The 53,295-nt window shown below is 70.3% G+C and carries 57 protein-coding genes and 1 pseudogene (2 of these 58 only partly in view); 31 read left to right on the top strand and 27 right to left on the bottom strand.

Annotated elements, in window-relative coordinates:
* Nucleotides 1–1,356, top strand: partial view of an amidase gene (locus GN153_RS11290; RefSeq protein ID WP_159902790.1) — the 3' portion only. The gene continues 87 nt to the left of window position 1, outside the view; 1,356 of the gene's 1,443 nt are visible here — the last part of the coding sequence; its start codon lies beyond the left edge, outside the window; its stop codon occupies nt 1,354–1,356.
* Here GN153_RS11290 and GN153_RS11285 read toward each other — a convergent pair whose 3' ends face one another.
* Entirely contained in the window at nt 1,357–2,826 is a 1,470-nt protein-coding gene (locus GN153_RS11285; protein ID WP_159902788.1) for an ABC transporter substrate-binding protein, read from the bottom strand.
* A 466-nt stretch (nt 2,827–3,292) separates the two neighbouring features.
* A complete protein-coding gene (locus GN153_RS11280; RefSeq protein ID WP_159902786.1) occupies nt 3,293–3,610 on the bottom strand; it encodes a hypothetical protein in 318 nt (105 codons plus the stop codon).
* 93 nt (nt 3,611–3,703) lie between these two features.
* Between GN153_RS11280 and GN153_RS11275 the strand changes: the two genes are divergently transcribed.
* Together GN153_RS11275 and GN153_RS11270 are read left to right on the top strand one after the other, a co-directional pair.
* A complete protein-coding gene (locus tag GN153_RS11275; protein ID WP_159902784.1) occupies nt 3,704–4,048 on the top strand; it encodes a hypothetical protein in 345 nt (114 codons plus the stop codon).
* 50 nt (nt 4,049–4,098) lie between these two features.
* Entirely contained in the window at nt 4,099–5,712 is a 1,614-nt protein-coding gene (locus tag GN153_RS11270; protein WP_159902782.1) for a bifunctional N(6)-L-threonylcarbamoyladenine synthase/serine/threonine protein kinase, read from the top strand.
* 34 nt (nt 5,713–5,746) lie between these two features.
* Here GN153_RS11270 and GN153_RS11265 read toward each other — a convergent pair whose 3' ends face one another.
* Complete coding sequence (locus tag GN153_RS11265) at nt 5,747–6,520, bottom strand: SDR family NAD(P)-dependent oxidoreductase (RefSeq protein WP_159902780.1); 774 nt, start codon at nt 6,518–6,520, stop codon at nt 5,747–5,749.
* Between the two features lie 108 nt (nt 6,521–6,628).
* Here GN153_RS11265 and GN153_RS17825 point away from each other — a divergent pair, with 108 nt between their 5' ends.
* The 3 genes from GN153_RS17825 (at nt 6,629) to GN153_RS11255 (ending at nt 8,468) form a co-directional block, all read left to right on the top strand.
* Nucleotides 6,629–6,754: a hypothetical protein gene (locus GN153_RS17825; RefSeq protein ID WP_268893128.1), complete on the top strand. Its 126-nt coding sequence runs from the start codon at nt 6,629–6,631 to the stop codon at nt 6,752–6,754.
* Nucleotides 6,755–7,214: 460 nt separating this feature from the next.
* Nucleotides 7,215–7,493 (top strand): DUF5808 domain-containing protein, encoded by a 279-nt coding sequence (locus GN153_RS11260; protein WP_159902778.1) that lies wholly within the window; start codon nt 7,215–7,217, stop codon nt 7,491–7,493.
* A 297-nt stretch (nt 7,494–7,790) separates the two neighbouring features.
* On the top strand, nt 7,791–8,468 hold the full coding sequence (locus tag GN153_RS11255; RefSeq protein ID WP_159902776.1) for a non-canonical purine NTP pyrophosphatase: 678 nt from the start codon (nt 7,791–7,793) through the stop codon (nt 8,466–8,468).
* A gap of 18 nt (nt 8,469–8,486) precedes the next feature.
* Here the strand turns inward: GN153_RS11255 and GN153_RS11250 are convergent, their stop codons facing one another.
* Complete coding sequence (locus GN153_RS11250; protein WP_159902774.1) at nt 8,487–8,906, bottom strand: DUF4260 domain-containing protein; 420 nt, start codon at nt 8,904–8,906, stop codon at nt 8,487–8,489.
* A 113-nt stretch (nt 8,907–9,019) separates the two neighbouring features.
* On the opposite strand from GN153_RS11250, the gene GN153_RS11245 reads away from it, so the two are divergent.
* Complete coding sequence (locus GN153_RS11245; RefSeq protein ID WP_159902772.1) at nt 9,020–9,928, top strand: haloalkane dehalogenase; 909 nt, start codon at nt 9,020–9,022, stop codon at nt 9,926–9,928.
* 28 nt (nt 9,929–9,956) lie between these two features.
* Here GN153_RS11245 and GN153_RS11240 read toward each other — a convergent pair whose 3' ends face one another.
* Both GN153_RS11240 and GN153_RS17820 read right to left on the bottom strand, forming a co-directional pair.
* Complete coding sequence (locus GN153_RS11240) at nt 9,957–10,427, bottom strand: DUF7384 family protein (RefSeq protein WP_159902770.1); 471 nt, start codon at nt 10,425–10,427, stop codon at nt 9,957–9,959.
* Nucleotides 10,414–10,536, bottom strand: coding sequence for a hypothetical protein (locus GN153_RS17820; RefSeq protein ID WP_268893127.1), 123 nt, complete (start codon nt 10,534–10,536; stop codon nt 10,414–10,416). The genes GN153_RS11240 and GN153_RS17820 overlap by 14 nt, the downstream gene beginning before the upstream one ends.
* 362 nt (nt 10,537–10,898) lie before the next feature.
* On the opposite strand from GN153_RS17820, the gene GN153_RS11235 reads away from it, so the two are divergent.
* Nucleotides 10,899–11,861, top strand: a complete 963-nt coding sequence (locus GN153_RS11235) for a ribonucleoside-diphosphate reductase (RefSeq protein WP_201287880.1) — start codon at nt 10,899–10,901, stop codon at nt 11,859–11,861.
* A gap of 30 nt (nt 11,862–11,891) precedes the next feature.
* Here GN153_RS11235 and GN153_RS11230 read toward each other — a convergent pair whose 3' ends face one another.
* Nucleotides 11,892–12,545: a potassium channel family protein gene (locus GN153_RS11230; RefSeq protein ID WP_159902768.1), complete on the bottom strand. Its 654-nt coding sequence runs from the start codon at nt 12,543–12,545 to the stop codon at nt 11,892–11,894.
* A gap of 87 nt (nt 12,546–12,632) precedes the next feature.
* Here GN153_RS11230 and rnz point away from each other — a divergent pair, with 87 nt between their 5' ends.
* The 3 genes from rnz to GN153_RS11215 all read left to right on the top strand — a co-directional run bounded on the left by rnz (nt 12,633) and on the right by GN153_RS11215 (nt 16,114).
* Nucleotides 12,633–13,598 (top strand): ribonuclease Z, encoded by a 966-nt coding sequence (gene rnz / locus GN153_RS11225; protein ID WP_159902766.1) that lies wholly within the window; start codon nt 12,633–12,635, stop codon nt 13,596–13,598.
* Between the two features lie 38 nt (nt 13,599–13,636).
* Nucleotides 13,637–14,509, top strand: a complete 873-nt coding sequence (locus tag GN153_RS11220) for a PhzF family phenazine biosynthesis protein (protein WP_159902764.1) — start codon at nt 13,637–13,639, stop codon at nt 14,507–14,509.
* A 189-nt stretch (nt 14,510–14,698) separates the two neighbouring features.
* Nucleotides 14,699–16,114 (top strand): PAS domain-containing sensor histidine kinase, encoded by a 1,416-nt coding sequence (locus tag GN153_RS11215; RefSeq protein ID WP_159902762.1) that lies wholly within the window; start codon nt 14,699–14,701, stop codon nt 16,112–16,114.
* A 48-nt stretch (nt 16,115–16,162) separates the two neighbouring features.
* Here GN153_RS11215 and GN153_RS11210 read toward each other — a convergent pair whose 3' ends face one another.
* On the bottom strand, nt 16,163–16,819 hold the full coding sequence (locus GN153_RS11210; RefSeq protein WP_159902760.1) for a DJ-1/PfpI family protein: 657 nt from the start codon (nt 16,817–16,819) through the stop codon (nt 16,163–16,165).
* Between the two features lie 138 nt (nt 16,820–16,957).
* On the opposite strand from GN153_RS11210, the gene GN153_RS11205 reads away from it, so the two are divergent.
* Both GN153_RS11205 and GN153_RS11200 read left to right on the top strand, forming a co-directional pair.
* Nucleotides 16,958–17,164 carry a hypothetical protein gene (locus tag GN153_RS11205; protein ID WP_159902758.1) on the top strand — a complete coding sequence of 69 codons (207 nt, stop codon included), beginning with the start codon at nt 16,958–16,960 and terminating at the stop codon, nt 17,162–17,164.
* A gap of 166 nt (nt 17,165–17,330) precedes the next feature.
* Nucleotides 17,331–19,307: a DUF460 domain-containing protein gene (locus tag GN153_RS11200; RefSeq protein WP_159902756.1), complete on the top strand. Its 1,977-nt coding sequence runs from the start codon at nt 17,331–17,333 to the stop codon at nt 19,305–19,307.
* Nucleotides 19,308–19,383: 76 nt separating this feature from the next.
* Here the strand turns inward: GN153_RS11200 and GN153_RS11195 are convergent, their stop codons facing one another.
* On the bottom strand, nt 19,384–20,718 hold the full coding sequence (locus GN153_RS11195) for a type IV pilin (protein ID WP_159902754.1): 1,335 nt from the start codon (nt 20,716–20,718) through the stop codon (nt 19,384–19,386).
* 44 nt (nt 20,719–20,762) lie between these two features.
* A complete protein-coding gene (locus GN153_RS11190; RefSeq protein ID WP_159902752.1) occupies nt 20,763–21,005 on the bottom strand; it encodes a DUF7470 family protein in 243 nt (80 codons plus the stop codon).
* Between the two features lie 88 nt (nt 21,006–21,093).
* Between GN153_RS11190 and eif1A the strand changes: the two genes are divergently transcribed.
* From eif1A to GN153_RS11165, 5 genes are all read left to right on the top strand, one after another.
* Nucleotides 21,094–21,381 (top strand): translation initiation factor eIF-1A, encoded by a 288-nt coding sequence (gene eif1A / locus GN153_RS11185; RefSeq protein ID WP_159902750.1) that lies wholly within the window; start codon nt 21,094–21,096, stop codon nt 21,379–21,381.
* Nucleotides 21,382–21,429: 48 nt separating this feature from the next.
* Entirely contained in the window at nt 21,430–22,290 is an 861-nt protein-coding gene (gene rio1, locus GN153_RS11180) for a serine/threonine-protein kinase Rio1 (protein WP_159902748.1), read from the top strand.
* A 285-nt stretch (nt 22,291–22,575) separates the two neighbouring features.
* The gene (locus GN153_RS11175) at nt 22,576–23,073 is read left to right on the top strand and encodes a GNAT family N-acetyltransferase (RefSeq protein WP_159902746.1); all 498 of its coding nucleotides are present in this window, start codon (nt 22,576–22,578) and stop codon (nt 23,071–23,073) included.
* Nucleotides 23,074–23,146: 73 nt separating this feature from the next.
* Complete coding sequence (locus tag GN153_RS11170; protein ID WP_159902744.1) at nt 23,147–23,695, top strand: KH domain-containing protein; 549 nt, start codon at nt 23,147–23,149, stop codon at nt 23,693–23,695.
* Nucleotides 23,696–23,788: 93 nt separating this feature from the next.
* Nucleotides 23,789–25,117, top strand: a complete 1,329-nt coding sequence (locus GN153_RS11165; RefSeq protein ID WP_236544796.1) for an MFS transporter — start codon at nt 23,789–23,791, stop codon at nt 25,115–25,117.
* A gap of 24 nt (nt 25,118–25,141) precedes the next feature.
* On the opposite strand, the gene GN153_RS11160 is transcribed toward GN153_RS11165, so the two are convergent.
* Nucleotides 25,142–25,645: a TspO/MBR family protein gene (locus GN153_RS11160; RefSeq protein ID WP_159902742.1), complete on the bottom strand. Its 504-nt coding sequence runs from the start codon at nt 25,643–25,645 to the stop codon at nt 25,142–25,144.
* A 182-nt stretch (nt 25,646–25,827) separates the two neighbouring features.
* Between GN153_RS11160 and thsA the strand changes: the two genes are divergently transcribed.
* Both thsA and GN153_RS11150 read left to right on the top strand, forming a co-directional pair.
* Nucleotides 25,828–27,513, top strand: coding sequence for a thermosome subunit alpha (gene thsA / locus GN153_RS11155; protein WP_159903789.1), 1,686 nt, complete (start codon nt 25,828–25,830; stop codon nt 27,511–27,513).
* 227 nt (nt 27,514–27,740) lie between these two features.
* The gene (locus tag GN153_RS11150; protein ID WP_159902740.1) at nt 27,741–28,829 is read left to right on the top strand and encodes a pyridoxal-phosphate dependent enzyme; all 1,089 of its coding nucleotides are present in this window, start codon (nt 27,741–27,743) and stop codon (nt 28,827–28,829) included.
* A gap of 41 nt (nt 28,830–28,870) precedes the next feature.
* On the opposite strand, the gene GN153_RS11145 is transcribed toward GN153_RS11150, so the two are convergent.
* Complete coding sequence (locus GN153_RS11145; RefSeq protein WP_159902738.1) at nt 28,871–30,130, bottom strand: tRNA(Ile)(2)-agmatinylcytidine synthase; 1,260 nt, start codon at nt 30,128–30,130, stop codon at nt 28,871–28,873.
* Nucleotides 30,131–30,294: 164 nt separating this feature from the next.
* Between GN153_RS11145 and GN153_RS11140 the strand changes: the two genes are divergently transcribed.
* Nucleotides 30,295–31,263 carry a transcriptional regulator gene (locus GN153_RS11140; RefSeq protein WP_159902736.1) on the top strand — a complete coding sequence of 323 codons (969 nt, stop codon included), beginning with the start codon at nt 30,295–30,297 and terminating at the stop codon, nt 31,261–31,263.
* Between the two features lie 117 nt (nt 31,264–31,380).
* Here the strand turns inward: GN153_RS11140 and GN153_RS11135 are convergent, their stop codons facing one another.
* Together GN153_RS11135 and pyrE are read right to left on the bottom strand one after the other, a co-directional pair.
* Complete coding sequence (locus GN153_RS11135; RefSeq protein ID WP_159902734.1) at nt 31,381–31,641, bottom strand: glutathione S-transferase N-terminal domain-containing protein; 261 nt, start codon at nt 31,639–31,641, stop codon at nt 31,381–31,383.
* A 125-nt stretch (nt 31,642–31,766) separates the two neighbouring features.
* Nucleotides 31,767–32,291 carry an orotate phosphoribosyltransferase gene (gene pyrE / locus GN153_RS11130; protein WP_159902732.1) on the bottom strand — a complete coding sequence of 175 codons (525 nt, stop codon included), beginning with the start codon at nt 32,289–32,291 and terminating at the stop codon, nt 31,767–31,769.
* 184 nt (nt 32,292–32,475) lie between these two features.
* Between pyrE and glmM the strand changes: the two genes are divergently transcribed.
* Nucleotides 32,476–33,822 carry a phosphoglucosamine mutase gene (gene glmM, locus GN153_RS11125; RefSeq protein ID WP_159902730.1) on the top strand — a complete coding sequence of 449 codons (1,347 nt, stop codon included), beginning with the start codon at nt 32,476–32,478 and terminating at the stop codon, nt 33,820–33,822.
* Between the two features lie 39 nt (nt 33,823–33,861).
* On the opposite strand, the gene GN153_RS11120 is transcribed toward glmM, so the two are convergent.
* The 3 genes from GN153_RS11120 to GN153_RS11110 form a co-directional block, all read right to left on the bottom strand.
* The gene (locus tag GN153_RS11120; protein WP_159902728.1) at nt 33,862–35,016 is read right to left on the bottom strand and encodes a DUF7118 family protein; all 1,155 of its coding nucleotides are present in this window, start codon (nt 35,014–35,016) and stop codon (nt 33,862–33,864) included.
* On the bottom strand, nt 35,000–35,395 hold the full coding sequence (hisI, locus tag GN153_RS11115; RefSeq protein ID WP_159902726.1) for a phosphoribosyl-AMP cyclohydrolase: 396 nt from the start codon (nt 35,393–35,395) through the stop codon (nt 35,000–35,002). Before hisI ends, GN153_RS11120 begins: the two co-directional genes overlap by 17 nt.
* A gap of 70 nt (nt 35,396–35,465) precedes the next feature.
* Nucleotides 35,466–36,539 carry an A24 family peptidase gene (locus GN153_RS11110; RefSeq protein ID WP_159902724.1) on the bottom strand — a complete coding sequence of 358 codons (1,074 nt, stop codon included), beginning with the start codon at nt 36,537–36,539 and terminating at the stop codon, nt 35,466–35,468.
* A gap of 152 nt (nt 36,540–36,691) precedes the next feature.
* Here GN153_RS11110 and GN153_RS11105 point away from each other — a divergent pair, with 152 nt between their 5' ends.
* The gene (locus GN153_RS11105; RefSeq protein ID WP_159902722.1) at nt 36,692–38,392 is read left to right on the top strand and encodes an acyl-CoA synthetase; all 1,701 of its coding nucleotides are present in this window, start codon (nt 36,692–36,694) and stop codon (nt 38,390–38,392) included.
* Between the two features lie 166 nt (nt 38,393–38,558).
* Here the strand turns inward: GN153_RS11105 and fer are convergent, their stop codons facing one another.
* Entirely contained in the window at nt 38,559–38,948 is a 390-nt protein-coding gene (gene fer, locus GN153_RS11100) for a ferredoxin Fer (RefSeq protein WP_159902720.1), read from the bottom strand.
* A gap of 177 nt (nt 38,949–39,125) precedes the next feature.
* Here fer and hisA point away from each other — a divergent pair, with 177 nt between their 5' ends.
* The gene (hisA, locus tag GN153_RS11095) at nt 39,126–39,851 is read left to right on the top strand and encodes a 1-(5-phosphoribosyl)-5-[(5-phosphoribosylamino)methylideneamino]imidazole-4-carboxamide isomerase (protein ID WP_159902718.1); all 726 of its coding nucleotides are present in this window, start codon (nt 39,126–39,128) and stop codon (nt 39,849–39,851) included.
* Between the two features lie 18 nt (nt 39,852–39,869).
* On the opposite strand, the gene GN153_RS11090 is transcribed toward hisA, so the two are convergent.
* Entirely contained in the window at nt 39,870–40,286 is a 417-nt protein-coding gene (locus GN153_RS11090) for a DoxX family protein (protein WP_159902716.1), read from the bottom strand.
* A 142-nt stretch (nt 40,287–40,428) separates the two neighbouring features.
* Between GN153_RS11090 and GN153_RS11085 the strand changes: the two genes are divergently transcribed.
* A complete protein-coding gene (locus GN153_RS11085) occupies nt 40,429–40,767 on the top strand; it encodes a winged helix-turn-helix transcriptional regulator (protein WP_159903787.1) in 339 nt (112 codons plus the stop codon).
* A gap of 13 nt (nt 40,768–40,780) precedes the next feature.
* Here the strand turns inward: GN153_RS11085 and GN153_RS11080 are convergent, their stop codons facing one another.
* Entirely contained in the window at nt 40,781–41,629 is an 849-nt protein-coding gene (locus GN153_RS11080; protein ID WP_159902714.1) for an HpcH/HpaI aldolase/citrate lyase family protein, read from the bottom strand.
* A gap of 426 nt (nt 41,630–42,055) precedes the next feature.
* A complete protein-coding gene (locus tag GN153_RS11075; RefSeq protein WP_159902712.1) occupies nt 42,056–43,507 on the bottom strand; it encodes a hypothetical protein in 1,452 nt (483 codons plus the stop codon).
* A gap of 164 nt (nt 43,508–43,671) precedes the next feature.
* Here GN153_RS11075 and GN153_RS11070 point away from each other — a divergent pair.
* Nucleotides 43,672–44,273: pseudogene (locus GN153_RS11070) on the top strand (IS6 family transposase).
* Between the two features lie 262 nt (nt 44,274–44,535).
* On the opposite strand, the gene GN153_RS11065 reads toward GN153_RS11070, so the two are convergent.
* Together GN153_RS11065 and GN153_RS11060 are read right to left on the bottom strand one after the other, a co-directional pair.
* Complete coding sequence (locus GN153_RS11065) at nt 44,536–44,862, bottom strand: DUF5615 family PIN-like protein (protein WP_159902710.1); 327 nt, start codon at nt 44,860–44,862, stop codon at nt 44,536–44,538.
* A gap of 3 nt (nt 44,863–44,865) precedes the next feature.
* Nucleotides 44,866–45,150, bottom strand: a complete 285-nt coding sequence (locus GN153_RS11060; RefSeq protein ID WP_159902708.1) for a DUF433 domain-containing protein — start codon at nt 45,148–45,150, stop codon at nt 44,866–44,868.
* Nucleotides 45,151–45,732: 582 nt separating this feature from the next.
* Between GN153_RS11060 and GN153_RS11055 the strand changes: the two genes are divergently transcribed.
* From GN153_RS11055 to GN153_RS11045, 3 genes are read left to right on the top strand one after another with little or no spacing between them, the layout of a single operon-like run.
* Nucleotides 45,733–46,188 (top strand): MaoC family dehydratase, encoded by a 456-nt coding sequence (locus GN153_RS11055; RefSeq protein WP_159902706.1) that lies wholly within the window; start codon nt 45,733–45,735, stop codon nt 46,186–46,188.
* Nucleotides 46,188–46,655: a DoxX family membrane protein gene (locus tag GN153_RS11050; protein ID WP_159902704.1), complete on the top strand. Its 468-nt coding sequence runs from the start codon at nt 46,188–46,190 to the stop codon at nt 46,653–46,655. Before GN153_RS11055 ends, GN153_RS11050 begins: the two co-directional genes overlap by 1 nt.
* A 47-nt stretch (nt 46,656–46,702) precedes the next feature.
* On the top strand, nt 46,703–47,479 hold the full coding sequence (locus tag GN153_RS11045; protein ID WP_159902702.1) for a GHMP family kinase ATP-binding protein: 777 nt from the start codon (nt 46,703–46,705) through the stop codon (nt 47,477–47,479).
* Nucleotides 47,480–47,623: 144 nt separating this feature from the next.
* On the opposite strand, the gene GN153_RS11040 is transcribed toward GN153_RS11045, so the two are convergent.
* Genes GN153_RS11040 through GN153_RS11030 form a run of 3 tightly spaced genes read right to left on the bottom strand, consistent with a single transcriptional unit; the run spans nt 47,624 to nt 50,852 of the window.
* Nucleotides 47,624–49,186, bottom strand: a complete 1,563-nt coding sequence (locus GN153_RS11040) for a class I adenylate-forming enzyme family protein (protein ID WP_159902700.1) — start codon at nt 49,184–49,186, stop codon at nt 47,624–47,626.
* A 24-nt stretch (nt 49,187–49,210) separates the two neighbouring features.
* Nucleotides 49,211–50,323, bottom strand: coding sequence for an SMP-30/gluconolactonase/LRE family protein (locus GN153_RS11035; protein WP_159902698.1), 1,113 nt, complete (start codon nt 50,321–50,323; stop codon nt 49,211–49,213).
* A gap of 43 nt (nt 50,324–50,366) precedes the next feature.
* Nucleotides 50,367–50,852: a GIY-YIG nuclease family protein gene (locus GN153_RS11030; protein WP_159902696.1), complete on the bottom strand. Its 486-nt coding sequence runs from the start codon at nt 50,850–50,852 to the stop codon at nt 50,367–50,369.
* A gap of 55 nt (nt 50,853–50,907) precedes the next feature.
* On the opposite strand from GN153_RS11030, the gene GN153_RS11025 reads away from it, so the two are divergent.
* Complete coding sequence (locus GN153_RS11025) at nt 50,908–51,267, top strand: universal stress protein (RefSeq protein ID WP_159902694.1); 360 nt, start codon at nt 50,908–50,910, stop codon at nt 51,265–51,267.
* A 44-nt stretch (nt 51,268–51,311) separates the two neighbouring features.
* Nucleotides 51,312–52,829, top strand: coding sequence for a hypothetical protein (locus GN153_RS11020; RefSeq protein ID WP_159902692.1), 1,518 nt, complete (start codon nt 51,312–51,314; stop codon nt 52,827–52,829).
* Nucleotides 52,830–52,854: 25 nt separating this feature from the next.
* Here the strand turns inward: GN153_RS11020 and GN153_RS11015 are convergent, their stop codons facing one another.
* A protein-coding gene (locus GN153_RS11015; protein WP_159902690.1) for an SLOG cluster 4 domain-containing protein crosses the window boundary here: on the bottom strand, nt 52,855–53,295 show its 3' portion. It continues 27 nt past the right edge of the window; only the last 441 of its 468 coding nucleotides appear in the window; its start codon lies beyond the right edge, outside the window; its stop codon occupies nt 52,855–52,857.

Genomic DNA, 53,295 nt, shown 5'->3' with positions numbered 1-53,295 from the left:
GACGCCACGCTCGACCGGATCGAGGCGCGAAACGACCGGACCAACGCCTTCGTCACCGTCACCGACGAGCGGGCCCGCGAGGCCGCCCGCGAGGCCGAGCACGCCATCGAGGCCGGTGAGCCGCTCGGGCCGCTGCACGGCGTCCCCGTCGCGGTCAAGGACCTGGACGACGTGGCGGGCGTGCGGACCACGAGCGGCTCGCTACTCTTCGAGGACTTCGTCGCCGAGGAGAACTCGGTGTTCGTCGACCGGCTGCTCGACGCCGGCGCCATCGTCGTCGGCAAGACCAACACCCCGGAGTTCGGGCTGGGCTGCTGGACCCACAACCGCGTCGCCGGCGAGACCGGGACGCCGTTCGCCCCCGACCGCATCTCCGGGGGCTCCTCGGGCGGCGCGGGCGCGGCGCTGGGCGACCGCCTCGTCCCGATCGCCCAGGGCTCCGATACGGGCGGGTCGATCCGCACGCCCGCCTCCTGCTGTGGCGTCGTGGGAGTCAAGCCCACCTACGGCCGCGTGGCCGCCCCTCGCCGGCCCGACGCCTACATCTCGCATACCCCCTTCTCGCATCTCGGCCCGATGGCCCGGACCGTCGACGACGCCGCCCTCATGCTGGAGGTGATGGCCGGCCCGCACCCGAAGGACCCCTTCTCGGCGCCCGACGACGGCACCGACTTCCGGGCCGCCACCGACCGCTCCATCGACGACATGACGGTCGCGTACTCGCCCGACCTGGGGGCGTTTCCGGTCGAAGACGACGTTCGGGAGGTGGTGGGCGACGCCGTCGGCGCCTTCGCGGACGCCGGCGCGACCGTCGAGGAGATCGACGGCCCCATCGACCTCTCTCACGACGAGATCATGGACACCTACTACACCTTCGCGACGGTGCTGTGGGAGTCGCTGTTCGACACGCTGGAGGAGGAGGGGCTGGACCCCCGCGGTGAGGACCGCGAGAAGCTGGCCGACTCTACTGTCGAGACCATCCTCGATGCCGAGGGCGTCTCCACCCGCGAGTACGCCGCCGCCAACCGCAAGCGCACGCAGGTCTACGACAGCCTCCGGGAGACGCTGGGCGAGTACGACCTCCTGGTGACGCCGACGCTGGGCGTGCTCCCCTTCGAGAACGGCGACCTGCCCGAGACTGTCGACGGCCAGCCCGTCGACAAGCGCCGTGGCTGGCTGCTGACCCAGCCGTTCAACTTCAGCGGCCACCCCGTCGCCTCGGTGCCCGCGGGCTTTTCGGATGGCCTGCCGGTGGGGATGCAGGTCGTCGGGAGTCGCTTCGCCGAGGACGACGTGCTCGCGGGGAGTGCGGCCTTCGAGCGCCAGCGGCCCTGGCACGACGCCTACCCCGAGTAGTTACCCCGACAGCTCCCGCCCGTCTTCGAGTCTAGAGTGGAGGCGCTGGCGGGCTCTGGCGATCGCGTCGTCCGTCGACTTCCCGTCGACCAGGGTCGCCTGGACCAGTTCGGTGAGGATCTCCGGACCTGCGTCTTCCCAGTCTGCGGTCGTATCCGGCGGGATCGGCTGCATCGCGTACCGCGCCGCCGGGGTTCGCGGACGGGTGCCCGCATGAAGTGGGAGCACCTCGTCCAGGAGTTGCCGCTCCAAATCCAGAAAGTAGCCGTCCTCGGCCTGGTAGACCTCCGCACTCCGGTACTCCTCGGTTTCGAGGATCCCCTCGTATGGTGGGAGCGACCGCATCGTGACGTTGTTCTTGTCGGCCTGGCGCTCGGGACCCTCGTACAGGTACCGGAGAAACCCCTCGGCATACTGCGTGTTTGCGCCCCGGAACAGTGGCGTGCCGTTGACGCGGACCCACCCGCGGGTGGGCGGGTCGAGCGTTCGGTCCCGCAGCGGCGCTGGCGCGACGGCGGTGTTGGGGCTTATCGAGAGCGAGCGCTCCTGTGCAGGGTCGGATTCGGCATCGTAGGCGATCCCTGCGAGCCACGCGTTCGGAAAGAGACACTGGGCGACGGTGCCATCCAGCCACGCACCGGCAGTCGATGCGGCCCCGGTCTCCGCCGGTTCCGGCGAGTACTGCGCGAGCCTGCTCATCAGGTCGAGCGCCGCACGGACCTGTTCGGTCCGGAAGTCAAGCTCAACCCGGCCGCCGGGTTCGTCCTGCCATCGCCAGAACCTCCCGCCCGCCGTGTAGAGCCACGAAATGAAGTCGCTTCGAGTTTTGTCGCCCGAGGCGGAGATTCCGGGGACTGCGAACCCCCGGGTGTCGAACCGGTCGCTCCCGTCGATGGCCCGGGCGTTCTCGACCAGTTCGGCCCACGTCTCGGGGACCGACAGCCCGAGTTCGTCGTAGACGTCCCGGCGGTAGTGGAGGACGCCGCCGAGGTGGAGCCCGTGGGGGACGATGTGTGCGCGTCCCTGGCTCCGCATCGGATACTCGACGTGGAGGTCGCCGTTGGCCGCGACGAGGTCATCCACGAGGCCGTCAACGGGCTGGAGGTCGCCCTCCAGTGCGTGTTTCGCGACCATCACGGCGGTATTGTGGTAGACCTCGGGAGGATCGCCCTCGGCGACGAGTTCCTGCGTCGATGGAGCCTGTGGGGGGCCCGTGCTGAGGTTGTACCGGACGGTGGCGTCGGACTGGTCCTCGAAGCCGGGAACGACCTCCTGCTCCCACTTCCGTTGCCACGGCTCGGTGTTGTAGTCGGTCATCATGAAGACCTCGGGGGTCTCCGTGGACGGGGTCGACGAGGGAGTCGAGCCAGGTGTCTCAGTGGAGGGATCCGACCCGCCGAGAGCGCTACAGCCGGCGAGGCCGGCCGCAGCCAGGGCGGCGAGGACCTGCCGCCGGGTTCGGGAGGGCATGCGGATCACTCACAAAGCGCCGTTCGGTCGATAAAAAGGCGGCGGCCGAGATGGCGGGCCGGGTTTGATTCAGATACTTGGGGACCCCTGAGAGCATCAAGAAAGCCCCGGCTTGCTCCGCCGCCGGCAGACTCGCGTTGCTCGTTTGCCGAGGTCTCGTTCGCTCCCGCTGGTCGCTCACGAGACTCCCGCGACTCGCTGCGCTCCTCACTTCGTTGCGGTGCTTACTTTGTCGGGGTTCGCGGAGCCAGCCGCCCCTTTCAGTCCCGCCCAGCCTGGACAGCCGGAGCGGGTGGGACTGAAAGGGGCCGGACGCTCGCCAAGTGAGACGACGCAAGCACCGCAAGGAGCGAAGCGACTGAGGAGCGCAGCGAGTCGCAGCCGGCGAGCGTCCGGGGGCTTTCTTGCTGGTCAGAGCTCTTCCCTCGGAATCCTAGCTAAGAAATACGCAGTGACGGGAGTGACGTCAGGCCCAGTCGTGGTCGTCCCAGCCCTCGTAGTGTTTCAGGCGGCTCCTGACCTGGTAGGGCTCCCAGCCACAGTCGCGGTACAGCACGTCGGCCAGCTCACCGAAGCGGCTGTTGTCGAGTTCGATCCCGCGGTTGCCGCGGTTCGTGACGTAGGAAGCCCCCCGCAATTCGTCGAAGACCTCCCGTGCCGTGGGGTAGTCGTTCCCCTCGATGGCGGCGATAGCGAGCAGGTTCTCCTCGTCGATGGGTGTCCCCCACCTGTGTTTGGCCACCATCGCCGCGAGAAGGGCGCATTTCACCGACGGCTTCCGCATGCGGCGCCGTTCAGTCGCCGCCCTGATAAAAATACGTCACCGACAGAGTGCACTAGTGAAAACGCTGATTAACACCCCTGTCGTATCCTGTGTATGAGCGAGTCGACGCCGACGGACGCCGCCGGCAAGCGGGACACCAAGGTGGCCCGCCTAGAGCACCCCAGCGGCCTGCTGTACCTGCTGCAACACGAGAGCGTGCCAATACTGCTGGATGGACTGCTCGACCTGCCACCGGGCCGAGAGTTCAACAAGACCGAACTCGCCGACCACGTGGGCGTGACCCGCCAGACCGTCGGGAGCTACACCGACCTGCTGCTGGAAGTCGAGGTCATCGAGGAGGTACCGAACACCTCCCCCCAGCGCTACCGTCTCGCCGAGAGCGCCGTCGTCGACGAGCTGTTCGCGCTGAACAGCGCGCTGAACGCCGCCGGGGAGTGACAGAGGGCCGGACCGTCAGCGTCTTTTCGGTCGGTAGCCCACGGGAAGCCATGCGCGTGCTGGGCATCGAGGGGACCGCCTGGGCCGCCAGCGCCGCCGTCTACGACAGCGACAGCGACGCGGTCGACATCGAGACCGAGGCCTACGAGCCCGACAGCGGCGGCATCCACCCCCGCGAGGCCAGCGAGCACATGGCCGAGCACCTCCCCAAGGTCATCGAGGAGGTGTTGGCCCGAAATCGCGTCGACCACGACGGCACCCCGACAAACCCGGCATCCATCGACGCCGTTGCCTTCTCCCGGGGTCCGGGGCTGGGCCCCTGCCTGCGCGTCGCGGGCACCGCGGCGCGGGCGCTCGCCCAGCGTCTGGACGTTCCGCTGGTGGGCGTCAACCACATGGTCGCCCATCTGGAGATCGGCCGCCACCGCTCCGGGTTCGAGGCGCCGGTCTGTCTGAACGCCTCCGGCGCCAATGCTCACGTCCTGGCCTACCGCAACGGCCGCTACCGGGTGCTCGGGGAGACGATGGACACCGGCGTCGGCAACGCCATCGACAAGTTCACGCGGCACCTGGGCTGGTCCCACCCCGGCGGCCCGAAGGTCGAGGCCCGCGCGAAGGAGGGGGAGTATCTCGAACTCCCCTACGTCGTCAAGGGGATGGACTTCTCGTTTTCCGGGATCGCCTCCGCCGCACAGGATGCCGTCGACGACGGGACGTCCGTCGCGGACGTCTGCCGTGGCCTCCAGGAGACCGTCTTCGCGATGCTGACCGAGGTGGCCGAGCGCGCGCTCGCGCTCACCGGGCGGACGGAACTGGTCCTCGGGGGTGGGGTCGGCCAGAACGCCCGCCTCCGGGAGATGCTCGCCTCGATGTGCGAGGACCGCGGGGCCGACTTCCACGCCCCCGAACCGCGCTTCCTGCGGGACAACGCCGGAATGATCGCAGTACTCGGCGCGAAGATGGCGCGGGCGGGCGACACGCTCGCCATCGAGGAGTCGCGGGTCGACAGCGACTTCCGGCCCGACGAGGTGCCGGTCACCTGGCGGGACCCCGACCCGCCGAGCAGGCCCGCTGGAGACCTCGTCCAGGGCGCCGAGGCGACCGTTTCCTTCGAAGGCGACAAAGTCGTCAAGACCCGAACCCCGCGCTCGTACCGGCATCCGGAACTCGACAAGCGGTTGCGGCGCCACCGGACCCGGCTGGAGGCCAGGCTGACCAGCGACGCGCGGCGGGCGGGCGTGCCGACGCCGCTGGTCCTCGACGTCGACCTCGCGGAGACCCGGCTGACTCTCCAGCGGGTCGGCGATGCCGACCTGCGGGACGCCCTCTCCGAGGAGCGGGTCCGGACCGTCGCCGAACACCTCGCGCGGCTGCACGGCGCGGGGCTGGTCCACGGCGACCCCACCACCCGGAACGTCCGGGTCGGCGATGAGGGCGGCGGGGACGACAGCCGCACGTTCCTGATCGACTTCGGGCTGGGGTACAACAGCGGCCACCCCGAGGACCACGCGATGGACCTGCACGTCCTCGCACAGAGCCTGGAGGGCACCGCCGCGGAGGCAGAAGAGCTGGTGGCGGCAGCCGTCGACGCTTACCGGGCGGTCGGCGACGAGCAGGTGCTGAACCGGCTGCACGACATCGAGGGGCGCGGGCGGTACCAGTGAGCGCCGTCGGATAGCCCCAAGGCGGGACCCTGGCTCAGAAGACGCTCTTGCCGAAGAGGCCGTCGACGGTGACGACCTCGCCGGTGGTGTAGGAGGCCGCGTCGCTGGCGAGGTAGACCGCCGCGCCGGCGACCTCCTCGCGGTCGGCGACGTCGCCCATCGGGCAGCGCTCGCGGATCCGCTCGCGGGCCTCGGTTCCCTCGCCGATGAGGTCCACGTTCTGTGGCGTGACGACGTAGCCCGGAGCGATGGCGTTGACCCGGATGTCAGGAGCCAGTTCCTTCGCGGCCGCGCGGGTGTAGGCGTCGACGCCGCCCTTCGCGGCGGTGTACGTCGAGAGGTTCGGGGGGGCGAGTTGCGGGGCCAACGAGGAGACGTGGACGACGCTGCCGGTCTCTATGACCTCCGCGAAGGCCTGGGTGGCGCGGTAGACGCCGTCGAGCTGGACGTCCAGCACGTCCTGCCACTCCTCCTCGGTGGTCTCCGTAACTGCGGTGCGGGCGATGGCGCTGGCGGAGGTGACGAGGACGTCGACGCCGCCGAAAGCCTCGACGGTCCGGTCGCGGGTGTCCTCTACCGTCTCGCGGTCGGTGACGTCGGTGGTCGTCTCGAGGGTATCGGCCCCGCGGTCGCGGATCCGCTCGGCGGTGTCGGCGACCCGCTCGGGCGTTCGCGAGGTCGCCACCACGTCCGCGCCGTCGCTGGCGTAGGAGAGCGCGATGGCCTCGCCGATGCCGCTGGTGCCGCCGATGACGACCGCCGTCTTCCCCTCGACGGTGACGGGATGGTGGGTGTAACTGTCTCCCATACCCCCGGGTCGACGGGTGGACGCTTCAATCCGGCGGCGGTCGGGGGCTCTCCGGCGAGTGGGGGGATAGACAGCAGGCGCGCGCTGTCGCGGCCCCGTGCCGTTCCCGTGAGCGAAGCGAACGGGAGCGAGCGGGAACTCGTTCCCGCCCACGCGACAGCCGCCGTGCGAGGGATGAGCGAGCGACTGGAGGGAGCGAGTGAATCGGCTGGGGAGGCGTGTGGCCCGATGTGAAAGAACGCACCGGTGGGAACCGCGGCGGTGTTTCGTTTAGCAGAATCGCGGTTCAGTCCAGCAAGAAAGCCCCGGACGTCTGGACTCGGGGGCACCGGCAGACTCACTCCGTTCGTCTGCCGCGCCTCCGCTCGCTGCGCTCGCGGAGACCTCGCTGCGGTCCTCGGCTCACCCCGTTCGCCTGTGGTCCTTGCGTCGTCCGCCGTCGTCCAGACGCCCGCCCCTTTCAGTCCCGCCCAGCTTGGACAGCCGCATCGGGCGGGACTGAAAGGGGCGGCTGGCTCCGCGAACCCCGACGACGCAAGCACGCGAGCGAAGCGAGCGCGCGCAGCGAGGCGCGGGAGCGGAGCCAGTCGGGGCTTTCTTGCTGTTCGCGGCTCTCATTCCCGAACCTTCCGAACGAAACACCCCCGAGCCGCCGTGGGAAACCATCTTAACCGCGGCTGCCGTACCCCGGAGTATGGACGACAAGCCTGCGTCGGGAGAACTGTTCGGCATCCCGTACAACTTCGAGCGCCCGAGCGTCAAGCGGCTGCTCTCCTCGTACTGGCAGCCCGGCGAGGGCATGCTCGTCAAGAAGCCATTCGGCATCGGTTACACCCTCAACCTCGCCAACTGGCGCTCCTGGGTCGTGCTCGGAGTCGCCGGCGCACTCTTTTTCCAGCAACGGCGCGGCGAGGACGACGAGTTCGAGGACGATGACGACGAGGAGGAACCGGTCGAAGTGATCGTGGACTAGTCTACCACCTTTTTCTGCGTCGGGTTTCCTCGCGAGCCTCCGGCTCGCTGCGGAACCACTCCTTGAAAAACGTGGGCGAAAAAGACCTCGGCGCTCACTCCGTTCGCGCCGAGTGAACCGCCTCGCGCCTCCGGCGCTCGGCGGACGCTGGTGGTCGGCCTGCCTTTCCCCGGGTCGCGCGGCCTCGCGTGGCGCTCGGCACGCGCCCCCGGCCCACGCGAAGGTGCTGTAGTCTCGACCGGCAGCGTCTCCAGCCCCAACCGACGCGCCTTTGCGCGGACCGCCCCACCGGCCGGTATGGTCACCTTCGTCACCACCAATCCTGGAAAAGTGCGCGAGGCCCAGGAGTACCTGGACGAACCCGTCGAGCAACTGGACTTCGACTACCTCGAACCCCAGGCCGACGACCTCGCCGCAGTGGCCGCTCACGGCGCCCGGGCGGCCTACCGCCACGCCGGCGAGCCCGTCTTCGTCGACGACTCCGGACTCACCATCGACGCGCTCGGGGGCTTCCCTGGCCCCTACTCCTCCTACGTCGAGGACCGGGTGGGGATCGAGCGCGTCTCGCGGCTGGCCCGCGGCGAGGCCGACCGCTCGGCGGCGTTCCGGTGCGTGGTCGCCTACTGCGACGGCGAGGACTTCGAGGCCACGCCCGAACCCGTCGACCGGGAACGGCGGGGCCAGGACCAGGCCGCCGACGAGCGCGCCAGCGCCACGACCGACGAGCAAGTCATCGAGGGTGCGGAGGGCGACGGAGCCGGGGACAACGAAGTCCCTCCCGTGAAGCTGTTCGAGGGTGTCGTTCCGGGCACCATCGTCGAGCCTCGCGGAGAGGGTGGCTTCGGCTACGACCCCATCTTCGAGCACGCGGGCGAGACGTTCGCGGAGATGGACACCGAACAGAAAAACGCCGTCTCCCACCGCGGCCGGGCGCTGGCGAAGTTCGCGGAGTGGTACGCGAACGCCGACCGGTGAGGCGCCGGCCGGTGAGAGTCAGTCAGCGCCCGCCGGCGCGTCGGCTGTGCCGCCATCCGTCGGGTCTATCGCAGCAGGTGGCCGCATCGCGCCGGGCGAGAGGTGGGTGTGTTTGAAGTCCGTCCGGTATTTCAGCCCGTAGCCGACGAGGCGGTCGGCACCGATGTGCCCGGCCCAGACGAGCGCGACAAGCACCGCCAGGTCCGTACCCGCGTAGAGGCCCGTGGCCCCGAGCGCGAGCGGGAGCACGTACGTGTGCGCGAGGTTGTAGCCGATGCTGCCGACCCGCGGTCCGGCGAGATAGCCGAGCATCGAGAGGTCCGGCGCCAGCGCCAGCACCGCGAGCAGCCAGAGCGGGCCACCCAGCCAGAGGTACGCGCCGACGGCGAGGGCAAACACGGCCAGGCCTTCCAGTCGAAGAAACAGTCGCGGATTCATACCCACTGGAGGCGTGCTGTCGACATAATACTATCTGCTTGATTGACAGGCTCAGTCACAGTGCCGGGATACGGAGCCGAACCTTTTTCCCCCGATCCTGTGCGTACACGACCATGGCACTGCGCTCGACACCCGAATCCGCCTTCGATGAGATTCCGGACTACGACTACGAGCCCCGCTACGTCACCATCGACGCGCCGGGCGACCCGGAGATGGCCTACATCGACACCGACCCCGACGGGGACAGCGAGGAGACGTTCCTCTGCCTGCACGGCGAGCCCACCTGGGGGTTTCTCTACCGGAAGATGGTCCCCACGCTGGCCGAGCGCGGGCGCGTGGTCGTCCCCGACGCAATCGGCTTCGGCCGCTCTGACAAGTACACCGAACGGGAGGAGTACGACTACGACCTCCACTACGACGCCACCGAGCAGTTCATCGAGGAACTCGACCTGGAGGACGTCACCCTCGTCTGCCAGGACTGGGGCGGGATCGTCGGCCTGCCGGTCGCGGTCAACAACGCCGAGCGCTTCGCCCGGCTGGTCCCGATGAACACCGACTGCCCGACCGGAGAGGCGGAGATGGCCGACGCGTGGTACGACTTCCGCGATTTCGTCGAGCGGGCCGACGAGCTCCCCATCGCGATGCTCATCGACAACGCGGCGGCGACCGACCTGAGCGACGAGGTGCTGGCCGCCTACGAGGCGCCCTTCCCCGAGGAGGAGCTGAAGGCCGGCGCCCGCGAGTGGCCCGACATGGTCCCCCGGGCAGACGGCGGGGACGGCGGCGAGATAACGAGTGCCGCCCGCGAGAAGCTGGCCGAGTGGGAGAAACCCGCCTTCGTCCTCTTCGCCGACTCGGACCCGATCACCAGGGGTGGGCGGGACCCGCTCCGGGAGTTGATCCCGACCGCCAGCGAGCAGCCCGACATCTGGGTCGAGGGCGCGATGCACTTCCTCCAGGAGGATGCCGGCGAGGAGATCGCAGAGGAGATCGTCGACTTCGTCGACCGGACGCCGCTGTAGGGCAGCCCCGCCGCAGTGGCGGCGGTGCTCACCCGCGCGGGTCCCGGTCGGGGCCGGGATACTCCCCGCCCTCGACCGCCTCGTACAGCGCCGCGGGGTCGAACAGGGCGACGAAGGCCGCCGGCGTGCGGACGCTGACCTGCACGTGTGGCTTCAGGGAAAGGTTCGCGCCCGCGGAGGTCAGTCCCTCGTCGAAGGAGAGTACGTGTGCCGCGTTACCCTCGTAGGCAGAGGCCAGCGCGGGGTGGTCGCCGGCGGCGTGTTCGACGGGGACGCGCTCGCGCTCGACCCGCTGGCGCCAGTCCGCCGCGAGTTCCGCGTCGGCCAGCGCCGCGACGACGGCCTCGGCGTCGTCGAGCAGCGGGTCGCTGGCCACCAGGTCGACCCAGGAGTGTGACCGGGCGGCGTCGAGGGCCTCGCGGGCCGCCCCGCCGGAGAGGAGGTCGGCTGCGAGCACGTCTGCGTCGGCGACGACGCGTGCGGGGCTAGTCCCGGTCATCGGCGCCCCGGTCGTCAGGCTCGTCCCGGCGGTCGGCGAGCGCGTCGCGGACCCGTCGCTCCGGGACCTCCGGTGCGCGGTCGAACAGCTCCGCCCAGGTCGCGGTCATGGGTCCTGCGAGGGGAGCGACCGTCAAAAATCCGCCGGCGGCAGACGTGCGTCTGACGGGTATTGAAGTACTCGGGCGGAGTCGGATCCGGTGGGCGCGCGGACGGCCTCACACCTTCCCATCCACCCACAGCGCGCCCGGACACCCTGACCCACTCCGTCGTCCGTTCCCGCGGACGACACTCCCGGTTTTCGTATCTTCCACCCCTTCCCTTCGTCCGATTTCCGACGGAAGCGGCCGGTGTGTCGCCCCTCCCGTGTCGAAAACGGCGTTCTCGTAGGCTCATGGTTGAATAAACGAGAAACACGTTTTCCGTGATTCCGGTAGTATAATGTGGTAGAATCACCCACACTAGGGTAGCTATGAACCGATACGCAGACGACAGCCGCGACATGCGGCTCGACCCGGACTCGTTCGCACAGGGCTACTTCAAAAACGCCGTCTACCGTCACTGGGACCCCTACGAGGACATCCCCCAGGAGCTGCTGGAGCAGGACCGCGAGCGCCTCATCGACCGCGACCAGACCGAGGCACAGTTCGACGCGTTCCGCCGGACGGTCGCCCTCTTTGGCGCCGGCGAGGAAGCGGTGACGGAGGACCTGGCGCCGCTGATGATGGCGCTCGACGACATCAACAAGCAGATGTTCATCTCCTCGCAGATCTACGAGGAGGCCAAACACACCCAGTTTTTCGACCGCTACTGGCGTGACGTCATCAACCCCGTCGCGGAGGCCCGTGGCTTCGAGGTGACCCGGCCGACCGACGACCGCTACTTCAACGACGCCTACGTCGAGTTGTTCGACCGGACCGACGAGGCCATGGAGCGGCTGCTGACCGAGGACACGCCGGAGAACCGCGTGAAGGCGTACTGCCACTACCACCTGGCCGTCGAGAGCGTCCTGGCACAGACCGGCTACTACGGCATCCAGGGGTCGTGGTCGCCGAGCGGGCCCGACATGGAGCCGCTGGGCGAGAAGGTCCACCTCGAAGGACTGGTCGAGGGGATCACCCGCATCCGCTCGGACGAGGGGCGTCACGTCGGCTTCGGCATGCAGGAAGTGCAGGGCCACGTCGGCCGCGGCGAGGTCGACGGCAGCGTCGTCCGTGACACCCTCGAAGAGCTCCTCCCGCTGATCGCCGGTATCGTGGACTACGACAGCGACGACGTCGGCGTCGAGAGTCAGACCGACTCCACGCCGCTGCTCGAGTACGCCAGCGAGAAGCTGGAACGTCGCATCGAGATCATCACCGAGTACGACGCCGAGATCCCGCCCGTCGAGGAGCTGGTCCAGATCGAGGGCGGACGGGACGTCTCCGCGGACTGACAGTACCCGCCGCTTTTTCGCCGCGGCACGTCACCCGCGCAGCGCCTCGCGGACCGCGTCGAGCTGGTCGGGGGCGGCCATGACCGCCAGCCGGTCGCCGGGCCGGACCGTCGTCTTCGGCAGGGGGATCCGCATGTCCTCGTCGGCCCGGCCGTGTGCGTACACCCGGACGTCGCCCGGCAGGTCGAGGCCGACGACCCGGCGGCCGACGGCGGGCGACCCCTCCGGGATGGCGACGCTCGCGAGCGAGAGGTGCTCGGTCAGGTCCGCGATGACGTTGAAGTCGCCACCCATGAGCGCGGTCTTGGCGCCGACCGCGCCCAGCCGCTCGGGATAGATGATCTCGTCGACATCGCCGGCGTACTTCTCGTAGAGTTCGTCGCTGAGGTCCTCGCCGACCCGGAGGACGGTCCGGCAGCCGTGGCTCGCGGCGACCAGACACGCCGAGTAGTTGGTGTTGACGTCACCGGTCAGCCCGGCGACGGCGTCGGCATCGTCGAGTCCCGCCTCCGCAAGCACCGCCTCGTCGCCGCCGTCGCCCGTCACCACGGAGAACCCGTCCTCGCGGGCGCGGTCGGCCCGCGCGGCGTCGCGCTCGACGATGACGACCTCGTGGCCCTCCGACCGGAGGGTCCGGGCGGTCCGCCGGCCGACCCGCCCGAACCCGACGATGACGAGTTTCATGTCATGTCATACCACACCGAGCGGCAAAAGGGTACCCCCGGTGCGAAATCCGACACGCCTTTCGCCGTCCCCGCCGGAGGAACGGCCATGCGCGTGACCTTCCTCGGGACCAGCGGGGCCGTCCCCACCACGGCCCGCTCGACCAGCGCCCTGCTCGTCGAGCGGGAGGGCGACCGCCTCCTGTTCGACTGCGGGGAGGGCACCCAGCGCCAGATGATGCGCTTTGCGACGGGCTTTGACCTGGGTCACGTCTTCCTCACCCACCTCCACGGCGACCACGTCCTCGGCCTGCCGGGGCTGGTCCAGACCCTCGACTTCAACGACCGCGAGCGCCCGCTGGCGGTCCACGCCCCCGCCGGGACCCGCAGCCGGGTCGAGCGCCTGCTCGCGCCGACCGGCAACTCCCCCTCCTACCCGGTCCGGGTCCACCAGGTCGAGCCCGGCGACGTTGCGCTCTCTGCGGGGGAGTACGAGGTCCGGACCTTCCGGGTCGACCACCGGACCGACGCCGTCGGCTACGCGCTGGTCGAGGCCGACCGGAAGGGGCGGTTCGACCGGCAGAAAGCCGAGGAGGAACTGGGGATCGAGCCCGGCCCGAAGTACTCGAAACTCCACCGCGGCGAGCCGGTCGAACACGAGGGGCGGACCGTCGAGCCCGAGGAGGTCGTGGGGCCGCCCCGCCCCGGCCGACGGCTGGTCTACACCGGGGACACCCGGCCCGCAGAGGGCACGGTGCGGGCCGCCGAGGACGCCGACTTGCTGGTCCACGACGCCACCTTCGCAGAGGACCGCGCCGACCGGGCCCGCGAGACCGCCCACGCGACCGCCCGCGAGGCCGCCGAGGTGGCCAACCGGGCGGGCGCCAGACGGCTCGCGCTCACTCACGTCTCCTCGCGGTACGCCGGTCGGAGCGACCGGCTGGAGGCCGAAGCCCGGGAGGTCTTCGAGGGCGAGCGCGCCTTTCTCCCCGACGACGGCGTGCAGGCCGAGGTTCCCTACCCCGACGCCGACCGGGCGTTCACCCTGGAGCGGGTCGGCCGGGAGCGGCGCTAACAAAAGCGATTTGCCACCACCCACCCGACAGGTCGGGCATGCCCCACGACCTGCACATCGTCGACGTGTTCGCGCGGGAGCGGTACACCGGAAACCAGCTCGCAGTGGTGGAAAGCGAGGGGACGACCGGCGACGAGGAGATGCAGGCGATAGCGCGCGAGATGAACTACTCGGAGACGACCTTCGTCGAGTCCCGCGAGGACCCCTACCGGGTGCGCATCTTCACCCCCGAGGCGGAGGTGCCCTTCGCCGGCCACCCGACGCTGGGGACCGCCCACGTCGTCCGCGAGCGGGTCGCCGACGGCCGCCCCGAGGAGGTCACGCTGGCCCTGAACGTCGGGGAGGTACCCGTCGAGGTCCGCGAGCGCGACGGGCGGGAGACGCTGTGGATGACCCAGCAACCCCCCGAATTCGGCGACGAACTCGACCACGGGCGGCTCGCGGGGGTACTGGGGCTGTCGGCCGACCGGCTCGACACCGACTGGCCGGTCCAGGTCGTCTCGACGGGGCTGCCGACGGTTCTCGTCCCCCTCGCGGACCGCGAGGCGCTGACGGACATCGACCTCGACCGCGGGGCCTACGACGACCTGACGGGCGACCGGGAGGCGAAGCTCGTCCACGCGTTCTGTGCGGACCCGCGTGACCCGGACAACGACCTCGCGGTCCGGATGTTCGCGCCGGCCTACGGCGTCCCGGAGGACCCGGCGACTGGGTCGGCCAACGGCTGTCTGGCGGCCTACCTGGCCCGGCACGCCTACTTCGGGAGCGGGGTCGTCGACGCCCGCGTCGAGCAGGGGTACGAGATGGGTCGGCCCTCCCTGCTCTACCTGTGCGCGACCGACCGCGGGGACGACGTCCGCGTCGAGGTGGGGGGGCGCGTGGTCGACATCGCTCGCGGCGAACTGCTCTGAGCGGGCAGTCGCGGGGGGACACGGGCCGCCGCCGGCCAAACCGCTTATAGTCCGGCACGGAGGAGCATGGGGCATGGGTGTGGTGGCCGGACGCGCCGCGTTCGGGAGCGCGGCGCGCGTCAGGAACGGAAGTGACACGGGGTGGCCGCGGGGACGCGGTGACGTCCCGGAACCGACTGGAGGGGACGCGTGACCGGGCGCCAGGCGTTCCGGACGCTGCTCGACACCGTCCCCGGCGGCGTGTTCGAACTCGACGCCGACGGGCGGATGCGCGAGGTCAGCGAGGGGTGGGCCGACATCGTCGGGGCGGCGCCGACAGCCCTGGAGGGGCGGCCGTTTCTCGAGCTGGCCGAGGAGGGGACGGTCCCGGAGCACCTTCCCGAGGAGTACCGGGCGGTGGCGTCGGACCTGCTCGCGGACGGGGTCGACCGCGAGCGCGGGCGGCTGACCGCCGAAGTGACGCCACGGGACGGCGGCGAGCCCCGCGTCTGTGAGTTCCACGTCAGGCCGCTCCCGCACGACGACGCCTGCCGCGGGTGTGCGGTGGGGGTACGGGACGTCACCGAGCGGGAACGCTGCCGCGAGGAGCTGGAGACGCTGCGCGAACAGACCGGGTTCGCGCTCGCGGCGACCGACGCGCTGATCTGGACGGTCGACCCCGAGACCGGCGAGCCGGTGTCGTACACCGGCGACGTGGAGGAGGTGTTCGGGGTCGTCCCGGAGGACGTCGGGGCCGCCGCGGAGTTCTTCGACCGGGCGGTCCACCCCGAGGACCGCGGGGCGGTCGAGCGGGCGTGGACGGAGCTGCTGGAGGGAGAAGTCGACGACGTGACCGTCCAGTTCCGGACGGCCTTCGAGAAGGGGGTGGAGACCAGGTGGGTGGAAGCCGGCGCACACCGCCACGAGGACGGCGAGACGGAGTGGCTGGTCGGGCTGGCCACGGATATCACCGCCCAGAAGCGCCGCGAGCAGCGGCTGCGGCGCCAGAACGAACGGCTCGACGAGTTCGCGAGTATCGTCAGCCACGACCTGCGGAACCCGCTCAACGTCGCCCGGATGCGCACGGAGCTCGTCGCCGAGGACTGCGACAGCGAACACCTCGACGCGGTCGCGGACGCACACGCGCGGATGGAGGGGCTGATCGAGGACGTCCTGACGCTCGCGCGGGAGGGCGGGGGTGTGCCCGACACCCAGTCGGTCGACGTCGGGAAACTCGCTCGCGGGGCCTGGCACACCGTGCAGACGTACGACGCGGCGCTGGTCACCCCCGGGGAGACCCTCGTCCGCGCGGACCCGACGCGGCTCCAGGAACTGCTGGAGAACCTCTTCGTCAACGCGGTCGAGCACGGCGGGCGCGGGGTGACCGTCAGGGTCGGCGAGCTGCCCGACGACTCCGGGTTCTACGTCGAGGACGACGGGTCGGGACTCCCCGAGACGGACCGCGACCGGCTGTTCGATCCCGGTCACTCGACGGCCGAGGAGGGCACCGGATTCGGGCTCTCCATCGTCCGCGAGGTCGCCGACACGCACGGGTGGACGGTCAGGGCCACCGACGGCGCGGACGGCGGCGCCCGCTTCGAGGTTACCGGCGTCGACGTCGAGTGACGCCGCCTCCCCGCGACCGGTGTCACGGCCCTGGAACGGCGACGGCGGTCAGCCGTCCGCGACGTGTGTCGGGCCGCGCCGCTCGTGCTCGATTGACCGGGCGACCGCTGCCGCGAGGTCGTCGCCGTACTCCCGCTCCAGGATGTAGAGCGCGAGGTCGAGCCCGGAGGTGACGCCGCCACAGGTCAGCACGTCGCCGGCGTCGACGACGCGGGCATCGACGACCTCGGTGCCAGTGTCCCGGAGGTCCTCCAGCGCGCCGGCGTGAGTGACCGCCGGCTTGCCCTCGAGCAGACCCGCCCGCTCCAGCAGCATGCCGCCGGTGCAGACGCCCGCAACCGTGGTCCCCGCGGCCGCCCGCTCGGCGAGCAGGTCCGGGATGACGCCGCGTTCGGCCTCGGCCCGGGTCCCCGTCTCCGCGCGGTCGTTCCACCCCCCGCCGGGGACGACCAGCAGGTCGGGGTCGAGTTCGGCCACGCTGCCGTGGGACTCGACGGTCATCCCGTAGGCGGAGGTGACCCGCTCGGCCATGTCGGCGGTACACAGCGAGGTCTCGAAGCCGGGGTCCGGGTCGGTCCCGGCCGCCGACCCGGACGCCGAGGCGGACAGCCGGTCGGCGCCGATAGAGAGCACCTCGTAGGGCCCCACGGCGTCGAGGGGTTCGAACCCCTCGTAGACGAGGACGCCGGCGTGTGAGACGGGCATGGGCTCACTACCGTGGGAGCGTTCATCAAGATGGCGACGGTGTGTGTCGGCTGCCACCGGGGGCCGGCGTGGCAGCCTGTGACCCGCGGGCGTGCGCGCATCGAAAGCAGGTTCACAACCGGGAGCGAAAGGATACGTATGTCCTCCGAGAGAGCCTGTCCGGACTGCGGGGAGCCGCTGGAGCGGATGGAGTTGCAGGGAACCGACATCACCGGAACGCTCGCCATCGTTTCGCCCGCCGCTGACGACAGGTTGTTCGCCGGCGTCCGGGCCGACGAAGTTCTCACGCCAGTTCCGTACGTCTGTCCCGAGTGCCGGCGAACGCTCGTGTACGCCGAGGAGTGACCGCCGCGGAGCGTGCGGCGGGTCGCCGGTTTCGGCGGACGGACACGGCAGCGGCTCGCGGCTGCCGGACCTCACGAGACGGGCAGTCGAGCCGGTTCCGTGACCGGAGCGAACCGCCGGCCTCGGCCGCCGTGGATTTATACAGAACCGTCACCTACCGAGACCTGTGAACGCCCGTACGGGCCCGCTGGACGCGGTGGTGTTCGGGGTCGACATCCAGAGCGGGGACGTCCGCGGCGACGCCCCCTCCTACGCCCTGGTCGTCTTCGACGGCGAGGATATCGAGCGCGACGTGGTCTCCTACCGGAAGCTCCGCCGGCGGGTGGAAGAGGAGCGGCCGGCCATCCTCGCCACCGACAACATGTACGAACTCGCCGAGGACAAGGACGCGCTGGTCCACCTCCTCGGGTCGCTTCCCGACGAGACCAGCCTCGTTCAGGTCACCGGCGCCGAACAGCCCGAGCCGCTCTCGCGGGTCGCCTCCCGCCACGGGGTGCCCTACGGCAAGAAACCGATCAAGGAGGCCGAGGCCGCCGCGCGGCTGGCGGCCGCGAACGTCGGCCAGGAGGTCACGGCCTTCACCGACCGGACCGAGGTGAAAGTCGCCCGCGGCCGCTCGACGGGAGGTGGCGGCGGGTGGAGCGAGGACCGTTACACCCGCCGGATCCACGGCGCCGTCCGCAAGCGGGCCCGCGAGGTCGAGTCCGAACTCGACGCCGCCGGCCTCGAGTACGACCGGGACGCCACCGAGAAGTACGGCGGCTTCTCGAACTGCGTGTTCACGGTGGAGGCGCGCCCGAGCGACATTCCCGTCTCGACGGAACGCTCGGGGGACACCCGCATCGAGATCGAGCGGGTCCGGCGGGACGGCATCGAGTTTCGCCCGCTCGCCAAGCGCCGGGACCACGTCCTCGTCGGGGTCGACCCCGGGACGACCACCGCAGTCGCGGTCGTCGGGCTGGACGGCGAGGTGCTGGACTTGCTGAGCACCCGCACGGCCGACACGAGCGAGGTGATCGAGTGGGTCGTCGAGCGGGGGCGGCCGGTGGTCGTCGCCGCGGACGTGACCCCGATGCCCGAGACCGTCGAGAAGCTGCGCCGGAGCTTCGACGCGGCGGGCTGGACGCCGGAGCGGGACCTGCCGGTCGACGAGAAACAGCACCGGACCCGCGAGGAGGGGTACGACAACGACCACGAGCGCGACGCGCTGGCGGCCGCCCTCTCGGCGTACGACGACCACGAGGACCAGTTCGACCGGGTCGCCGCGAAGGTCCCCCCGCGTCAGGAGGTCGGCCCGGTCATCGCACGCGTGCTGGGCGGCGAGGAGTCCGTCGAGACGGTGCTCGCCGACCTGGCCGACGACGACGGGGACAGCGACGGGGGCGGGACCGAGCACACCGAGCGCGAACTCACCGCCGAGGAAAAGCGGATCAAGCGCCTGGAGGCCCGCGTCGAGCGTCTGGAGGGTCACGTCGACGACCTGAAAGCGACCATCGAACGCAAGGACGAACAGCTCGCGGAGTACGAGGCCGAACTCTCCGAGGCCCGCCGCGAGGAGCGCCGGGAGGCCCGCGAGCGCCGGGAGGTCACCCGGCTGGAGCGGGAGAACGACCGCCTGGAGCGGGAACTCGACGAGGAGCGCGAGCGCGTCGAGGACCTGGAGGGCAAACTGGAGCGGCTGAAGGCGCTGTGGAAGCTCGACCACTCGAACTTCGCGGACGTCGCCGAGAAGAAGGCCGGACTGGTCCCCGTCAAGGTCGTCGAGCAGTTCACGACCGGCGCCATCGAGGCCGCCGACGAGGCGTTCGGGCTGGCCGAGGACGACGTCGTCCTCTTCCGGGACGCCAGCGGGGCCGGCCGGTCGACCGCCCAGCGGCTGGTCGAGGTCGGGCCCCGCGTGGTTCTCCGGAACGGCCAGCTCTCGAACGTCGCCGACGAGGTCCTCTTCGAGCACGAGGTCCCGGTCGCGCCCGCGGACCTCGTGACGGTCCAGGAGGTCGACGAACTCGCCGTCGCCCGCGAGGCCGAAGTCGAGGAGGCCATCGCCGACTGGGAGGCGCGGGCGGCGGAACGGCGCCGCCAGCAGAGCGCCGAGATGGTGGACCAGATCATCAGCGAGCATCGGGCGGGGGAAGGGGACTGAAAGGAGCCTTCCGGCGCGAGCGGAAAGCGAGCGAGCGCAGTGAAATCGCCCTCCAATAGCGAGCGGGGAGCGTCCGTCAGGCCTCGGGGCCCGAGTCGGTAGCGAGGGTCCGGGAGGTGGAGCCGTCGGCGGCGGTCCAGACGAGGCTGAGGTCGTAGCCAGGGCGGGCTCCGAGGACGAGGGAGTCGCCGGCCTGGACGGCGGGCTGTTCGCCGATGGTGCCACTCGCCTCGCCGCCAAGGGCGGCCCACGCGCCGGTCGCCCCGACGCCCTGGCCTTCGGCGGAGAGCCGGGCAGCGGCGATGTGGTCGCCGCCGCGGTGCTGGACCGTGAGCTGCTCGGCGGCGGGGTCGTAGTCGAATCCGAAGACGGCCTCCGGGGCGTCGACGGGCCGGGACCCGAGCCCGAGGACGAAGGAGACGACGACGGCGGCGACGGCCGTCGCGATGGCGACGCCGCCCTCGGAGTTGCGGACCGTCACCGTCGGGCCGTCGCGGGACAGCTCGGTTTTCGTCAGCAGGCGCTCGACCCGCGAGCGGAGCTGTGGCCGCTCGATCTGGTCGAGGTCCGCCCGGACCGCTTCGATCCCCTCCCCGAGCTGGGCGCGGAGCGCCTCCGCGCTCTCCACGTCCTCCGTCCTGGCGGTGAGCGACAGCAACAGCGACCGGCCGTCGCGGAACAGGGAGCCGTAGCCGTACTCGATGTCGCGGGCAGCCGCCGCCTGACCGCCAGACCCGGACAGGCGCTCGGGGGGGATGTCGAAGCCAAAGCGCATGTACCCGCCGCGGGCCGCGGCGTAGGCGGTCCGGACCTCCCCGCCGACGGGCTGGACGTCCCCGTTCTGTACGTCGACGACGCGTTCGACGGCCATCGGGGTCCCGAGGACGTACCGGCCGTCACCGAGGACGGCGAGCTGGGAGCCGTTGCCGGAGCCGTAGACCGTGTGGTCGCCGTACGTGCGCTCGGTCACGTCGACCGACGTCTCGACCAGCTCCGTGACCTCGGCGTCGGTGAACTCGGTCCGGACGAGCAACGCGCCGTCGCCGGTGGCCACGGAGCCGAAAGCCAGCAGCTCGTTCATCCGGCGGGGGTCGAGCCCGCTGCGCTCCTCGGCGAGGTCGAGCGCCTCCGTGACGGTGAGCTGTGGGATCCGCTGGCCCAGGTCCGCGACCAGGCGGTTGACCCGCTCGCGGAGCACCTCGTCCTCGAACATCGACTGGAGGTCGGCGTGGACGACGGCGGTGGCACCCTCCGGGACGGCGTCGAGACGGGACGTGCCGTCGGGGTCCGGCGTGCTCTCGCCGTCCCCGCCATCGCCGAACAGGCCGGCACAGCCGCTCAGTGCCGACGTGGCGGCGAGGCCGGCCACGCCACCGGCTCGCAGGACATCGCGTCTGGAGGGGCCGTCCATACCAGGTGGTCTCGTGTTGTGGGTGTATACTTTATGGGCTCCGCTCACTCCAGGTCGTCCAGGTCGTCCATCCCGCCCATCCCCCCCATGCCGCCCATCCCGCCGCCACCCATCATCCCGAGCGCGGAGACGAGGTTGCGGACGATCCCGTAAACGACGAAGCCGAGGCCGGCGATCACGAGCGCGATACCGCCGGCGACGACGAGATTCTGAGAGGCGACGACGCCGATACCGGCCAGCAGGAGGAGGACGCCGAAGACGCCCCCGATGCCGAGTCTGTCGAACATACCCCCGATGGCCGGCGGAGGGGGTTAAGTCTCCCCGTTCGGCTCCACGTTGCAAAGCTTAAACAGCCTCGCCGGCGAAGCTCGGGGTATGAGCGACAACGAGGGCCGAACGGACCTCCGCATGCCCGAGGAGGACGAGGTGTTCGCCATCGTCACGGACATGCTGGGGGCCAACCGCGTCAAGGTACGGTGTATGGACGGCGTCGAGCGAACAGCCCGGATCCCGGGCAAGATGCAGAAACGCATCTGGATCCGCGAGGACGACGTCGTCCTCGTCGAGCCCTGGGACTGGCAGGACGAGAAGGCCGACATCACCTGGCGCTACGAGAAACAGGAGGCCGACCAGCTCCGCGAGGAAGGACACATCCAGGAATGACGCCGCACGCCCCCGCCGGTCCGGCCCGCCCGGGCCGCCTTTTCTGACATGGCCGAGTACGGCCTGCTGGACACCGACGAGGCCGACGCGCCCGGCGACGAGTGGGAGGAACTCGACGTCTCCGACACCGAGGCCGACCGGGTCGCCCGCGCACAGGACCGGGAGTTCGACGAGTTCCGCAAGCGGATCAAGGACGCAGACCAGTTCAAGGTCGAGGCCAGCGTCTTCGACGACGCGACCTACGGCGCGCTGTACAAACTGGTCCAGGACGGCCACATCGACGCCTTCGGCGGCCCGGTCTCGACGGGCAAGGAAGCGAACGTCTACACCGCCCTCGCGGGCGACCGGGAAGTGGCGGTGAAGGTCTACCGGATCAACGCCTCCGACTTCACGGACATGCGGGGCTACCTGGAGGGGGACCCCCGCCTGGAGGAACTGGGCGGGAACAAGAAGGCCGTGGTGACGGCGTGGGTCAAACGCGAGTTCGCGAACCTCAAGCGCGCGCGGGCGGCGGGCGTGCGGGCGCCGGAGCCGGTCGCCGTCGAGCGCAACGTGCTCGTGATGGAGTTTCTGGGCACCGAGACCGGCCGGGCCAAGCGGCTCGGCGAGGTCCACGTCGAGAACCCCGAGACCGCCTTCGAGGTGGTCCGGGAGTACCTCCGCCGGCTGTACGACGCCGGCCTGGTCCACGGTGACCTCTCGGAGTACAACGTCGTGGTCCACGATTCCGAGCTGTACGTCATCGACCTCGGGCAGGCGGTGACGGTGCACCACCCCAACCACGAGGACTTTCTCGAGCGGGACTGCGAGAACGTCGCGGCCTTCTTCGCCCGACAGGGCGTCGACACCAGCGGCGACGAGCTGCTGGCGTACGTCCGCGAGCACGCGGAGCCAGGCGAGGACGATTGAGCACCGCGAAATCGGCCTCGAAGCGAAGCGGGGAGAGAACGACCCGCGGAGCCAGGCGAGGACGATTGAGCACCGCGAAATCGGCCTCGAAGCGAAGCGGGGAGAGAACGACCCGCGGAGCCAGGCGAGGACGATTGAGCACCGCGAAATCGGCCTCGAAGCGAAGCGGGGAGAGAACGACCCGCGGAGCCAGGCGAGGACGATTGAGCACCGCGAACTCCCGGAACCGCGAGCGGGAGACACACCCCCGCAACGGTCATGTTTCTATGCGGTAGAGTGACACACATGGAGCCTCGTGTTCGGCCGGCGACGCCGGCGGACGTCCCCGGGATCAGACGGGTCGCCAGCGCGGGGTGGCGGGCTGCCTACGGCGACATCATGGAGGAAGAGACCATCGAGGAGACGCTGTCGGCGTACTACGCCCCGGAGGAAGTCGAGCGGGCAGTCACCGCCGAGGGCGTCGTCTATCTGGTCGCGGTCGCCGGGGAGCGGGTCCTCGGCTACGCGAGCGGGACCGACAGCGAGCACGGGCCGGGCGCGGAGCTCGTGAACATCTACGTCACCCCCGACCGCTGGGGGGAGGGTGTCGGGAGCCGCCTGTTCGAGACCCTCCGTGCGCGCCTCCGCCAGCGCGGGTACGAGCGCGTGCGCGCCGTCGTCCTCGCCGAGAACGGGGCCGGCCTCCCGTTCTACCGTCGCCACGGGTTCGAGCAGGTCGAGGAGCGGGAGGAAGTCGTCGGCGGGGAGCCCCACCGGGCGTTCGTGGTCGCGCGGGAGCTGTAAGGCCCGCCGGAGCCGGCAGGTGCGGGCCACGACGAAGGACTTTAACAGCAGCCTGGCGTACGCGAGCGTACTTATGCAGCACGTGAAGGTTCCCGACGACCGCATCGGCGTCCTGATCGGTGCGGGCGGCGAGACGATGCGGGAGATCGAGGCCCGGGCCGAGGTCCGGCTGGATATCGACAGCGAGACCGGCAGCGTCCGCATCGAGACCGTCGGGGACCCCGTCACCGCCCTGAAGGCCCCCGACATCGTGAAGGCCATCGGCCGGGGGTTCGCCCCGGAGGACGCGCTGCGCCTGCTCGAGGACGACATGATGATGTTCGACATCGTCGACATCGAGGCCGCCTCCCGGAACAAGAACGACCTGCGCCGCCAGAAGGGCCGGCTCATCGGCGAGGACGGCCGCACCCGGGAGCTGATGCAGGAGCTGACCGGCGCCTCGGTAGTCATCTACGGCACGACCCTCGCGGTCATCGGCGGCCCGCGCCAGGTCGACGCCGTCCGGGAGGCAGCCGAGATGCTGCTGGACGGCGCCCCCCACGGCGCGGTCTACTCCTTCCTCGAGCGCAGGCGCAACGAGCTCAAACACCGCGGGCTGGAGTATCACCAGTTCACCGGCTGAACCGCCCCGGACCGAAGCCGTGATAGCGACCGGGACCTGTCGGGTCGGACAGCCCTTGCAGATGAGCCAGACGGCGACAGCACGAGGGAAGCGGTGACGTCGACTTCGGACGCGAACACGGGAACGGACGTTGGCACGGGCGCGGATGCGAACGGAGAGACAGCCGGCGGTCGCTCCGGCTCGCCGTCCCCGGCACGGCTCACGCTCGCGGTCATCCTCGCATCGGCGACGCTGACGGTGATGGCCGGCGCGATCATCGGGCCGGTCGTCCGCCAGATCGGGATGGGCGTCGGCGTCTCGGAGTCGCTGGCGGGGCTTGTCATCACGACCCACGGGGTCGTCATCGTGGTCGCCAGCCCGCTTGCCGGCGCGCTGATCGACCGCGTCGGGCCGCGGGGCCCCTACCTGCTGGGGCTGGGGCTGTACGGGGTCGGCGGCGGGGCCGGCCTCGTCGTCGACTCCTTCGGCGCCCTGCTGGCCTCCCGGGTCGTCCTCGGAGCCGGCGTCGCGCTCGTCTACACCGGGGTGACGGTCCTCATCTACACCCTCTACCGGGGGCGCCGGATGGACCGGGCGCTGGGGCTGCGCAGCAGCGCGAACAGCCTCGGCGCGGCCGTCTGGCCGCTGGTCGGCGGGGCTCTGGGGACCGTCTCCTGGCACGCCCCCTTCGGCGTGTACCTGGCCGCCCTGCCGCTGGGGCTGGTGGCGCTGGTGGCGGTCCCCGCGACCGACCACGGCGGGACGACCGGCGGTGGCGGGACGGGCGGCAACGGTGGGACGACCGACACGCGGCCCGGCCCGGGCGAGCAGGTCCGGGAGCTTCTGGCCGTCTTCCGCCGGCTGCCCGCGATCCCGGCGGTCTACCTGCTGTACTTCGGCGCCAACCTCTTTCTGTACGTTGTCGTGGTGTACTATCCGCAGTTGCTCGCCGGGCTCGGGGTGACCTCGACGCTGTCGGTGGGGCTGTACCTCGCGGCCAACGGCGCCGCCTCGGCGGTGGCCGCGGCGGCCTACGACCGGCTTGTGGGCCGCTTCGGCCGTCACCGGCTCGTGCTGGCGGCCTTCGGGCTGTGGGTCGCCGGCTTCGGTGTCGCGGCCGCCGTCGAGGGGGCGCTCGCGGCCGCAGTCCCGGTCCTCGCGCTCGGGGTGGGGACCGGGCTGGTCTTCCCCTCGGCGTTCGCCTGGGTCGAGGCGCTCTCGCCGCCGGACCGGCAGGGGAGTCTCGCCTCCTACATCGCCTCCGCGGGCTACCTGGGACAGTTTCTCTCCCCGCTCGCCTTCGGGGTGGTCGTCCCGGTGGCGGGCGTCCGGGGTGTCTTCGGGGCCGCCGCGCTGGCCGCCGGGCTCGGTGGCGTCGTGCTCGGGGTCGGGCTGGCCGTCCACGGTCGCCGCGTGGACGAGCCGGTGCCGGAGTCCGGGTAGGTCATCGCCCGCGTCCAAAACGGTTCAATTCAGGACCAGAAACCGGTAGTTCAGCAGCGCGGCGAAGGTCACCCAGAGGAGGTAGGGGACCACAAGCGCCGCGGCCCGGCGGTCGACGCGGGCGAAGGCCCAGAGCGTGGCGGCGACAAGCGGCCACAGCGCGACGATGACGGCGAGCCCGAGCGCGAGGTTCTCGAGGGCAAAGAAGGCAGGCGTCCACGCGACGTTCAGCGCCATCTGGGCAGCGAAGACGCCGAGCGCGACCCGCACGGGGCGGTGCTCGGGGCCGGCCAGCCAGACCAGCGCCAGCGCGACCCCCAGCAGCGTGAACAGGGCGGTCCAGACGACGCCGAAGGCCCACGGCGGCGGGTAGATGTCGGGTTTCACGAGCGAGCGGAACCACGCCGAGTCGGGGCCGGCCAGCAGCGCCGGGACCGCGCCGACGACGTTGACGCCCACGACGCCGGCGAGCACGGTCGGGAGGTCCCCGCGGTCGAGCGAGACGCGGGAACGGGCGGTATCGACCATGTAGGACTGTCAACACGAGGGGGGATAAGCGGTTCGCAGCCGGCGAGGCACACTCTTAAATCGGCCCGCGACATTCGTTGCCACACCGCGTATTCGCTCCCCCGGTCGGTGCTCTCGCCGGCGCCCAAGGAAAAGTTTATATAGAACCACAGACAATCACTCTCTTGACTATGGCTCAGCAGATGGGTAACCAGCCCCTCATCGTACTCTCCGAGGACTCCCAGCGGACCTCGGGCAAGGACGCACAGTCCATGAACATCACGGCCGGGAAGGCCGTCGCGGAGGCGGTCCGGACGACACTCGGCCCGAAAGGGATGGACAAGATGCTCGTCGACGACGCGGGCAGCGTCGTCGTCACCAACGACGGGGTGACCATCCTCGACGAGATGGACATCGAGCACCCCGCCGCGAACATGATCGTCGAGGTCGCCCAGACCCAGGAGGACGAGGTCGGCGACGGCACCACGACGGCGGTCGTCATCGCGGGCGAACTCCTCTCGAAGGCCGAGGACCTGCTCGACCAGGACATCCACGCCACCATCCTCGCGCAGGGATACCGCCAGGCCGCCGAGCACGCCAAGGAGCTGCTCGAGGAGAACGCCATCGACGTCGACGCCGACGACGACGACACCCTCGAGCACGTCGCGGCGACGGCCATGACCGGCAAGGGCGCCGAGAGCGCCAAGGACACGCTGGCCGCGCTCGTCGTGCAGGCGGTCCAGTCGGTCGCCGACGAGGAGGGCGTCGACACTGACAACGTCAAAGTCGAGACCGTCGTCGGCGGCTCCATCGACGAGTCCGAGCTCGTCGAGGGCGTCATCATCGACAAGTCCCGCGTCCACGACAACATGCCCCACTTCAAGGAGGACGCGGACATCGCGCTGCTGGACACCGCGATCGAGGTCCCCGAGACCGAACTCGACACCGAGGTCAACGTCACCGACCCCGACCAGCTCCAGGAGTTCATCGACCAGGAGGAACAGCAGCTCCAGGAGATGGTCGACGCCATCGCCGACGCCGGCGCCGACGTCGTCTTCTGTCAGAAGGGCATCGACGACATGGCCCAGCACTACCTCGCCCAGGAGGGTATCCTGGCGGTCCGCCGCGCGAAGAGCTCGGACATCGAGGCGCTGGCGCGGGCGACCGGCGGCCGCGTCGTCTCCAGCATCGAGGACATCACCGCCGAGGACCTGGGCTACGCCGGCTCGGTCACCGAGAAGGACCTGGCGGGCGACGAGAAGATCTTCGTCGAGGACGTCGAGGACGCCAAGGCAGTCACGCTCATCCTCCGCGGCGGCACCGAGCACGTCGTCGACGAGGTCGAGCGCGCCATCGAGGACGCGCTGGGCGTCGTCTCCGCCACCCTGGAGGACGGCAAGGTCCTCCCCGGCGGCGGCTCCCCCGAGACCCTGCTCTCGCTGGGCCTGCGTGACTACGCCGACAGCGTCGGCGGCCGCGAGCAGCTGGCCATCGAGGCCTTCGCGGACGCCATCGACGTCATCCCGCGCACGCTCGCGGAGAACGCCGGGCTCGACCCCATCGACTCGCTGGTCGAGCTCCGCTCCGAGCACGACAGCGGCAACAGCACCGTCGGCCTGAACGCCTACACCGGCGAGGTCTCCGACATGTCCGAGGAGGCCGTCGAGCCGCTGCGGGTCAAGACCCAGGCCGTCGAGTCGGCCACGGAGGCCGCCGTGATGATCCTCCGGATCGACGACGTCATCGCCGCCGGCGACCTGAAGGGTGGCCAGGGCGACGACGACGACGAGGAACCCGGTGCCGGCGGTCCCGGCGGCGGTATGGGCGGCGGCATGGGCGGCATGGGCGGCGGCATGGGCGGCATGGGCGGTATGGGCGGCGCGATGTAAGACCACTTTTTACTCCCTCGGGTGCCTTGCGCGGCTTCGCCGCGCTACGGCACCACTCGGTCGCAAAAACGTGGGGAAAAACGACCTCGCCGCTCGACCGCTCCGCGGTCTCGCGGCGAGTGAACCGGCGGCCTGACGGCCGCCGGATGCTGCCCGCACCGCTCGCGGTTCGTTTCGTTCGCTTTTTCGACCGCGGTTCTGATGTGTCCCGCTCCCGACGGTCGCGTATGTACGAGTGTCGCGACTGCGGGCGCGAGTACCCGCTGACCGCCGACGCGCCCTGGCGATGTGACTGCGGGCACGCACTGGATTTCGGCGACCTGCCCCGGCCGGCAGACGGCGGGCCGCCCGCCACCTCGGCGCTCGACCGCGACCGCGGGCTGTGGGCCTTTGCGGATTTCCTCCCGGTCGGGGAGCGCGTGACGCTCGGCGAGGGGTGGACCCCGCTGGTCGACGCACCGGCGTGGAACGCGGAGTTCAAACTCGACTACCTCTTCCCGACGGGGTCGTTCAAGGACCGCGGCGCCGCAGTCACGCTCTCACTCGCGGACGCGCTGGGCGTCGAGCGCGTCGTCGAGGATTCCTCGGGCAACGCCGGCCACGCCATCGCGACCTACGCCGCCCGCGCCGGGCTGGCGGCCGAGATATTCGTCCCCGCCGACGCCAAGCCGGCCAAACGGGAGGCTATCGAGCGGACGGGCGCGACTGCCGTGGGCGTCGAGGGGAGCCGCCAGGACGTGACCGACGCCTGCATCGAGCGCGTCGAGACAGGGAAGGGGTGGTACGCCAGCCACGCCTGGCAACCTGCCTTCTTCGCCGGTACCGCCACCTGCGCGCTCGAACTCGCGGCCCAGCGGGGCTGGTCAGTGCCCGACGTCGTGGTGACGCCGCTGGGTCACGGCACGCTCTTTCTGGGCGCCTACCGGGGGTTCCGGGCGCTCGCGGCCGCCGGCTGGACCGACGACGTACCCCGACTCGTGGGCGCGCAGGCCGCCGGCGCGGCGCCCATCGTGGAGGGGGTCCACGGCCCCGACGCGGCCGCGGGCGACAACGACGCCGCCGACGGGATCCAGATCCGCGAGCCCGCCCGCCGCGACCAGATACTCGCCGCTATCGAGGAGACCGGCGGCGAGGCCATCGCGGTCGACGCCGAGACGACTCTGGGGGCGCTCGACCGGCTCCGGGAGCGCGGGTTCGACACCGAGCCGACCTGTGCCGTCGCGCCCGCGGCCCTGGAGCGACTCCGGGCAACCGGTGCCATCGGCGAGAGCGAGGACGTCTGCGTCGTCCTGACCGGGAGCGGACTGAAGGCCTGACTGGTCGGCGAGCAGACAGTAGCTCGACTGCCGCTGTTCGGCTACCGCTCGGGGTGGGTAGGCGCGTCGAATCCGCTCCGAACGAGGGGTTTGGCGATGTGGCGGCGCGCGACCGGCGGGACCTCGTACCACCCCTCCTCGAGGTCGCGTCCGACGGTCCGCTCGGCCTTGCCGTCAGCGCTCGTCCCGCAGTCCCGGCAGCGGTAGCCCTGCCCGCGGCCGGCGGACTCCATCGACCGGCCGCAGTCGGGGCAGTCGGGCGTGACCCGCTCGGTCGTCGTCAGGTCGCGGACGGCGAACTTCTCGAGTTTGAGCGTGCCGTCCGCGACCTCCCCACAGACGGTGACGCGGTCGCCGGCCCGGAGCGCGCGCACCCGGTCCCGGAACCGTTTCGTGGGTTCGAAGGCCGCACACCGCAGGTCGGCGTCGTCACGGACCGTCAGGAAGACGTGCCCGCCCTCGACGGTCCCGGGGCCGTCGACGACCGTGCCGTCGACGCGGTAGGCGCGGCCGTTCTCGATCTGGCTGGCGCGGGCCGGCCGGAGGTGGGCGTCGGTCCCCTGGTTGGTCAGGAAGGTGTGGGTCCGGGCGACCGGCTCGCTGTCGATGGCCCGGGCGACCCGCCGGGTCGCCTCGGGGGTCTCCCCGCGGATGCCATAGAGGACGGGGCAGGGCGTCCGGGGGACACAGACCGCCGTCCCTTCGACGCGGTCGACGGTGTCCCAGACGGTGGGGTAGGCGCCCTCGGCCGCCGCGAAGACGGAGTCGCGGTCGACGTCGCGCTCGGTCCCCCACCGCTCGCGCTCGCGGTAGGCGATGGTCTCGTGGGTCCACTCCCCGAACGCCCGGTACGCGCCGACGGCCGCGAGCGCGCCGACGACTCCGCGGCCGGTGCCCCGCTCCAGCGTGTCGATGCCGTGCTCGCGGGCGAGCGCGCGGGCGTCCGCCGGCTCGTGGTAGTCGCGGACGGCCGCCCGGGAGAAGTCGGCGACCGCCGGCGGGACTGCCTCGGGCTCGCAGTCGGCCACCGCCACGCCCGGGTTCGTTTCGGGGTCGTCGACCGCGAGGTCGAGGCGGTCGGCGGCGAGGGTACGGGCGTGGTCGGCCGGCAGGTCGGTGTGGACCGCGAGCGCGGCGTTCCCGCGGGTCTTGTGCTCGACGGCGGGGTTCAACCGTATGAGAAGGGTCCGCCGGACGGTTCCGCCGGCGGCCGCGACGTCGCCGGCCAGCCGGCTGGCCACGTAGGTCGTGCACATCCCCAGCTCGCGGGAGTCGGTGTCGTCCAGCCCGATGACGGTCACGTCCGGGGGTTGGCCGGAGACGCCAAAACGCCTTTCGACGCTCGCGGCAGACGGGCGGCCGCGGACCTGACCGTGTGACGATAGGTTCCATCGATCGCCGGACACGGGAGGAACCGGCGGCACAAACGATAAGTACGGGAATCGTCTACAGTCTCTGAAGGATCATGTCCCGGTCCGCACTCGTAGACAACGTCACGGCCATGCTCGAGGACGCCGGATTCCTCGTCAGCGACCGGTGTGCGATCCGGCCAAAGAGCTTCGACGTGGCGGCCCGCCGGGGTCGGGACACGCTGCTCGTGAAGATCCTCGGGAACATCGACGCGCTGGACGCCGGGACGGGCGCGGAGATGCGCCGGCTCGGGGAGTACCTGCGCGCGACGCCGCTGGTGGTCGGGCTGCGCACCCGCGACGAACAGCTCAAGCCCGGCGTGGTCTACTTCCGTCACGGCGTGCCGGTGCTCGCGCCCGACACCGCCATGGACCTGTTCGTCGAGGAGGTCCCGCCGCTGATCTACGCCGCGCCCGGCGGCCTCTACGTCAGCATCGACAGCGAGGTACTCGCCGACGCCCGCGAGGACCGCGACTGGTCGCTCGGACAGCTCGCCCAGGAGCTCGGCGTTTCGCGCCGGACCGTCTCGAAGTACGAGGACGGTATGGACGCGAGCGTCGAGGTCGCCGCCCAGCTCGAGGAGCTGTTCGACGCCCCGCTGACCTCCCCGGTGAGCGTGCTGGAGGGTGCCGAGGAGGTCCGCGACGACGAGGGGACCCCCGAGGACCCCGAAGTCGACCCCGACGACGAGCCGATCGTCGCGGTGCTGACCCGGGTGGGCTACGATGTCCACCCGACCGACCGGGCGCCGTTCAAGACCGTCAGCGAGGACGAGGAGGAGCGCGAGGACCGGGTGCTCACCGGCCACTCCGAGTTCACCAAGACCGCCGAGAAGCGCGCCCGGATCATGTCCTCGGTCGGCCACGTCACCCGGACGACCAGCGTCTACGTCGTCGAGGACGCCCCGCGGGACTCCGTCGACGGCACGGCGCTCATCGAGGAGGCCGAGATGGCCGACATCGAGGACCGTATCGAGCTCCGGGACCTCATCATGGAACGGGCCGACGAGGAGACCACCGCGTAGCGGCCTGCGTCGGGACGACGGCACAGCGCCCGCGCCAGGCCGGTCTGATTCGCTCCACCCCAGCCGCGGGACTCGACGACCCGGGTCCGAACCGCGAATCGCCGGAAAATCAGGCGCTCAGACGTCGGCGCGCTGGCCGTAGGTCTGTTCGAGGTACTCGACGATGTCGTCGGACTCGGGCATCCCCTCGACCCCGTGCTCGTTGTCCACGAGGACCGGAACGCCGGTCTGTCCGCTGACCGCCTTCACCTCGGTGCGCTCGTCGTGGCTCCGGGGGACCATGTGGGACTCGTACTCCAGCCCCAGCTCGTCGAGCTTGCGCGTTACCTTGGCACAGTACGGACAGCCGTCGAGTTCGTACAGTTCGAGGTCTGCCATCGCCCCCGAGTTGGGGCTGGAGACACAAGAAGCGGACGGTGGTGTGCACGGGAGGGACAGTCGAATGCCGGGTCCGGTCCGCGCCCGGCCACAGCGGCCGACTGGCTATCGACGGCCACAGCGGCCTACCGACTCTCCAGCAGGTCCGAAGCAGTGACGAGCGCCTCCAGCTCGACGCCGTGGTCGGCGAGGTGTTCGCGGGCGCCCTCCTCGCGGTCGACGACGACGAGTACCCGCTCGACGACGGCTCCGGCCTCCCGCAGTGCCTCGACGGCGTCGACGGCGCTCTGACCCGTAGTGGCGATGTCCTCGATGACGACCACCTCCTCGCCCTCGCGCAGCCGACCCTCGATCCGGTTGCCCGTGCCGTACTCCTTTGCCTGCTTGCGGGCGATGACGTAGGGGTTGCCGGTGGCGACGCTCGTGGCCGCGACCAGCGGGACCGCCCCCAGGGCGACGCCGGCGAGCTTGGTCTCGCCGACCCGGGCGGCGAAGGCCTCCGCGAGCAGTTCGAGGCAGTCGGGGGCGGTCTCGAAGAGGTACTTGTCGACGTAGTAGTCGCTGGTGCCGCCGTGTGAGAGCTCGAACTCCCCGAAGCGGACGGCGTCGGCCGCCCGGAGCGCGGCCACGATGTCGTCGGTATCGGGCATGTCCGCGGGCAGGGTTGGCGGGGACAAGTCCCTGCCGGTCTCGCGTGCCCGGTTCCGGAGCGTGTCGGGACGGGCGGGTGGTCCGGCCCCGTGGCGGGCGCGGTTGCGGCTGGAGCCCCCGGCGTGGCAGCCGTCGGCCGCGGTCCACAACCACTATACTGGCCGGTCCCCGAGGTGAGCCCGAATGGAGCTGTTCGGGTCGAGCGGGGTCCGGGCGCGGGCGCTCGCAGAGCTGACGCCCGCCGACGCCCTCGGGGTCGCACAGGCCGCCGGCCGCGTCTTCGACGCCGCCCGCGTCGCAGTCGCCCGCGACACCCGGACCACCGGTCCGCTCTTTGTCGACAGTGTCGCCGCCGGGCTGGCGAGCGTGGGCTCTGACGTCGACCGCCTCGGCGTCGTCCCCACGCCCGCCCTCCAGGCCTACTGCGAGCGCGAGGGCGTCCCGGGCGTGATGGTCACTGCCTCCCACAACCCCCCGGAGTACAACGGGATCAAGCTGGTCGGGGCGACCGGCGTCGAGCTCACCCGCGACCGGCTGGAGGCCGTCGAGGCTCGGATCGGGGACGTCCCGCTCGCGGGCTGGGAGGCCGCCGGCGAGACCCGCGAGGTCGACGGCGCGGGCCGGGAGTACCGCGAAGGCGTACTGGAGGCGGTCGACCGCCAGCGGGTCGCCGACGCCGACCTCACCGTCGCGCTCGACCCCGGCCACGGGGCGGGCGCGGTCACGAGCCCGCGACTCTTTCGCGAACTTGGCTGTGAGGTGCTGACGGTCAACGCCCAGCCCGACGGCCGCTTCCCGGGACGGGACCCCGAGCCGGTGGCGGCGAACCTGGGCGACCTCCGGCGGCTCGTCCGGACGACCGACGCCGACCTGGGGGTCGCCCACGACGGCGACGCCGACCGGGCGATCTTCGTCGACGAGCGCGGCGAGATGGTCGAGGGCGACGCCTCGCTCGCGGCGCTGGCCGCTGCCGAACTCGGCGAGGGCGACGTCGTCGTCTCGGCGGTCAACGCCTCCCAGCGGCTCGCCGACGTGGCGCGGGCGGCGGGCGCGCGGCTGCGGACGACCCCGATCGGCAGCACCCACATCATCACGGCGATCCAGGACATCCGGGCGAGTGACGGGTCGGTGCCGGTCGCCGGCGAGGGCAACGGCGGGGTGCTCTTCCCGGACTATCGGGTTGCCCGGGACGGCGCGTACACCGCCGCCCGCTTTCTGGAGCTTGTGGCCCGCCAGCCCGCGAGCCAGGTCGTCACCGACTACGACGGCTACCACAACGTTCGCGAGAAAGTCGCCTACGAGGGCGAAGCGGAGCGGGCGGCGCTGCTGTCTGCCATCGAGACAGTCGCAGAAGGGGTCGACGCCGAACTCGACACGACAGACGGCTACCGCCTGGAGTTCGCGGACGGCTGGGTGCTCGCCCGCCCCAGCGGGACCGAGCCCGTCGTGCGGGTGTACGCCGAGGCCCGCGGCCCCGACCGGGCCCGGGAACTCGCGGACCTCTTTCTGGACGCGCTCGCCGGGGTCTGACGCGTCCCGGACGGCGTGTCGCGAACGCGCCCGTCCCGGTCACCGCGAGGGGTAGGTCTCCAGGGCCTCGCCGAGCCGCGTCCGCTGCTCGCGGGCCCGCTCCAGCTCCGCCTCGACGGCGCCCGACCGGACCCGCTCGCGCTCCGCCGGGGACAGCTCCGCGCGCGCGACCGCGGCCCTCCGGAGCCGCTCGTAGTCGGTCTCCCGGGGGAGGCGCCTGACTGCCCGCAGGGCCGCCACGGCGTCGGGCGCGACCCGGTCGACGGCGCCGGTCAGCTCGTCACAGCGGTAGCGCAACACGCCGGCCTCCGGCGGCGGCCAGTCGACGGTCAGCGGCCCGGGGTCGACCCCCCTGAGGTAGGTCCGCCTGGTCGCCACCGCCCGCTTGAGCGCGTCCGGGTCGGCGACGTAGTGGGCCAGCTTCGAGCGGGAGTAGTCGGCGTACTCGAGCAGCTGGCCGACCGGCTCCTCGCCGGCCTCGTGGTCGCGGACGTACGCGTGGAGGTCGTCTGGCGGGGCCTCGTAGGGGACCAGCGGGATGGCCGCCAGGTCCGCGAGCGTGTCCAGCACGTCGCGGGCCGGCTCCTCGCGGCGAAAGCGCTCGAAGGCCTCCCGCACCTGCTCGTTGTAGGCCTCGACCGGGTCGCGCAGGCGCTCCGTGGGGGCGTCGAGGTCGGCCTCGCCGAGGTCGCGGAGGCGTTCGAGGTCGGCGACCCGGTCGGCGAGTTCGCGGCGGCGCGTCCGGATCCGGGTCCGGGCGCTCCGGTAGGCCTCGCGGGCCGCGTCGCGCTCCTCGAGGCGAGCCGCCAGGTCCGCGACCGGGTCGAGTTGCTCGCGGACGTGGGCGAAGTCGCCCTCGGTGAGCCGGCGCTGCTGGAGGTACTCGTCACACTCCTCGAAGACCTCGTACAGGAGCAGGTCCTCGTCGAGGCGGTCGACGAAATCGGCGATCTTCTCCTGGAATTCGATGAACTGCTGGAAGTCGCCGTCACCGGTGGCGGGCTCCTCGTAGCGGTCGAGCAGGCCCGAAAAGTCCTCGTGGGCCGCCGCCAGCCGTTCGAGTTCGGCCTCGCCGAAGTCCGCGACGGCCTCCTCGGCGGCCTCGACGCGCTCCTCGGCCGCCGCCAGGTCCGCTACGAGGTCCTCGCCGTCCCCGGTGTTCGTGCCGCGGCCGGCGTCACTCGTAGACGTCATCGGGGTCGAAGACGCGCTCGCCGACGACGTCGCCGTCGACGGTGCGGTGGAAACACGACGCGAAGCCGGTGTGGCAGGCCCCGCCCTCCTGTCTGACCAGGTAGAGCAGGGCGTCGCCGTCGCAGTCGACCCGCACCTCCTCGACGTGCTGGACGTGGCCGCTGGACTCGCCTTTCTGCCAGAGCTCCCCGCGGCTCCGGGAGTAGTAGTGGGCCAGCCCGGTCTCGCGGGTCCGGGCGAGTGCCTCCTCGGTGACGTAGGCGAGCATCAACACCTCGCCGGAGTCGGCGTCCTGGGCGACGGCGGGGATCCGTTCCTGCTCGTCGAAGGCCAGGTCCACCCGGGCTCCGTCCCCGGTGGCGTCGGCGGCGTCGCTCATACCCGGAGTCGGTCGTGACCGTGGATAGGTCTTGTCCTCGTGACCGGTACGGTCGGCCGCGGGGCGTCACTCACAGGAGCCCCGCAAGTCCCAGCAGCGCGAAGAGGACGTCCCCGAGCGTGAGCGAGACGACCAGGCCGACGAAAAGGGGAACGAGAAAGGGGATACCCGGCGAGACCCAGACCGTCTCTTCGGTGGCAAGCGCGTCCAGCCCCTCCCTGAGGCCCGCGGGCGTGGTCCCGTAGGCCGACCCCTCGATGTCCGCGAGGAAGCGCTCGGCGCCCCAGGGGTCGTCGTAGGCCTCCCCCTCGGTGGCGTCGCCCGTCTGGACCTCCGTGTCTGGGGGTGTGGCCGCGCCCGGGTCGCCGCCGTCGGGCACGACGCCGCCGCCGGGGTCGTTGGGTTCCGCGGGCAGCGTGGCGGGGTCGCGGTACCGGTCGGGGTCCGCGCGGAGTTCCGCGAGTGTCAGCCCGCGGTACTGCAGGTACATCCGGAGGGCGTCCAGGTCCAGTCCCCGGTAGGAGAAGTAAGAACGCAGGGTCGACAGCGAGCGCACGTCCCGGAGCCGGCGGTCGTCGAAGTGGAGCAGGGTGCCGTACTCCCGGACGGTGTCGGCCGCAGAGACGGGCCTGGCGACGAACATGGCCGGCGAGACACGGCCGGCGACGGCGTTGCGGCCCGCGAGCACGAACGGGTAGACGGCGCCGGCCAGCACAGTATTGGAGAGGATAGTCAGCGAGAAGACCCCGAGGGTGGTCCGGACGACGGGCAACTGGGAGGGGAGCCACGCCACACCGAGTTCCCAGAGCGCGTAGTGTGGGTAGACAGGAAAGAGCACGGCGACGACGAAGAAGGCCTTGGCGTCGGCGCCGCCGAACCCGCCGACCAGCCAGAAGCCGTAGGAGAGGGGGACGACGATCCCGACACTCAGCGCGGTCCCGAGCAGCAGGCGGCGCTCGGCGAGCGTGGCCGGACCCGACAGGAGCACGGGGCCGAGCTCCCAGGCGAGCAGGAGGAGCGCGAGCGCGGCAAGCGGGTACCAGGTCCGGTTGGGAACCCGGCGGGTCCTGACGTCGCGGTAGGCCACCCAGGCGAAGGCCGGGATGGCCAGCAGACGGAGCAGGTCCGGCCACGAGGCGAGCACGGCCGTCGGTGGGTGCCCCCTCACATTAGGGGTTGTGGGTTCCCGGGCGGTCGGGCCGCACGGACGACGGCGCGTCGAGCCGGCCCGGCCGGGCTGGGCCGGGGATACTGATTTGTACCGTTACGGAATAGTGGTTTGTGGTGACACGACCCATGACAGACCGTGCCGAAGTGACGCCGCGGCTCGACACGTACCACGACCTCTACGAGACAGACTGGGACAGCTACGAACAGCTCCGGGAGTCCTTCGAGTGGGAGGTCCCAGAAGAGTTCAACACGGCGACGTACGTCTGTGACCGGTGGGCGGCTCTGGACGGCGAGCGGACGGCGGTCTACGCCGAGTTGCAGGACGGGACCAGCCACGAGTACACCTTCGGCGAGGTGGAGGCGATGGCCAACCGGCTGGCGAACTATCTCGCCGACCGGGGGGTGGGGGCCGGCGACCGGGTCGCGGTCAACGGCACACAGCGCGTTGAAAATCTCGCGACCCACATCGCGACCTGGAAGCTCGGGGCGATATCGGTCCCGCTGAGCATCCTGCTCGGCCCCGAGGGGATGGGGTTCCGGCTGCGGGACAGCGGGACGGTCGCCTACGTGGCGGACGCGGTCAGCCTGGACGTGCTCCGGGCGGTGCGCGGGGACTGTCCGGACCTGGAGACCGTCCTGACGGTCGGCGGCGCCGACCCCCAAGAAGGGGAGGAGCGGTTCGCCGACGCGGTCGAGGGGCAGCCGGCGACCTTCGAGACGGCGACGACCGCCCCCGACGAGCCCGCGTTCATCATCTACACCTCCGGCACGACGGGCGAACCGAAGGGGGTCGTCCTGCCCCACCAGAGCCTGCTGGGCGGGCTGCCCGGGATCGTGATGGGCGGGAACAACCTCGAGGTCAGAGAGGACGACGTCGCCCGGATCGCGGTCGAGTGGTCGTGGATCGGGTCGTTGCATCTGGGGATCCTCTCGGCGCTGTATTTCGGGACGCCGGTCGTCGCCCACGCCGAAAACGAGTTCGACCCCGCGCGGGAGTACCGCCTCATCGAGGAGTACGACGTCACCTTCGCGGGCGGGCCGGCGACGCTGTTGCGGATGATGATGCAGGTGCCAAATCGCGACAGCTACGACACCAGCTCCATGCGGATGGTCGTCCAGGGCGGCGAGTCGCTGAGCGCGGAGGTGGCCGAGCAGGTGACCGACACCTTCGAGAACGCCAGCATCCACGAGGTCTACGGCCAGACGGAGGCGCTGATCTTCGTCTCCGATTGCAGCGCCCTCGGGCTCGACCACCGGCCCGGGAAGATGGGCAAGGCCGTCCCCGGCCACGAGGTGCGGATCCAGGACCCGGAGACGGGCGAGGAGCTGGGGCCGGGCGAGGTCGGCGAGATCGCCTTGCGGTACGACGGCGACGACCCGATGCCGTTCACCGAGTACTGGAACCGCCCCGAGCAGACCGCCCGGAAGGTCCAGGACGGCTGGCTCCGCAGCGAGGACCTGGGGACGGTCGACGAGGACGGCTGGTTTTCCTTCCACAGCCGCCGGGACGACGTGATCATCTCCTCGGGCTACAAGATGGGGCCGGTCGAGGTCGAGGAGACGCTTGCCGGCCACGAGGCCGTGGCGGACGCCGGCGTCATCGGCGTCCCCGATGACACCCGCGGGGAGGTCCCCAAAGCGTTCGTCTCGCTCGTCCCCGACGCCGAGGAGCACGACGCGCTCCGCGAGGAGCTGCAGTCCTACGTCAAAGAGCGCCTGGCGAAGTACGAGTACCCACGTGAACTCGAGTTCGTCGACGAGCTGCCGCGGACGACCACCGGCAAGGTCCGCCGGCACGACCTCCGGGACCGCGAAGGGCTGGTCTGAGGTCTAAAACCGGTCGGGGGACCCGCCCGCTGGCGGTGGGCGGGAGACCGGTGTAGCCGGCGACGGACCCGGATCTGCCTCTCTGGAGGCAATCACGACCGCCGGAAGTACGGAGTGTGGATACCTCTCGCGCGCCCGGTGAACCGGCGCGGGGCGAGTCGGCGGGTCAGATGACGCGGTTCTGCAGGTAGTCGAGGTGCTTTGCGTTGTAGACGATCTTGACCTCGTCGGCGGCCGGCGAACCGATGCAGGTCAGCCGGACGTTCTTGTCCTCGACCTCCTCGTCCGAGAGGATCTGCTGCATGTCCATGTCGATCTCGCCCTCGACGACGATGGCGGCGCAGTTGGCACACGCGCCGGCCCGGCACGAGAACGGCCAGTCGTAGCCCTGTGCCTCGGCGGCTTCGAGGATGTACTCGCCCTCGTTGACGTCGAGAGTGCCGTAATCCTCGTCGTCGAGGCCGGCGTCGGCCGCCTCCTCGAAGACCGCGTCGTCGTACATGTCCCAGCCCTTGTCGTCCACGACTTCGTAGTTAAGGTACTCTACGGTAGGCATCAGCGGGAGTTTGTCCCCCACCGGGTTAGAAGTTATCCTTCTGGCAGCCCGTTCCCGACCCCCCACCGGGACCGGCGACCGCCGGCACGGAACGGATAACGGGCCGGCGGGGCCAGCGCACGGGCCGGGGGGGACCGAACCGCCACGCTTTCGACCGGGCGCCGCCCACAGGGAGGTATGTTCCCGGCCTTCGAGGTGGTTCCGGCGGTCGACATGCAGGACGGCCAGGTGGTCCAGCTGGTCGGCGGCGAGCGCGACACCGGCCGCAGCTACGGCGACCCGGTGGAGGCCGCCCGCCGGTGGGTCGAGGCCGGCGCCGAGACCCTGCACGTCGTCGACCTCGACGGCGCCTTCGAGGGCGAGCGGGTCAACGCCGACGCCATCGACGCCGTGCTGTCGGCCGTGGACGTCGACGTCCAGCTGGGGGGGGGGATCCGCACCGCGGCGGGCGCCCGGGACCTGCTGGAGCGCGGTGTCGACCGCGTCATCCTCGGGACCGCCGCCGTCGAGAACCCCCAGATCGTGGCGGAGGTGAGCGCCGACCACCCCGAGGGGGTGCTCGTGAGTCTCGACGCGAAGGGAGGCGAAGTAGTCGTCGAGGGCTGGACCGAGGGGACCGGGCTCGACCCCGCAGCGGCCGCGGGCCGGTACGCCGACCTGGGCGCCGCGGGGATCCTCTTCACCGACGTGGACGTCGAGGGCCGAATGAAAGGGGTCCGGACGGAGCCGGTCCGCCGGGTCGTCGACGCCGTCGACGTGCCCGTGGTCGCGAGCGGCGGCGTCGCCACCGTCGAGGACGTCCGGGCGCTGCGCGAGGCCGGCGCCGCGGCGGTCGTCGTCGGGTCGGCGCTGTACGAGGGCGAGCTGACGCTCGCGGAAGCACAGCGCGCAGCCCGCGAGTAGCGGGAGCGGTGAGCGCGCTTACAGGAGGCTGAGGCCGACGCTGAACCCCCAGGACTGGGAGGCGAGCGCGCCGAAGGCAAGCGCTCCACCGGCCATCGCGACGTTCTTGAGAAAGCTGGTCATCTCGTCTTGCTGCTGGTCCTCGGGGACCGCCCAGAAGTCGTGGAAGACGACCGCCGAGACCAGCAGGAACGCCGCCAGCGCCGCGGCCGCCAGAAGCGGGAAGACCCCGACCACGATGGCCAGCCCGGCGACCACCAGCAGGGCGCCGGAGGCGAGCACTCCCAGTTTCGGCGCGGGCAGCCCCTTCGCCTGCGCGTAGCCGGTCATCTGCCCGGTCTGCATGAAGTGGTTCAGCCCCATGAAGGCGAGCACGCCCCCGAAGAGGACGCGGGCGACCAGCAGGACGGCGGCCTCGGCGCCGGTCGCTACCATGCCGCCACCTCCAGGAGACCGCCGCGGGAGCGTTCGCGTGCCGATTCGACTGTCGGGTCGAGATCTGGTTTCATTGCGTTACCTGGTTCGTTCCCGAACCTATATGTATGCTTGGCGACATAACCGTAATCAGATGTCAGGAATGTCGTCGGCACATCAGCAGTCCGAGGGATCGGTCGAGGAGAAGAACGCGGCGGCCTGTCCGGTCGTCGAAGCGGTCGAGGAGGTCGGCTCGCAGTGGCGGCTCGTCGTCCTCTATGACCTCGAAGAGGGAGAAAAGCGGTTCAACGAACTCAAGCGCTCGACGGGCGCGTCCTCGCGGACACTCTCCCGGGTGCTCGACGACCTCGAGGACGCAGACCTCGTCGACCGCCGGGTCGAGGACCGCCCCGTGGCGACCTACTACTCGCTGACTCCGAAGGGCGAGGCGCTGTGTCCGGTCTTCGACGAGGTCGAATCCTGGGCGGAGGACTGGCTCTGACCCGGGGAGTCCGTCATTCGTCGCCGCCCGGCACCGGCCCGCCCGCCCGCTCCAGCGTCCGCTCGGCTTGCTTGCGGATCGGCGCCTCGACCAGTTCGCCGTCGAGCATGAACACGCCCTCCTCGCGCTCGGCGGCGGCCTCGACGACGCGGCGGGCCCACTCGACGTCCTCCTGGCTGGGCGTGAACACGTCGTTGACGGGGTCGACCTGTCCGGGATGGATCAGCGTCTTCCCGTCGTAGCCAAAGTGGAGGGCGGTCTCCGCCTCCGCCCGGAGCCCCGCCGTGTCGCGGATGTCGGTGTAGATCCCGTCGATGGCGTCTATCCCGGCGGCGGCCGCGGCGATGGCGACCCGCTGGCGGGCGTAGAGCAGCTCCTCGCTGCCCTCGGTGCGGGTGAGGCCGACGTCACCAGCCAGGTCCTCGCCGCCGAACAGGAGCGCGTCGACCGCAGGCGCGTCGGCGATGGCGTCCGCTCCCAGAATGCCCCGGGCGTTCTCGACCAGCGCGAGCACGGGCAGCGAGACCTCGGGAGGACACCGGTCGGTGACGCGTTCGACCGCGTCCGGGCCCGTGACCTTGGGGACGACGACCCCATCCAGCGCGGCGGCCACCCGCTCCTCGTCGAGGAGGGCGGCGTCCGCATCGAGCAGTGCCGGGCGGTCGTTGACCCGCAGCCAGAGTTCGCCGTCGAACGCGATGTCGGGAACGACCTCCCGGACGACCTCGCGGGCCTTGTCCTTGTCCGTGGGGCCGACCCCGTCCTCCAGGTCGAAGACGAGCACGTCCGCGCCGGTGTCGGGTGCCGACCGCAGCATGTCAGGGCTGTCCGCGGGCGTGAACAGGACGCTCCGTCGTGGCATACCGGCGCTTCGTGGCCCAGCCCCTCAATCCCCGGGTCGTGCGCGCGGCAGGGCGGCCGACGCGGATGGCCCCGAGGGTCCCGGGGTGAATGGGATGGTACCGACGTCACCCCTCAACACTCGGAGCCGTTACAGACAGGGGATTCATAGACCAGAGTCGGCCTATACCTCTCCCACTCCTGTCAGAAACACCTTGCAAGATACAGAGGATGGGCCGTGTTTAGACGCTCCTGAAGAAGTGGACTATTGGATGAACAGATTCAGTCCGAGAGTGTCCCTCTCTCCGATTTCGAAAGGTAGCTCAATTCGGAGAAGACGATCTGTACCGCGTCTAAACAAGGCCCAGAGGATGTATTCAATATCAGTGTCGTGGGAATCATGATTCCTCGAATATTATACATAGGAATGGACCCCGGCTACAGCTTTCTACGAACTGAATAGATAGAACGGCAGGAGACAGAAATAAAGTAACACACTCAACAACACAATTTGGGTGAGCGCTCCCACAATCCCCGACAGTATCTCACCGGGTTGGAACGCGGACCCCGGTTCGAGAGTGCCGAAGAACAACTCAACGGTAACGCCGAAAACGAATAGACTGAGAATGGCAACCAAGAGGTCAGGGAGATGGTTCGTCGGGAGGAAGGATGGCCACGCCTGCGACTTCCAGACGGTGGTCACGGCGAGGAGGATGCCGACAGTTATTAGCACGGCGACCGCGGGAGACACGTCAACTGTCGTGATGCTATTCGGGGACGGTAACTCATCCTGGGCCTGCTCCGACAGGGCCCGCGAGACCGCCGCGAACAACAGTCCGGCAGGGAAGAGCATCAGCGGAACTGGTGAGGGGGTAGGTGGCTCTCGTGACGGCGGCAAGGCGGCTTCAAGCCGCTCAGCGTACAGTCGCTGACAGAGGCGGGCGACATAGAGGAACACGTGACAGATGGCAACCAGCAGCCCTACCGCTAGGAGCATGGTTTCGAGCGGCTGTTGGTTGAGAAGCGCCCCGAGGTCGACCACCCTGAACAACCCTAATGTCAAAAACGCGGGAATGACGATCAGGAAGAAGGCATAAAGGACCCGCTGAACCGCCCAGACACCCCCCCAGACGGCAGTGCTCGCCGCGACTAGCGACTCTTCAATGCCATTGAGGATACGAGAGATGGACGCCTCATCGCGCGAAACGGGTGCTGTCACCACCGCGAGTGCGCTGGCGAGTTGGACACAGACGAGGATGACCTCTGGGAGCGGAAACAGGACAACAAGGGTGCTGAGGAGAAGTCCAAGGAGGACGACGGCTAGGAGATACTTGCGGCCGGTGACCGTCTCGGTAGCGGAGCCGCTGTCGCTCATCTCGGCGAGCGGAGACGGCTGCGACGGGATGTACAAGACGCCGAGAGCTTCGGCCGCGTCGGTGAGAGAGGTCCGACCGACGTACCGGACCAGGAGGGAGGCGACGAAGACGCCGCCGAGTAGTTTCGCAGCGTCAACCGGCGGGACCAGTACCCGACCTGTGATGTCCTGGAGCAGCACAGCTGCGACTGGATCTGTCGTGTCGATATACGCGAGCCAGCTTTCGAAAATAAGCCCCATGGCCACAGCTGCGCTTGCGAACAGCAGTCGGTTGGGGATGCCACCGGCCCACCCTTCCCTGGGCGTCTGTGGGAACAGAGCCGGGGTAACCTGGAACACAATCAGCCAGAGCATTACCCACCCGTATCCCCACACGATCGTGTCGAACCCGAGCCCGTACTGCACAGCGAGCTGAACCATGGTTGAGAGGACGGCGACAGACCCAGCCCCGAGGATCTCTGCAACGGCACGCATGAGAAGGTCAATACTCACAGCGGCGAACAACGCCCAGTTCCACCGACTCATGAGTATGCGAAGGGTCTGTGGCCGACTATCGGGACCGGATCGTATCGCATCGCATCATGCGGGCCTTGAGCGAGTGACTCGGTGGCCGTCGGTGACATGAATTCGATTGTACCCGTGGGGCGGTGTTCACGCAAAGATGAAGCGGTGCGATTTTTGAGTGCTCTATGCTCATGATTGCGTGTCTTAGCGGCTGTACCGACTGCTTCAAGTTAGCGTTTATGGAGCGAGAAGCAACACTCGAGACGACGATGAAGCTCGGTAATCGACTCCATCTGGCTGGACTCTCACTTTCAAATATCAGTTCTGTGCTCGATATGTCAGGTGTCGACCGCTGTACCTCCACCGTTCATTACTGGGCGCAGAAGGATGAACCACAACCCACAGACAGTACCGACCCGGTTCACATTGCGGTTGATGAAATCGTGATTCGGCTTAACGACGAGCGATACTGGCTGTACGCTGCCCTCAATCCCGCTACGAACCGCCTGCTCCACGTCCAGATATTTCTGATGAGAAGATTAGCGCTGACCGAGATGTTCCTCTCCGAACTCCAAGAGAAACAACTCGTTAATAGCGCACCTGGCTGCAGGCCGCCTGCCACCGTCACGGGCTCCGACTCCAGCATGTCGCTCATGGGAATCGGAACGCTGTTGAGCCTATATTTCGCGGAGTAAAGAGTTGAACTAACCAGTTGTCAAATACGTTCAGCCACGCCAAAGCGGAGACTGTCGAAAGCTGGTTGCAAGCGCTCGCTTTCCGCATGTAATCGGTTTATCTGAACACTACCCCAATGAGAGCCATCTCGTTTCAGTGTCGTAGATGAGGTCTGGTGCTGCATTCGCGCGCTGCATCTCGCATGGCTATCAGAACATCCCTCTGAGCTGGTAGAATTCTGGGCGGTCAATACGCGCCCTCGCTGTAACGCTTAAGTCGGCCTATGCATCCTGACGCTCCCGATCTCTTGTGATTTTATTGTTATGTTCGGGGCCGAGAGTTACACAGTCCTACCGTCACACACTCAGTAGCAGTCACACCCATCCGTCAGGGAGCCACTCGGTGACTGCAGCGGTGGTCTCGTACGCGGCGTCGATTGCCCGGATGGCCTCCTGAAGCGTGCGTGCCGACGGCGGGTCGTGGTCTTCGTAGTAGAGCAGTCCGTGCGGGACCTCTTCGTCAAAGAAGTCGTCGTCAACAGTCAGTACGACCCACTCCTCCGCCGTCGCGTAGCTCGCGACCGCGTCGTCTGATGCATCCGGCTGCAGGACGTCTCGGACCCGAGCGACCGTGTGTTCAGGGTCCGATCCGAGCGTTTCGACGTACCGCTCTTTGACCATCTGGTCACAGAGGATCCGCATCGGTCAAGACTCTGCGGTGGGCGCACGGCTCTGCTCGGCGAACTCCTGCTTGCGTGTCTCCTTCTGCATCCGGATGTAATCCATCAGTTCCGGGTGGGCGTCGTAGTAGTCGAGGGCTGCCTCGACCTCTGCGCGGTCAAGGGCGGGATAGTCGTCGAGGAGGGCGTCCACCGTCGCACCGCCCTCGGCAGCCGCGCCGAGCGTGAAAACACCGATTCGAGTCCCCTCCACCCGGGGCTTCCCGTGGAGGACATCGGGCGTGCGAACTATCTCGACGGTGCTGCTCATCTCGTGTGCATTTACACGGTGTCACGTCATAAGCGTTCGTCTCGTCGGAGCAACAGGGGTTGTTAACAGTGGTTGTTTTAGCAGAATCAGGCTCCAGTCCAACAAGAAGGCCCCGACCTGTTCGACTCGGGGGCTCACTGCGCTCCTCACCCCTCACACGGTGTTGTCGCGGCCGACGCCGCGACAGCGTGCGCCCGGTGTGACTGTTCAGGTCGGGTGGGACTGAAAGGGGCCGCTCGCGTGGCGGCTTCGTCGCCACGGTGTGACAAGGTCGGCTCTGCCGACCTCGCGCTCGGCGTGTGAGACGACGTAAGGACCGCAGCCGACCACCGGGAGGCGAGTAGCGGGGGACCGCAGGTCCCTCGAACCATGCGAACGGGCCGTGCGCGGCGCTCCGCGCCGCGACGTCGGGGCGGTGAAACCGCCCCGCTGCCCGTGAGCAGAGACCGCAGCGAGTCGCAACAGCCGAGCGAGCGGGGGCTTTCTCGCTGTTCTCCGCAGTCCTGGCAGCGGAAGCATCAAAATAAACATCCCTCGAAACCGACCCCGAGCCTTTTCACCGGACTCCACCAACCGGCGCGCATGACGGGACGCTACTACGGGGAGTTCGAGGTCGGCGAGACCATCGAGCACCCCCGCACCCGCACAGTCAGCGAGAGCGACAACCAGCGGTTTTGTGACATGACGATGAACCAGCAGCCGCTCCATCTCGACGCCGAGCACGCCGCCGACACCGAGTTCGGCGAGCGCGTGGTCAACGGGCTGTACACGATGGCGCTGGCGACGGGGATGACAATCCCCGAGACCACCGACGGGACCATCGTCGCGAACCTCTCCTACGACGAGGTCGAGCACCCCAACCCCGTCTTCCACGGCGACACCATCAGCGCGGAGACGACCGTGACGGACAAACGGGAAACCAGCGACGGCGAGCGCGGGGTCGTGACGATGCACGTCACGGCCCGCAAGCAGGACGGCACAATCGTCTGCGAGTTCGACCGGACCGCTCTCTCGCTGAAACGCGAGCACGCCGAGTGATGGCCGGCGAGGGCGGAGAGTCCCACAGCGCGGCGGGAAGCGCCGACCTCCGCGAGCGCCTGCGGGCCGCCCACGCCCGCTACCGCGCGTGGGTCGCCCGCGGCCCCGACCCGGCGACCGTCGCCAGGGTCGCCCTCGGGGCAACGATCCTGCTGGCGGGTCTGCACAAACTGGTCGCGCCGGGCGCCTGGGCAGGCTATATCGTCGGCTGGGCCGAGCCACTGGTCGTGGTCTCCCCACGAACCTTCATGTGGCTCAACGGGCCCCCGGAGGTGCTCGTGGGCGGGCTGTTGCTGGCCGACCGGTGGGCCGCGCTGGCGGCGACGGTCGTCGCGGTCTCGCTGGCGGGGACGCTCGTCTATCTCGGGCTCGCGGCCCTTTCGGGGACGGTCTTCGCGACCGCGATGGTCCGCGATGTCGGATTGCTGGGGCTGGCGGTGTCGGTGCTCGTGGCGTCGGCGCGGTGAACGAGGGATCGGAACGCTATTGCCAGTCACCCGCGTGCTCTCGGCGCATGAGAGCACGCGCGCCGGGGAGCGTGACTGTCGTGTTCGCGCCGGTCGAGGACACCTCGCTGGGCGTGAGTTTCGCCATCAGCGACGGCATCGTCGCCGCGGTCGAGTCGGCAGACACGACCGCAGTCACCCTCGACGGCACGCCCACCACCTTCGAGCCCGTGGAGATCGCGCTGGACGAGCTCGGCGTCGCAGCCCGGGTCGACCTGGAGAGCGAGATGCCCGTCGGCCAGGGCTTCGGCGCCAGCGGCGCGGCGACGCTGTCGACGGTCCTGGCGGCGAACGCGGAGTTCGGGCTCGGCCGCTCGCGCGAGGAACTGGTCGAGGTGGCCGCGCGGGCGGAGGTCGAGGCCGGCACGGGGCTGAGCGACGTCTACGTCCAGGAGATGGGTGGCTTCGCATACGACACCGGCGAGGGGCGCCAGCGGGTCGCCCGCGACGACGAACTCCGGTACGCCTCCTGGGGCGGGATCGCCACCGGCGACGTGCTCGGCGACCCCGCGGCTGTCGACCGGGTCCGGACCGCCGGCCACGACGCCCTCGCGGCCTTCGACCCCGAGATGGAGTTGCCCGCGCTGTTCGACCTCTCCTGGGACTTTGCGGAGGCGACCGGGCTGGTGACCGACGCGGTCCGCGAGCGCGTGGAGGGCGTGCAGGCCGGCGGCGGCGCGGCGACGATGGCGATGGTCGGCGAGACCGTCGTCGGCGTCGGGGACGGCGGCGATGTCCTCCCCGAGCGCACGCGGATCGAGCCCGAGGGGGCACACGTACTGTAACTCGGGCCCGGCGGCTCGGTGGTGTCTAGATGTTGTCAGCTTCACGGACAGCGAGAAAGCCCCAACCCGTTCCGCCTCGCCCGCGGCAGCCACGCTCCTCACAGCCGATCCGCTCCCTCCCCGCGGCAGTCCGAGACCGCCCGCTCAGCTGACCTCGCGGTCCTCGTCCTCCCAGTAGGGCTCGCGCAGGGCCTTCTTGTCCATCTTCCCGTAGGGGGTGGTCGGGATCGCCTCGACGAACTCGATAGACTTGGGGAGCTTGTAGTCGGCGAGGTGTTCGTCGGCGGTCTCCCGGACGCCGTCGGCGGTGAGGTCGGCGTCGCCGGCCGGGACCACGACCGCGTGGACGGCCTCGCCCCAGTCGTCGTCCGGAATCCCGATGACGGCCACCTGGGCGACCCCGGGGTGGCGGTCGATGGCGTCCTCGACCTCCGTGGTGTAGACGTTCATCCCCCCGGAGATGACCATGTCGCTGGCCCGGTCGAGCAGGTAGACGTAGCCCGCCTCGTCCATCCGGGCGATGTCGCCGGTCCGGAGCCAGCCGTCGACCAGCGTCTCCGCGGTCGCCTCCGGGCGCTCGTGGTACCGCTCCATCACGTACGGCGAGCGCATCAGGAGTTCCCCCTCCTCGCCGGCCGGGAGCGGGTCGGTGTCCTCCGGGTTCTCGGGGTTCGCGATACGGAGGTCGACCATCGCCGCGGCCTTGCCGCAGGAGCCGACCTGGTCGGCGCCCGCGACGTGGTCGCCCTTCGGGAGGATGGTGCCGATGTCGGGCATCTCCGTCTGGCCGTACAGCTGGATGAACGCGCTCCCGAAGGCCTCAAGCCCCTCCTCCAGCCGTTCGGGGGTGATCGGCGCGGCGCCGTAGACCACGGTTTCGAGACCCGAGACGTCCGTCTCCGCGAGGTCGTCGTGGTCGAGGACGCGGTAGATCTGCGTGGGAACGAGGAAGGTCCAGGAGACCGGTTCGCTGTCGACCAGCGCGAGGAACTCGCCGGGGTCGAAGCCGGCGGTGACGGTGAAGTGGGCACCCTGGACGAGCGCGGACATCGCGACGTAGCCCGCCGAGTGGGGGAGCGGCGTGGTGAACAGCATCTCCTCGCCGTCCCGTATCTCGAGCTCGGTGACGTGGGCGAGCATCGCCATCGCGACCCCCTCCTGGGTGTGGCGCACGCCCTTGGGCCGGCCGGTCGTCCCGCCGGTATAGGGCAGCATGAGCAGGTCGTCGGGGTCGGCCGGGTGGTCGTGGACGCCGTCGGCTGCGTCGAGGGCTTCCTCCAGGGGGACCTGCTCGCCCGCGGGGTCCTTGACCGCGACCTGTACCTCGAGGTCAGTGGCGGGCGTAATGTCGGCGAGCGTGTCGGTGAAGCCGCCGCCGACGAGCGCGCCCCGCGCCCCGGAGTTCGCGAGCATGTACTCGAACTCCTCCGCGGTGAGCATGTCGTTCATCGGGACGGCGGCGTACCCGCCGCGCAGGCAGGCGAACAGCCCAGTGAAGTAGTCAAGCTGGTTCGACATCATCAGCCCGACGCGGTCGCCGGCCGCCAGCCCCCGCTGTGCGAAGGCGGCGGCCAGCCGTCCCCCGCGCTCCCAGGCCTCGCCGTAGGTCCAGGTCTCGCCGTCGACGGTCGCCAGCGGCCGGCCGGCGTGCGTTTCGCAGGCCCGCCGGACCAGCCCCTGTGCGGTGAGCGCACGCTCCGATGGCATGGGCCGACCGACCGCGGCCAGCTACTAGTCGTTTTCGGGGGCCGTGGGCGGATACTGCCACCCCGGCCGGGCGCGGACGAGCCGGTCGTTCCAGAGGCTCCCGAGGTAAAGGCTCCCCTCGTGTGGGGTCGCGGACGTGACGCCGAAGACCGCCCCGGTGGGGTCGTGGTGGCTGTCGACGATTGCCCCCTCCTCGTTCAGCCGGAGGAGCAGGCCGTAGTCCTCGCCGTTCACCTCCGCGAGGACGCGCTCGGGGAGCTTGCCGAGCTGGCGGACCAGCCGGGGGTGGCGGTGGAGTTCGTCGAGCGTCGCGTCCCGCGGTGCGGGGACCGCGACCCAGTACCCCTCGCCGTCGGCGACCCGGTCGACGTTGTCGGGGTAGCCCGGGAGGTTCGTCGCGAAGGGCTCGACGTCGCCGGCGCGGTCCCCGCGGTGGTAGTAGCGGGTCACCCGATACCGGGAAGTCTCGGTGACCAGCAGCGACTCCCCGTCGGGTCCCGGGGCGACGCCGTTGGCGAAGCCCAGCCCCTCCAGCTCGACTGTCACCTCGCCGTCGCGGTAGGCCAGCAGCCGGCCGGTGTCGCGCAGCTCGAAGAGTTCGTGCTGGAACAGCTCGTGGACGGTCGCGTCGGTGAAGTAGACCGCGTCGTCGGTCACGTGGAGGTCGTCGGCGTATGCGATGGGTCGCCCCCCGGCCCGCTCGGCGAGCGTCTCGACGCTCCCGTCGGGGGAGACCGACACGAGCCCCGCCGACTCCGCACAGACGAGCAGGTCGTCGCCGTCGAAAGCCAGCCCGAGCGGCCGCCCGCCGGGCTCCGCGAACGGTTCGACGGCGAGGCCGGTGTCGTCGGGCCCGACCGGCTCGACCGTCCGGTAGACGGTGCCGTCGGCCCCGCCGGTGTAGAGTCGCCCCTCGTCGTCGAAGGCGGCGTCCTCGGGACCCTCGACCTCGACGACGGTCCCGGCGCCGGTCAGGCTGTCGTTGGGGGCGAGCGCGCCGGTCATCGTGGGCGGTTTCGGTGGGTCCCAGGCAACGGGGTCGAGCGACGAGTCGGCCGAGGCGGCCGCCGCGGCGACCGCCGCACCGACGACCAGTCCGCCGGTCGCGAGCGGATGTCTGCGGACGAATCCGAGCATACCCGCGGTTGGGCCGGCGGTCGTACAACGCTGTCGGTTGGTATCAGTTCCCGTTCGCCGCCTTCGCGTCGCGCCCGTCCGCCCGGGCGCGTCTGTAGGCGCGCTCGACGTCGGCGAGCAGCCGCTCGCGTTCGGCCCGGAAGAGGAGATGGGAGTCACAGCCACAGTCCGAACAGCCGAAGTCGGGGACCCGCTCGCCGGAGAGCACTCCAGCGACGGCACACTCGACGTCGGTGCCCGCCGAGGCGACGACCCCGTCAAGCGAGGCGGCGGGGTGGCCGAGCAGGTAGTCGATATGCCAGTGGCGGGCCCCGTGCTCCCCGGCAGCGAGTTCGCGGTGGCGCCGGACCCGCGAGAATCCCCCCGGGCCCAGCGCGCTCCCGACGTAGGCGTACCATCCAGCGGCGAAGTCGACGGCGCCGAGCGCGCCGACCTCGACGGTCGCCGGCTCCCCGAGTTCGACGAGCAGGGTGTAGGTACCCCCTGCGGTGTCGTCGCTCACGGCCGCCGTCAGGGCCGGAGCCGGCATAGACGTTCGGATGGCGGGGCGAAAGAGCGAGGGTCGCAGGGTTCCAAGCGACACCATGACTACAGTCGTCGGGACGGCATCGGTCCACACGACGGCGGCGGCCTGTGACTACCTCGCCGGCACCGTCGAGGAAGTCGTGGTCGTGACGGCCATCGAGGAGGGGACGGCCGAGCGGGACGCCGGCGACGCGGCCAACGTCGCCCGGACCCGCCTGCCCGGGGCGGCCGTCGAGACCGCCCGGCGGGAAGGCGAGCCCGCGGCAGTCATCAGGGAGGTGGCCGAGGAGCACGACGCCGACCGGGTGGTCGTGGGCACCAGACAGGGCGACCCCGAGCGGGCCGGCGAGCCGCCGGGGTCGACCGTGCGGGCGCTGCTGGCCGAGGCCGCGTGGCCCGTGGTCGTCGTCCCGGTCTGAGCTGTGCCGCGACATTCAAACCGCTGGGCACGGAAGGGGCGAGCATGTCAGCCTCGGAGCTGGCCGCGGCGGTACGCGAGGCGCTGGCCGTCGACCGCGATACGTTCCGGGAGGCGGCCCTGGCGGAGGCCGAGGAGCTGAAAAGCGAGGTACGCGAGGGGACCTTCGACAACACCCAGGCGCTGGTGGGGCTGGAACTCGAGCTGTACGGTGTCGACGCGGGGACCGACGGCCTGCGCCGGATGTCCCGCCAGCTGCTGGGGCTGATCGGCTTCGAGAAGGAACTCGGCCTGCACAACGCGGAGATGCAGACCAGCCCCCAGCCGCTGACCGAGTACGGCCTGCTGGGCCAGCTGAAGGAGCTGCAGGCCCACGTCGCGCCGGCCCAGGAGCGGGCCAACGCTGACGACCTCCGGCTGGTCGCCGACGGGATGTGGACAGTCCCGCCGGTCGGCGAGACCGCCACGGAGTATCTGACCGACTCCGTCGAGCAGGACGGCGTGATGATCGGGACGAACATGAGCGACGCCGTCCGCTACCACGCGATGGCCAACACCGGCTACCCCTCCCGGTGTGCACTCGATGCCCCCCACGTCTCCCTGCAGGCCGAGACGGTGATGCCCGAGAGCCTGATCACCTCGATCCAGCCCCACTACCAGGTGCCCCACGCCCCGGACCTGCCCCGCTACTTCCGGTACGCCCTGCGGGTCGCGGGCCCGCTGCTCGCGCTGGGGGTCAACAGCCCCTTTTTCCCGCCGGACCTGTACGACGACGTCGCCGGCGAGCGGGTCGTCGCCGACGCCCACATGGAGAACCGCGTGGGCGTCTTCGAGTCGGTGCTCAACCCCCCCGAGGGCGACGCCGCGGAACCGAAGGTGTGTTTTCCGCCCGATTTCGAGACCGTCGAGGAGGCCATCGACGACATCGCGACCGACAGCTGCATCGTCCCGATGGACGTGCCCGACGGCAACCGCTTCGACGACCGGTTTCGCCACCTCCGGCACAAACACGGCAGCTACTGGCGGTGGGTCCGTCCGGTCTTCGACGGCGGCTCGCGCTCGTCGGCCAACGCCCGCATCGAGTTCCGTCCGCTGCCCGCCCAGCCGACGCTGCGTGACTGCGTGGCCTTCGAGGCGGTCTTCGCCGGGCTGATGGAGAGTCTCACCCGGCGACAACACCCCGTCCGGCGACTGGACTGGGAGACCGCCCGCGAGAACTTCTACGCCGCCTGCCGTGACGGCCTGCAGGCCGACATGACCTGGGTCACCGCCGACGGCGCCGAGACGACCGCCATCGACGAGGTCTGTGGCGAACTGCTCGAGTACGCCCGGGACGGGCTCGAGACCCGCGGGCTCGAAACCGAGGAGGCCCGCCAGTACATCCGCCCACTCCGCGAGCGGCTGGACCGGCGGACCACCCCCGCCCGCTGGAAACACGAGCACGTCCGCGGCAGCGTCGCTGCGGGCGCGCCGCTGGCCGAGGCCGTCTGGGGGATGCAGGCCGAGTATATCGACCGCCAGAGCACCACGCTCGTCGAGGGCTCCTTCGCCGACTGGCTGTAACCGGTCTCCGACCCCCTCTCCCCGTTCACCCCCCGCGGACCGCCCGCTCGACGTAGTCGACGGCCGCCTCGGGGGAGTCGACGTGCTCGACCGCCCCCGCGTCGATACCACCGCCCTCGACCCGGTGGGTACCGAGTCCGGCGACCGGCCGCCCGAAATCCAGCGCGTGACCGACCTCCGAGAGCGTCCCCGGGCCGCCGTCGACCGCGACCACGCCGTCCCCGTTCATCACCACGAGCGGGTTGCGGGCGTTGCCGATCCGGGTGGCGATGGCCGTGTCGACGTACTCGTTGGCCCCGCCCCGCCCGCCCGGGAGGATGGCGATGGCGTGGCCGCCCGTCTCCTGGACTCCGCGGCAGGCGGCCTCCATCACCCCGCCCCGGCCGCCACAGACCAGCTCGTGACCCCGTTCGCCGAGCAGGCGCCCGACTGCCCGCGCGCGCTCGTACTCCGCGTCCGTGACCGC

Source organism: Salinirussus salinus (genome assembly GCF_009831455.1).
GTDB classification, from domain to species: Archaea; Halobacteriota; Halobacteria; order Halobacteriales; family Haloarculaceae; genus Salinirussus; species Salinirussus salinus.
This window is presented reverse-complemented; position numbering and strand designations above follow the sequence as displayed.

What these genes read in the sequence shown, in the direction of transcription:
- GN153_RS11035 (WP_159902698.1), bottom strand. Translation starts at nt 50,323, where the DNA reads ATGCTCGGATTCGTCCGCAGACATCCGCTCGCGACCGGCGGACTGGTC.
- rnz (WP_159902766.1), top strand. Translation starts at nt 12,633, where the DNA reads ATGCGCGTGACCTTCCTCGGGACCAGCGGGGCCGTCCCCACCACGGCC.
- GN153_RS11085 (WP_159903787.1), top strand. Translation starts at nt 40,429, where the DNA reads ATGTCGTCGGCACATCAGCAGTCCGAGGGATCGGTCGAGGAGAAGAAC.
- GN153_RS11220 (WP_159902764.1), top strand. Translation starts at nt 13,637, where the DNA reads ATGCCCCACGACCTGCACATCGTCGACGTGTTCGCGCGGGAGCGGTAC.
- GN153_RS11195 (WP_159902754.1), bottom strand. Translation starts at nt 20,718, where the DNA reads ATGGACGGCCCCTCCAGACGCGATGTCCTGCGAGCCGGTGGCGTGGCC.
- GN153_RS11065 (WP_159902710.1), bottom strand. Translation starts at nt 44,862, where the DNA reads ATGCGGATCCTCTGTGACCAGATGGTCAAAGAGCGGTACGTCGAAACG.
- GN153_RS11105 (WP_159902722.1), top strand. Translation starts at nt 36,692, where the DNA reads ATGACAGACCGTGCCGAAGTGACGCCGCGGCTCGACACGTACCACGAC.
- GN153_RS11270 (WP_159902782.1), top strand. Translation starts at nt 4,099, where the DNA reads ATGCGCGTGCTGGGCATCGAGGGGACCGCCTGGGCCGCCAGCGCCGCC.
- GN153_RS11205 (WP_159902758.1), top strand. Translation starts at nt 16,958, where the DNA reads ATGTCCTCCGAGAGAGCCTGTCCGGACTGCGGGGAGCCGCTGGAGCGG.
- glmM (WP_159902730.1), top strand. Translation starts at nt 32,476, where the DNA reads ATGGAGCTGTTCGGGTCGAGCGGGGTCCGGGCGCGGGCGCTCGCAGAG.
- GN153_RS11055 (WP_159902706.1), top strand. Translation starts at nt 45,733, where the DNA reads ATGACGGGACGCTACTACGGGGAGTTCGAGGTCGGCGAGACCATCGAG.
- GN153_RS11250 (WP_159902774.1), bottom strand. Translation starts at nt 8,906, where the DNA reads ATGAATCCGCGACTGTTTCTTCGACTGGAAGGCCTGGCCGTGTTTGCC.
- GN153_RS11160 (WP_159902742.1), bottom strand. Translation starts at nt 25,645, where the DNA reads ATGGTCGATACCGCCCGTTCCCGCGTCTCGCTCGACCGCGGGGACCTC.
- GN153_RS11240 (WP_159902770.1), bottom strand. Translation starts at nt 10,427, where the DNA reads ATGACCGGGACTAGCCCCGCACGCGTCGTCGCCGACGCAGACGTGCTC.
- GN153_RS11175 (WP_159902746.1), top strand. Translation starts at nt 22,576, where the DNA reads ATGGAGCCTCGTGTTCGGCCGGCGACGCCGGCGGACGTCCCCGGGATC.
- eif1A (WP_159902750.1), top strand. Translation starts at nt 21,094, where the DNA reads ATGAGCGACAACGAGGGCCGAACGGACCTCCGCATGCCCGAGGAGGAC.
- rio1 (WP_159902748.1), top strand. Translation starts at nt 21,430, where the DNA reads ATGGCCGAGTACGGCCTGCTGGACACCGACGAGGCCGACGCGCCCGGC.
- fer (WP_159902720.1), bottom strand. Translation starts at nt 38,948, where the DNA reads ATGCCTACCGTAGAGTACCTTAACTACGAAGTCGTGGACGACAAGGGC.
- GN153_RS11280 (WP_159902786.1), bottom strand. Translation starts at nt 3,610, where the DNA reads ATGCGGAAGCCGTCGGTGAAATGCGCCCTTCTCGCGGCGATGGTGGCC.
- GN153_RS11275 (WP_159902784.1), top strand. Translation starts at nt 3,704, where the DNA reads ATGAGCGAGTCGACGCCGACGGACGCCGCCGGCAAGCGGGACACCAAG.
- GN153_RS11020 (WP_159902692.1), top strand. Translation starts at nt 51,312, where the DNA reads ATGTCAGCCTCGGAGCTGGCCGCGGCGGTACGCGAGGCGCTGGCCGTC.
- GN153_RS11245 (WP_159902772.1), top strand. Translation starts at nt 9,020, where the DNA reads ATGGCACTGCGCTCGACACCCGAATCCGCCTTCGATGAGATTCCGGAC.
- GN153_RS11150 (WP_159902740.1), top strand. Translation starts at nt 27,741, where the DNA reads ATGTACGAGTGTCGCGACTGCGGGCGCGAGTACCCGCTGACCGCCGAC.
- GN153_RS11120 (WP_159902728.1), bottom strand. Translation starts at nt 35,016, where the DNA reads ATGACGTCTACGAGTGACGCCGGCCGCGGCACGAACACCGGGGACGGC.
- GN153_RS11040 (WP_159902700.1), bottom strand. Translation starts at nt 49,186, where the DNA reads ATGCCATCGGAGCGTGCGCTCACCGCACAGGGGCTGGTCCGGCGGGCC.
- GN153_RS11045 (WP_159902702.1), top strand. Translation starts at nt 46,703, where the DNA reads ATGAGAGCACGCGCGCCGGGGAGCGTGACTGTCGTGTTCGCGCCGGTC.
- GN153_RS11090 (WP_159902716.1), bottom strand. Translation starts at nt 40,286, where the DNA reads ATGGTAGCGACCGGCGCCGAGGCCGCCGTCCTGCTGGTCGCCCGCGTC.
- GN153_RS11140 (WP_159902736.1), top strand. Translation starts at nt 30,295, where the DNA reads ATGTCCCGGTCCGCACTCGTAGACAACGTCACGGCCATGCTCGAGGAC.
- GN153_RS11265 (WP_159902780.1), bottom strand. Translation starts at nt 6,520, where the DNA reads ATGGGAGACAGTTACACCCACCATCCCGTCACCGTCGAGGGGAAGACG.
- GN153_RS11075 (WP_159902712.1), bottom strand. Translation starts at nt 43,507, where the DNA reads ATGAGTCGGTGGAACTGGGCGTTGTTCGCCGCTGTGAGTATTGACCTT.
- GN153_RS11060 (WP_159902708.1), bottom strand. Translation starts at nt 45,150, where the DNA reads ATGAGCAGCACCGTCGAGATAGTTCGCACGCCCGATGTCCTCCACGGG.
- thsA (WP_159903789.1), top strand. Translation starts at nt 25,828, where the DNA reads ATGGGTAACCAGCCCCTCATCGTACTCTCCGAGGACTCCCAGCGGACC.
- GN153_RS11255 (WP_159902776.1), top strand. Translation starts at nt 7,791, where the DNA reads ATGGTCACCTTCGTCACCACCAATCCTGGAAAAGTGCGCGAGGCCCAG.
- GN153_RS11235 (WP_201287880.1), top strand. Translation starts at nt 10,899, where the DNA reads ATGAACCGATACGCAGACGACAGCCGCGACATGCGGCTCGACCCGGAC.
- GN153_RS11025 (WP_159902694.1), top strand. Translation starts at nt 50,908, where the DNA reads ATGACTACAGTCGTCGGGACGGCATCGGTCCACACGACGGCGGCGGCC.
- GN153_RS11170 (WP_159902744.1), top strand. Translation starts at nt 23,147, where the DNA reads ATGCAGCACGTGAAGGTTCCCGACGACCGCATCGGCGTCCTGATCGGT.
- GN153_RS11135 (WP_159902734.1), bottom strand. Translation starts at nt 31,641, where the DNA reads ATGGCAGACCTCGAACTGTACGAACTCGACGGCTGTCCGTACTGTGCC.
- GN153_RS11285 (WP_159902788.1), bottom strand. Translation starts at nt 2,826, where the DNA reads ATGCCCTCCCGAACCCGGCGGCAGGTCCTCGCCGCCCTGGCTGCGGCC.
- GN153_RS11260 (WP_159902778.1), top strand. Translation starts at nt 7,215, where the DNA reads ATGGACGACAAGCCTGCGTCGGGAGAACTGTTCGGCATCCCGTACAAC.
- GN153_RS11050 (WP_159902704.1), top strand. Translation starts at nt 46,188, where the DNA reads ATGGCCGGCGAGGGCGGAGAGTCCCACAGCGCGGCGGGAAGCGCCGAC.
- GN153_RS11030 (WP_159902696.1), bottom strand. Translation starts at nt 50,852, where the DNA reads ATGCCGGCTCCGGCCCTGACGGCGGCCGTGAGCGACGACACCGCAGGG.
- GN153_RS11190 (WP_159902752.1), bottom strand. Translation starts at nt 21,005, where the DNA reads ATGTTCGACAGACTCGGCATCGGGGGCGTCTTCGGCGTCCTCCTCCTG.
- pyrE (WP_159902732.1), bottom strand. Translation starts at nt 32,291, where the DNA reads ATGCCCGATACCGACGACATCGTGGCCGCGCTCCGGGCGGCCGACGCC.
- GN153_RS11230 (WP_159902768.1), bottom strand. Translation starts at nt 12,545, where the DNA reads ATGAAACTCGTCATCGTCGGGTTCGGGCGGGTCGGCCGGCGGACCGCC.
- GN153_RS17820 (WP_268893127.1), bottom strand. Translation starts at nt 10,536, where the DNA reads ATGACCGCGACCTGGGCGGAGCTGTTCGACCGCGCACCGGAGGTCCCG.
- GN153_RS11210 (WP_159902760.1), bottom strand. Translation starts at nt 16,819, where the DNA reads ATGCCCGTCTCACACGCCGGCGTCCTCGTCTACGAGGGGTTCGAACCC.
- hisA (WP_159902718.1), top strand. Translation starts at nt 39,126, where the DNA reads ATGTTCCCGGCCTTCGAGGTGGTTCCGGCGGTCGACATGCAGGACGGC.
- GN153_RS11080 (WP_159902714.1), bottom strand. Translation starts at nt 41,629, where the DNA reads ATGCCACGACGGAGCGTCCTGTTCACGCCCGCGGACAGCCCTGACATG.
- hisI (WP_159902726.1), bottom strand. Translation starts at nt 35,395, where the DNA reads ATGAGCGACGCCGCCGACGCCACCGGGGACGGAGCCCGGGTGGACCTG.